At 44.8% G+C, this 57,671-nt stretch carries 42 protein-coding genes and 7 pseudogenes (1 of these 49 running past the window's edge); 25 read left to right on the forward strand and 24 right to left on the reverse strand.

Annotation, left to right across the window (positions count from 1 at the left end):
* Positions 1 to 206: 206 nt before the first annotated feature.
* From SU60_RS08245 to hxpB, 3 genes are all read right to left on the reverse strand, one after another.
* Positions 207 to 863 (reverse strand): QnrS family quinolone resistance pentapeptide repeat protein, encoded by a 657-nt coding sequence (locus SU60_RS08245; protein WP_041155100.1) that lies wholly within the window; start codon positions 861 to 863, stop codon positions 207 to 209.
* A gap of 436 nt (positions 864 to 1,299) precedes the next feature.
* A complete protein-coding gene (locus SU60_RS08250) occupies positions 1,300 to 1,605 on the reverse strand; it encodes an NIPSNAP family protein (protein ID WP_041155101.1) in 306 nt (101 codons plus the stop codon).
* 134 nt (positions 1,606 to 1,739) lie between these two features.
* The gene (gene hxpB, locus SU60_RS08255) at positions 1,740 to 2,396 is read right to left on the reverse strand and encodes a hexitol phosphatase HxpB (protein WP_041155102.1); all 657 of its coding nucleotides are present in this window, start codon (positions 2,394 to 2,396) and stop codon (positions 1,740 to 1,742) included.
* Between the two features lie 321 nt (positions 2,397 to 2,717).
* Between hxpB and SU60_RS08260 the strand changes: the two genes are divergently transcribed.
* Positions 2,718 to 3,692 (forward strand): TDT family transporter, encoded by a 975-nt coding sequence (locus SU60_RS08260; protein WP_041155103.1) that lies wholly within the window; start codon positions 2,718 to 2,720, stop codon positions 3,690 to 3,692.
* Positions 3,693 to 4,028: 336 nt separating this feature from the next.
* On the opposite strand, the pseudogene SU60_RS08265 reads toward SU60_RS08260, so the two are convergent.
* The 3 genes and pseudogenes from SU60_RS08265 to SU60_RS08275 form a co-directional block, all read right to left on the reverse strand.
* A pseudogene (locus SU60_RS08265) lies at positions 4,029 to 4,552 on the reverse strand (GNAT family N-acetyltransferase).
* A 184-nt stretch (positions 4,553 to 4,736) separates the two neighbouring features.
* A complete protein-coding gene (locus SU60_RS08270; RefSeq protein ID WP_041155104.1) occupies positions 4,737 to 6,074 on the reverse strand; it encodes a 6-phospho-alpha-glucosidase in 1,338 nt (445 codons plus the stop codon).
* Positions 6,075 to 6,153: 79 nt separating this feature from the next.
* Entirely contained in the window at positions 6,154 to 7,740 is a 1,587-nt protein-coding gene (locus SU60_RS08275) for an alpha-glucoside-specific PTS transporter subunit IIBC (RefSeq protein WP_041155105.1), read from the reverse strand.
* Between the two features lie 288 nt (positions 7,741 to 8,028).
* Between SU60_RS08275 and SU60_RS08280 the strand changes: the two genes are divergently transcribed.
* Positions 8,029 to 8,733 (forward strand): GntR family transcriptional regulator, encoded by a 705-nt coding sequence (locus SU60_RS08280; protein ID WP_041155106.1) that lies wholly within the window; start codon positions 8,029 to 8,031, stop codon positions 8,731 to 8,733.
* Between the two features lie 168 nt (positions 8,734 to 8,901).
* On the opposite strand, the gene SU60_RS08285 is transcribed toward SU60_RS08280, so the two are convergent.
* Positions 8,902 to 9,795 (reverse strand): LysR substrate-binding domain-containing protein, encoded by an 894-nt coding sequence (locus tag SU60_RS08285; protein WP_041155107.1) that lies wholly within the window; start codon positions 9,793 to 9,795, stop codon positions 8,902 to 8,904.
* A gap of 345 nt (positions 9,796 to 10,140) precedes the next feature.
* Between SU60_RS08285 and SU60_RS08290 the strand changes: the two genes are divergently transcribed.
* Positions 10,141 to 10,614 carry a GNAT family N-acetyltransferase gene (locus tag SU60_RS08290; RefSeq protein WP_041155108.1) on the forward strand — a complete coding sequence of 158 codons (474 nt, stop codon included), beginning with the start codon at positions 10,141 to 10,143 and terminating at the stop codon, positions 10,612 to 10,614.
* Here SU60_RS08290 and SU60_RS08295 read toward each other — a convergent pair whose 3' ends face one another.
* Complete coding sequence (locus SU60_RS08295; RefSeq protein WP_041155109.1) at positions 10,615 to 11,457, reverse strand: LysR family transcriptional regulator; 843 nt, start codon at positions 11,455 to 11,457, stop codon at positions 10,615 to 10,617.
* Positions 11,458 to 11,578: 121 nt separating this feature from the next.
* Between SU60_RS08295 and SU60_RS08300 the strand changes: the two genes are divergently transcribed.
* The 3 genes from SU60_RS08300 (at position 11,579) to SU60_RS08310 (ending at position 15,105) form a co-directional block, all read left to right on the forward strand.
* Entirely contained in the window at positions 11,579 to 12,226 is a 648-nt protein-coding gene (locus SU60_RS08300) for a glutathione S-transferase family protein (protein WP_041155110.1), read from the forward strand.
* Positions 12,227 to 12,350: 124 nt separating this feature from the next.
* Positions 12,351 to 12,773: a GNAT family N-acetyltransferase gene (locus tag SU60_RS08305; protein ID WP_041155111.1), complete on the forward strand. Its 423-nt coding sequence runs from the start codon at positions 12,351 to 12,353 to the stop codon at positions 12,771 to 12,773.
* A gap of 445 nt (positions 12,774 to 13,218) precedes the next feature.
* Positions 13,219 to 15,105 (forward strand): methyl-accepting chemotaxis protein, encoded by a 1,887-nt coding sequence (locus SU60_RS08310; RefSeq protein ID WP_041155112.1) that lies wholly within the window; start codon positions 13,219 to 13,221, stop codon positions 15,103 to 15,105.
* Positions 15,106 to 15,215: 110 nt separating this feature from the next.
* On the opposite strand, the gene yjfF is transcribed toward SU60_RS08310, so the two are convergent.
* The 7 genes and pseudogenes from yjfF to SU60_RS08345 all read right to left on the reverse strand — a co-directional run bounded on the left by yjfF (position 15,216) and on the right by SU60_RS08345 (position 23,793).
* Complete coding sequence (yjfF, locus tag SU60_RS08315) at positions 15,216 to 16,214, reverse strand: galactofuranose ABC transporter, permease protein YjfF (RefSeq protein ID WP_041155113.1); 999 nt, start codon at positions 16,212 to 16,214, stop codon at positions 15,216 to 15,218.
* Positions 16,207 to 17,231, reverse strand: a pseudogene (gene ytfT / locus SU60_RS22755) (galactofuranose ABC transporter, ATP-binding protein YtfT). The gene yjfF and the pseudogene ytfT overlap by 8 nt, the downstream one beginning before the upstream one ends.
* A gap of 7 nt (positions 17,232 to 17,238) precedes the next feature.
* A complete protein-coding gene (gene ytfR, locus SU60_RS08325; protein WP_041155114.1) occupies positions 17,239 to 18,747 on the reverse strand; it encodes a galactofuranose ABC transporter, ATP-binding protein YtfR in 1,509 nt (502 codons plus the stop codon).
* 52 nt (positions 18,748 to 18,799) lie between these two features.
* On the reverse strand, positions 18,800 to 19,759 hold the full coding sequence (gene ytfQ, locus SU60_RS08330) for a galactofuranose ABC transporter, galactofuranose-binding protein YtfQ (protein WP_041155115.1): 960 nt from the start codon (positions 19,757 to 19,759) through the stop codon (positions 18,800 to 18,802).
* Between the two features lie 453 nt (positions 19,760 to 20,212).
* Entirely contained in the window at positions 20,213 to 21,202 is a 990-nt protein-coding gene (araH, locus tag SU60_RS08335; protein WP_041155116.1) for an L-arabinose ABC transporter permease AraH, read from the reverse strand.
* A gap of 17 nt (positions 21,203 to 21,219) precedes the next feature.
* Positions 21,220 to 22,735, reverse strand: a pseudogene (gene araG, locus SU60_RS22760) (L-arabinose ABC transporter ATP-binding protein AraG).
* 59 nt (positions 22,736 to 22,794) lie between these two features.
* On the reverse strand, positions 22,795 to 23,793 hold the full coding sequence (locus tag SU60_RS08345; protein WP_041155117.1) for an arabinose ABC transporter substrate-binding protein: 999 nt from the start codon (positions 23,791 to 23,793) through the stop codon (positions 22,795 to 22,797).
* Between the two features lie 370 nt (positions 23,794 to 24,163).
* Here SU60_RS08345 and SU60_RS08350 point away from each other — a divergent pair, with 370 nt between their 5' ends.
* The 10 genes and pseudogenes from SU60_RS08350 to SU60_RS08395 form a co-directional block, all read left to right on the forward strand.
* The gene (locus SU60_RS08350; protein WP_041155118.1) at positions 24,164 to 25,864 is read left to right on the forward strand and encodes a ribulokinase; all 1,701 of its coding nucleotides are present in this window, start codon (positions 24,164 to 24,166) and stop codon (positions 25,862 to 25,864) included.
* A complete protein-coding gene (locus SU60_RS08355) occupies positions 25,857 to 26,597 on the forward strand; it encodes an L-ribulose-5-phosphate 4-epimerase (protein ID WP_041155119.1) in 741 nt (246 codons plus the stop codon). The genes SU60_RS08350 and SU60_RS08355 overlap by 8 nt, the downstream gene beginning before the upstream one ends.
* A 9-nt stretch (positions 26,598 to 26,606) precedes the next feature.
* Positions 26,607 to 28,097: an L-arabinose isomerase gene (gene araA / locus SU60_RS08360; RefSeq protein ID WP_041155120.1), complete on the forward strand. Its 1,491-nt coding sequence runs from the start codon at positions 26,607 to 26,609 to the stop codon at positions 28,095 to 28,097.
* 49 nt (positions 28,098 to 28,146) lie between these two features.
* Complete coding sequence (locus SU60_RS08365) at positions 28,147 to 28,656, forward strand: hypothetical protein (protein ID WP_041155121.1); 510 nt, start codon at positions 28,147 to 28,149, stop codon at positions 28,654 to 28,656.
* Positions 28,657 to 28,720: 64 nt separating this feature from the next.
* Positions 28,721 to 29,560, forward strand: coding sequence for an arabinose operon transcriptional regulator AraC (araC, locus tag SU60_RS08370; protein ID WP_041155122.1), 840 nt, complete (start codon positions 28,721 to 28,723; stop codon positions 29,558 to 29,560).
* Positions 29,561 to 29,646: 86 nt separating this feature from the next.
* On the forward strand, positions 29,647 to 29,892 hold the full coding sequence (locus SU60_RS08375) for a DUF3297 family protein (RefSeq protein WP_041155123.1): 246 nt from the start codon (positions 29,647 to 29,649) through the stop codon (positions 29,890 to 29,892).
* Positions 29,893 to 30,104: 212 nt separating this feature from the next.
* Positions 30,105 to 30,830, forward strand: a complete 726-nt coding sequence (locus SU60_RS08380; RefSeq protein ID WP_052481514.1) for an ABC transporter ATP-binding protein — start codon at positions 30,105 to 30,107, stop codon at positions 30,828 to 30,830.
* Positions 30,827 to 33,316, forward strand: coding sequence for an ABC transporter permease (locus tag SU60_RS08385; RefSeq protein WP_041155124.1), 2,490 nt, complete (start codon positions 30,827 to 30,829; stop codon positions 33,314 to 33,316). Before SU60_RS08380 ends, SU60_RS08385 begins: the two co-directional genes overlap by 4 nt.
* Positions 33,316 to 34,425: a lipocalin-like domain-containing protein gene (locus SU60_RS08390; RefSeq protein ID WP_041155125.1), complete on the forward strand. Its 1,110-nt coding sequence runs from the start codon at positions 33,316 to 33,318 to the stop codon at positions 34,423 to 34,425. Before SU60_RS08385 ends, SU60_RS08390 begins: the two co-directional genes overlap by 1 nt.
* Before the next feature lie 127 nt (positions 34,426 to 34,552).
* Positions 34,553 to 35,008, forward strand: a pseudogene (locus tag SU60_RS08395) (AraC family transcriptional regulator); the annotation flags it as partial.
* A gap of 54 nt (positions 35,009 to 35,062) precedes the next feature.
* Here SU60_RS08395 and ohr read toward each other — a convergent pair.
* Positions 35,063 to 35,485: an organic hydroperoxide reductase Ohr gene (ohr, locus tag SU60_RS08400; protein WP_041155126.1), complete on the reverse strand. Its 423-nt coding sequence runs from the start codon at positions 35,483 to 35,485 to the stop codon at positions 35,063 to 35,065.
* 136 nt (positions 35,486 to 35,621) lie between these two features.
* On the opposite strand from ohr, the gene ohrR reads away from it, so the two are divergent.
* From ohrR to ahpF, 3 genes and pseudogenes are all read left to right on the forward strand, one after another.
* Positions 35,622 to 36,080, forward strand: coding sequence for a transcriptional regulator OhrR (gene ohrR, locus SU60_RS08405; RefSeq protein ID WP_041155127.1), 459 nt, complete (start codon positions 35,622 to 35,624; stop codon positions 36,078 to 36,080).
* A gap of 204 nt (positions 36,081 to 36,284) precedes the next feature.
* Positions 36,285 to 36,842, forward strand: a complete 558-nt coding sequence (gene ahpC, locus SU60_RS08410; RefSeq protein ID WP_041155128.1) for an alkyl hydroperoxide reductase subunit C — start codon at positions 36,285 to 36,287, stop codon at positions 36,840 to 36,842.
* Positions 36,843 to 37,005: 163 nt separating this feature from the next.
* Positions 37,006 to 38,573: pseudogene (gene ahpF / locus SU60_RS08415) on the forward strand (alkyl hydroperoxide reductase subunit F).
* 179 nt (positions 38,574 to 38,752) lie between these two features.
* Here the strand turns inward: ahpF and SU60_RS08420 are convergent.
* Positions 38,753 to 39,745: an arginine deiminase-related protein gene (locus tag SU60_RS08420; RefSeq protein WP_041155129.1), complete on the reverse strand. Its 993-nt coding sequence runs from the start codon at positions 39,743 to 39,745 to the stop codon at positions 38,753 to 38,755.
* A gap of 1,201 nt (positions 39,746 to 40,946) precedes the next feature.
* Here SU60_RS08420 and SU60_RS08425 point away from each other — a divergent pair.
* Positions 40,947 to 41,654 carry a DUF445 domain-containing protein gene (locus tag SU60_RS08425; RefSeq protein WP_041155223.1) on the forward strand — a complete coding sequence of 236 codons (708 nt, stop codon included), beginning with the start codon at positions 40,947 to 40,949 and terminating at the stop codon, positions 41,652 to 41,654.
* Between the two features lie 112 nt (positions 41,655 to 41,766).
* On the opposite strand, the gene SU60_RS08430 is transcribed toward SU60_RS08425, so the two are convergent.
* From SU60_RS08430 to pdxH, 7 genes and pseudogenes are all read right to left on the reverse strand, one after another.
* Entirely contained in the window at positions 41,767 to 42,243 is a 477-nt protein-coding gene (locus SU60_RS08430; protein WP_041155130.1) for an Lrp/AsnC family transcriptional regulator, read from the reverse strand.
* Positions 42,244 to 42,802: 559 nt separating this feature from the next.
* Complete coding sequence (locus tag SU60_RS08435; RefSeq protein ID WP_041155131.1) at positions 42,803 to 43,051, reverse strand: hypothetical protein; 249 nt, start codon at positions 43,049 to 43,051, stop codon at positions 42,803 to 42,805.
* A gap of 443 nt (positions 43,052 to 43,494) precedes the next feature.
* Positions 43,495 to 44,987 (reverse strand): annotated as a pseudogene (gene putP / locus SU60_RS08440) (sodium/proline symporter PutP).
* A 136-nt stretch (positions 44,988 to 45,123) separates the two neighbouring features.
* A complete protein-coding gene (locus tag SU60_RS08445; RefSeq protein WP_041155132.1) occupies positions 45,124 to 45,849 on the reverse strand; it encodes a 1-pyrroline-5-carboxylate dehydrogenase in 726 nt (241 codons plus the stop codon).
* A gap of 11 nt (positions 45,850 to 45,860) precedes the next feature.
* A pseudogene (putA, locus tag SU60_RS08450) lies at positions 45,861 to 48,991 on the reverse strand (bifunctional proline dehydrogenase/L-glutamate gamma-semialdehyde dehydrogenase PutA).
* A 428-nt stretch (positions 48,992 to 49,419) separates the two neighbouring features.
* Positions 49,420 to 50,226 carry an AraC family transcriptional regulator gene (locus tag SU60_RS08455; protein WP_041155133.1) on the reverse strand — a complete coding sequence of 269 codons (807 nt, stop codon included), beginning with the start codon at positions 50,224 to 50,226 and terminating at the stop codon, positions 49,420 to 49,422.
* 487 nt (positions 50,227 to 50,713) lie between these two features.
* A complete protein-coding gene (gene pdxH / locus SU60_RS08460; RefSeq protein WP_041155134.1) occupies positions 50,714 to 51,349 on the reverse strand; it encodes a pyridoxamine 5'-phosphate oxidase in 636 nt (211 codons plus the stop codon).
* Between the two features lie 41 nt (positions 51,350 to 51,390).
* Here pdxH and SU60_RS08465 point away from each other — a divergent pair, with 41 nt between their 5' ends.
* From SU60_RS08465 to SU60_RS08485, 5 genes are all read left to right on the forward strand, one after another.
* Positions 51,391 to 53,331 (forward strand): sensor histidine kinase, encoded by a 1,941-nt coding sequence (locus SU60_RS08465; RefSeq protein ID WP_415679428.1) that lies wholly within the window; start codon positions 51,391 to 51,393, stop codon positions 53,329 to 53,331.
* Positions 53,332 to 53,343: 12 nt separating this feature from the next.
* Complete coding sequence (locus SU60_RS08470) at positions 53,344 to 54,573, forward strand: sigma-54-dependent transcriptional regulator (RefSeq protein ID WP_041155135.1); 1,230 nt, start codon at positions 53,344 to 53,346, stop codon at positions 54,571 to 54,573.
* A 142-nt stretch (positions 54,574 to 54,715) separates the two neighbouring features.
* Positions 54,716 to 56,107 (forward strand): HlyD family type I secretion periplasmic adaptor subunit, encoded by a 1,392-nt coding sequence (locus tag SU60_RS08475; RefSeq protein WP_041155136.1) that lies wholly within the window; start codon positions 54,716 to 54,718, stop codon positions 56,105 to 56,107.
* A 114-nt stretch (positions 56,108 to 56,221) separates the two neighbouring features.
* A complete protein-coding gene (locus SU60_RS08480; RefSeq protein ID WP_041155137.1) occupies positions 56,222 to 56,926 on the forward strand; it encodes a transglutaminase-like cysteine peptidase in 705 nt (234 codons plus the stop codon).
* A gap of 5 nt (positions 56,927 to 56,931) precedes the next feature.
* On the forward strand, positions 56,932 to 57,671 hold the start of the coding sequence (locus tag SU60_RS08485; RefSeq protein WP_041155138.1) for a bifunctional diguanylate cyclase/phosphodiesterase. Its footprint extends 1,174 nt past the window's final position; only the first 740 of its 1,914 coding nucleotides appear in the window; its start codon is at positions 56,932 to 56,934; its stop codon lies beyond the right edge, outside the window.

Here is a 57,671-nt window from a genome sequence, read left to right on the forward strand (position 1 = left end):
AATTCGGGAGCAATATCAATATTATCTTTAATGGCAAATTTAAGCCCATTAAGTGACCCACTGCTATATGGCTCTATTGTGAAGGTTTCAACAAATGCGCCAGAGGATAAAAAGTTGTACATGGTTGTTCCTATGTCTATTATTGCAAGGGTGAGAATATTATTCGTTTTATAAATTTGAGCGTTTAAAATCACACATCAAAGCAATTAGTCAGGATAAACAACAATACCCAGTGCTTCGAGAAGCTGTTCTTGCTGCCAAGCTGCAATTTTGATACCTGATGTATCGACTTTTCGGGGATCTAAACCGTCGAGTTCGGCGTGGCATAAATTGGCACCTTGTAGGCTAAATTGCCCCCAGACATCTTCGGAAAAAACACCTCGACTTAAGTCTGACTCTTTCAGTGATGCACCCGCTAGATGAGTTCCTATCCAGCGATTTTCAAACAACTCACATCTTTCTAAACAAACCCGCTCCATATTGGCATAGGAAAGATTACATCCAGTAATAAAGGCTGAGCAAAAGTACATACGATTACTCACTTGATTGGCAAAGTTTGTTCGGGAAAAGTTGGCACCTTTTAAATCACACGCACGGAACTCAATACCGTAGCAATTGGCGTTACTGAAGTTTGCCATCGCAAGTTGGCATTGTTGGAAACTTGCATCACGAAGATCTGCAACATCAAAGTGGCAACCTTCGATATCACCCTGTTCAATGAACTTGCAGTTGACGAATGTCGTATCGCGCAAGTTAGCACGTCGAAAGTCGCTGCGAATAAATGTGCAAGCAGTGAAGGTGAGAGCACTTAAGTCTTTATGTGAAAAGTTGTGGTGCCGATATGTATGATTGTAGGTTTCCATGAGTACTCCTTGCTGAACTGAGGGCAAGCCTACCATTATACATATGCGAAGACATCAGAATAAAACCCTGTTATATCAACACATTACAACCCCTCAATTTACCTGTTTTAAGGGGGCAAATTGGCGCGTAGAGCACCTATCGCTCTAACATTAGTATGCGGCGCTGTTGAAAAAAGTTATTCGCTCTAGATTGGGGCAGGCGAGCTGTGCTTTATTAGCAAGCGCTTGGCCACAGTCCCATTTTATCTTTAGTGAATCGCCAGCTAGAAATTAGACAGCTCCAAGTTTAGGTTAAGAATGTAATGAAACAAATGCAGCCTTTCTCATTAGCGATAGAGTTATCTAGAACATTTTGGGGCATAAATGAGTCAGCTCACTATTGGCTGACTCAATGATAGGCAAACTAGTGTCAGAACTTATCGGTGCTGACACAGAATCACTCAGTAAGAATTGGACGGAAAAAGCTACGTTCATAACTCACTACGCAGTCCGTTTCTTCTGCATACTTGAATGCAGCTTTACAATTTTCGTCTGATGCCGAGTCATGACGGTATTTTTCATAGTCGGATAAAGATGGAAATGAAAACAATGCCATTGCAATGTTATTCGCTCCTTCCGACGGTAAAAAATACCCATGATGTATACCACCAAACTGTTCAACGAGTGGAATCCACATACGGGCATGTTCAAATTCAGGGATTTTCTTAGGGTCAATAACGTATCTAACGTAACAGGTGATCACTGACAGCTCCTTCTTTTTCTATAGGCTACTCACATCCTGAGTATTAGATAAATTTGGTCAGTGAATCTGGAATTCAAGCTAAGCAATTGAAGTTAGTAACACCGAATAGGGCAAATTTGAGCTATCTACATCAGCTAGCTCATTAAGGCCGCTAAGTGTTTCTCATTGAATTCAGACAAACTCTGTAATTTTAGGTGTGATTCAGAAAAATCTTGCTGATATCTGTCTGGATGGGGGACAACAATGGTTTTGATATTCGCTCTCGTTGCTGCGAGCATTCCTGAGTACGAGTCTTCAAACGCAATACAGTGAGCGGCCTCAACACCTAACTTATTGATTGTCGATAAATAGACATCTGGCTCGGGTTTGCCTTTTTTGACATCGTCAGAAGAAGATATTGCATCAAAGAAACTCGCTATACCTAACTTATTCAATATGACAGGGATAAGTTGATACGGCGAGTTTGTTGAAAGTCCTATCTTCATACCTTTGCTTCTGAGCAAGGAAAGAGTTCTACTTACACCCTGTAACTCGCTCCCCCTTTCTTCAACTAAAGCTTCGACCCTATTTATGACAGCATTCTCCACGTCATCAAGATGCAGATCAGACCAAGGATAGAGTTTAAACCAGAACTGTGTAACCTCTCTCGTTGTCATCTTAGCTGTTTGCGCAGCTAACTCGTCAGTTACTTTCACACCAAGGGAAGAAAATACCTCTCGTTCCGCGAGTTGCCAAAGTGGTTCAGAGTCAATCAATAAACCATCCATATCAAAAATTGCTGCTTGTATCACTATGCTTTATCCCAAGTGTTGTTTTAACTACTGCTAGAAACTTTGAGCCTCTCCCTGGCGCGATTCAAGAGCATAACATGTAAATTGAAGTGGTGTGATACAACGTGTGACTTGCGAGTAATACTGATGGCTTGATGCGTTCGCTCTATCATCAAACATGTAACTGATGATAGAGGTAACCTATATATCAAGAGATAAATGACTGGCTATGATTTTTCGTTAAGAAATTTTGAACGTACATTCTAAATAACTAGATATATTAAAACGAATCTCAGGCGTAAGATACACCTCATAGAAAATTAGCCAGACTTAGAGGTCGTCATGATTCAAAGAACAAAAGCAAAAGTAATGGGTGCACCAACGCCAATGGCGGGCTTAGCACTTGGTATTGCGAGCTTAGGTTGGAGTTGGGAAAACTTCGCTGAATTACATGGCTATGGACAGTGGATTAGCGCAGGTATTGCCAGTGTATTGCTAGGCATATTGGCGGTTAAATTTCTTTTTCACAATCATCTGTTGAGACAAGATCTTGCCCATCCTGTGGTTGGCAGCGTTGTTCCAACTTTTGTGATGGGAACTATGGTGGTATCCAATTCATTAGGACACTTTTTCCCGATTGCAGGTGATGCACTTTGGTTGTTTGCAGTGTTGTTACACATAGTGTTCTTGGTGACTTTTTTGTACCATCGTGCGAAAAATTTCGAACTTCACCACATGGTACCAAGTTGGTTTGTACCCCCTGTTGGTATTATTGTGGCTGATGTTTCGTTCTCTGGAAATCTGTTGCTTGCGCCAATTGCGCATGGTGCATTGGTGTTTGGTATGCTCGCTTACGCGGTGATGTTACCAATGATGATTTACCGCTTTATGTTTACTCATGAGATCCCAGATGAGGCTAAACCAACCATGGCAATTTTAGCGGCGCCAGCGAGCCTATCGTTGGCTGGTTACTTAACCGTTACAGCTACACCATCACCCGTGATTCTTGCTCTACTATTTGGTATCTCAGTCTTGATGACAGCCATCATCTACTTAGCCTTCTTCAAATTGTTAAGGCTGCCATTTAGTCCTGGTTATGCAGCGTTTACTTTCCCGATGGTCATTGGAGCAACGGCACTGTTTAAAATGGCCAATTGGATGGAAGCGCACGGTCTATCGGCTGACTATGTCCACCAAGTTCGTGGTTTAGCAGGGTTGGAGTTGATTGTTGCGACAATTGTGGTTACTTATGTCTCTCTACAATACATTAATAACCTATTGATCCAGAAGCCTTTGATGGCAGCGCCTCAGGCCTAAATTGATAGGCAAAATTCAGCTTCATCATTTAGTTTGTCATGAGACTTTTTGTTGCTGAACCATCTCTTGTCAGTGGATTTGTCGTTCCAAAATACGTTGAAAGTCTTTTAATTAAAGCCAGTAAGTTATGTTACTGGCTTCTTCTTTGCCAAATCACTTTCTCAACATGTGGGTTCTATAAAAGGAATGGGACAATAATATCTGCGACGTGCGTATGAATTATTATAGACCTGATATGCATAGAATAATATTGGTGGTATTACACTTATCACGTCAATGTATGGCATATATTGCGCCTAACGGATGTAGTGAGCAACGCCGGCCACCTAGCCTAATTCATTGTGCCGTAATACACTTTGTAAAGATATGGTCGTCAAAAACACTTCCTCGAATCACATAAGCGTCCTTTACGACCTCTGAGAGGCAAAATCCACACTTTTCGAGCACTTTCTCCGAGGCAACGTTGCTTCTGTCACTACGGCTTTGTAGCGAGAAATTACGCCAAAAGAAGTTGACCACCTCAATACCGCTTGAAGTGACTCAGTAGCGTACCCTTTACCATGAAACATTGGGAGGAATAGGTAACCAACCTCCGCAACTCCATCGGATAGACGCAACCCTGTTACTCCTACCTTCTTGCCTGTTTCTATCTCGATGATCGTTAAACACAACCAATGCTCCGAGCCGATTGACCATGGTGGCAGCCGAGACTCAAACCTATCTTTTATCTCTACCACACTTGGCTCATCAAAACATAAGCTGATGACATCAGGGTTTGAGTGAAGGCGTTGAAATAGATTCCAGTCATTATCTGACAGCTGCCTTAATATCAATCGCTCTGTATGTATCGCTATACTCATTTAACTCACTATTAATATTCTTTGCCAAATGCCTATAATGCGTTTAATCATGAAGAAAACAAAGTCACAGTTTGTTCTCATTGATACTACCGAGAGAGCTTAAAGCCAAAACTCGCATACTCAAAATACGTTTCAACGATAAAAAAATGCCCTGCATGAGCAGGGCATTATCAATTGTGAGTCATTATTTCATTTCTACCCAGTACTCTTTGTTTGCTTCAAGTAAATCCTCCAAAATCTCTTTTGCTACTTTGGCACTAGGGATGGTTGCGGACAGCGTCAGCGCTTGCCATAGTTTTTGTTTAGAACCCTGAACGTGCGCTTGAACAACCAGTTTTTCTACCGATACTTGCTGATTCATCATCCCTTTTTGAAACTCAGGGATTTCTCCAATTTGCAGCGGCTTAGCGCCCGTGTTGTCAACGATACATGGAATTTCAACCATTGCTGTTGGATCAAAGTTATTAATCGCACCATTGTTGGGCACTATAAGTAGCATGCGTTCTTTGGTGTTGAACGCAATGGCTGTCGCCAAATCAACAATATATGAAGCGTGCTCTTCCACTTCGATCGTCGTATCTCTCGCAGTACCATTGGCGATGATACGATGACATTCGGTAAACACTTCCTTCTCGCGGCCATCCATGACTTCATTTGCACGGGTGAACTCTTTGTTAGAGTGTTCTACGACGTAATCAGGATACATGTAATATTTTAGGTATGTGTTCGGAATAGTCTCAGGATCAAGTGCATACACATCACGTACTTTAATGAAAGTCTCCTTCCAAGATTCATCGGTGTGCTGAGCACCATTCATCGCACTTGGTGGCAAATATCCATATTGTTTAATATATTCTTTGATACGCGGCATGAGATCTTCACCGGTTGCCTTGTCTTTGAACTCTTTCCACCAACCAAAATGGTTAAGACCGTAGTACATGATGTCGAACTGCTTACGATCGTCATAACCTAAAATCTCTGCAATACGAGTTTCGATACCAATTGGCATATCACAGATGTTCAGTACTTTTGAGTTTGGACGCATAACACGGCAAGCTTCAGCTACAATCGCGGCTGGGTTTGAGTAGTTCAACATCCAAGCATTTGGCGAGTATTTCTCCATGTAATCAATTAATTCCATAACAGCAGGAATCGATCTCAGGCCATAAGCCATACCACCAGCGCCACATGTTTCTTGTCCCACACAGCCGTGACGAAGTGGAATCTTCTCGTCTTGTTCGCGCATGGCGTAAAGTCCTGCTCTGATGTGAGCCATGCAAAAATCGATGTCACTAAACGCCTCTTCTGGGTCAGTTGTGTAAGAAAATTCGATATGCGGCGCTCGTTCTTGAAGTAAGATTTTACAAGCTTCAGCCACGGTTTCCTGGCGTGCCGCAAAGTTATCGTAGAATTTCAGTTTGCGAATAGGAAAACGCTCCTGGTTTTCTAGCAGCATCATTACGATGCCAGGAGTAAATGTTGAACCACCGCCTGCAATAACAACTGAGAATTCTTTTTTCATAATATGCCTCTCTTTTTTCGGGCAACGCTTTCGCCGCCGCTACAATAATTGTTTAAAGTTATTTGCTTCTAATTGGCTTCTAATTAGCCGAGCTAAGCGTTAATTCTTCCGTTCGTTGCTCTGACTTATATTCGTTAATAATCTTTTCGCACTCCTCACGTAGCTGGGGCACATTCAAGCCGATGATCACTTGTACAGCATTGCCATTTTTTACTAAGTTCACCGCGCCAGTATCTATAAAATATTCAGCAGGATTGACTTTGCTTGCATCTTCCACGGTCACACGTAAGCGAGTGGCACAGTTGCTTAAATCTGCAATATTTACGACACCACCTAAGCCATGAATAGTCTCAAATGCTTGGATTTGTAGTGGGCTAGTACCTTGATTGTCTTTACTGGTAATCCCGTACTTTTTATTAAAGTCTTCTTTGGTATGCAGTTTCATTTCGCCTTTGCCTCGACCTGCAATTGGCACATCAAACCGAATGATTAGGTACTTGAATACGAAGTAGTAAAGGACGGTAAAACATAAGCCAATTGCGATTTGTGTGGTCACCATACTGGTGTGATTGCCAAGTAATGGAATCCAATTCCCCGTTGCAACTTCAATCAAGCCACCGCCCATAGTGCCTGCAAGCAATGCGTGAATAGCAAATAGCCAAGGTGCAATAAAAAGAAACGTGAACTCGAGTGGCTCAGTGATACCAACCAGCACTGCGGTTAATGTGGCCGGGATAAGTAACGCTGCAACTTTTTTACGGTTTTCTGGTTTTGCTGTGTGGTACATCGCAAGCGCAATACCTGTACAACCAAAAATCTTGGAATTACCGTGCAATGCAAATCCACCTGCTGGGAAAAGGTCTTTCATCGCTTGGCTAGACTGAGTGAACACTTCTAGATTGGTAAACCAGTCAACGGTAATACCATTTGGCGTCGCCACATTACCGAACACGAACGGAGCATATACAAAGTGATGTAACCCTGTTGGGATTAAGATGCGTTCAAGAAATGTATATAACCAAACTCCAAACGAGCCAGACTCAACCATAAAGTATTGTAAATTCAGAATCCCATGTTGAATTGAAGGCCAAATGAACAACGTTAACCAAGCTGAAGGAAGCATAGCGAAGAACGAAAGCATCGCGACGAAAGAGGCCCCTTGGAAAATGCCTAAGTATGAAGGTAGCTGCTTTTCAAAGGTGCGGTTATGTATATAAGTCACCAAAGCGGAAATAATAATTGCGCCAAAAATACCAGTATCGATGGTTTTGATACCTGCAATTTCAGTTAACCCTGAAGTTCCACCAATGGATTGAGAAAAATCGACACCAAAAAATTCCCCCCAAACACTTCCCATTGCACCGATAAAGTAGTTGAAGGTTAAGTATGAAACCATCACCACCATGACTGCTCTGGCATGGGCGGTTTTTGCTAAACCAATTGGTAATCCAACCGCAAACAATAGCGCCATATTACGGAAGATGGTCCAGCCACCTTCTTCAATCACTTGTAACACTTGATAATAAAGGCCGCTTTTATCGGCCAAATCACCAACAAAAATCGGGTTTTTGAGAACAATGGTTAGTCCTACTAATATCCCGACAAACGGAAATAGTAAAACAGGGGTAAACATTGCTCCGCCTAAACGTTGTATCGCACTCAACATGGCAGGATCCTTAATTTATTATTTATTCATCTTCACAGTGTTCCGTCTTTCGACACTGTCAAATTACTCCCGCGCCCAAAACAATACAAATTAAATACAATTAATTTGTGATCTGATACAAATAAAGAACAACCATTGAGATTTAGGTCACATTGCATAACCTATAAATAACCTTTACGTGTTTTATATGCACTTAAAAACCGCATAAATGCGATACAGAGCGACAAAGGTCATTGATTTGTATTATCTGCGATGTGATAATTTCGTCAGTAATTAGAGAGGTAACTTATGCTGTATAAACAAATCATGCAGGAGATAAAAAACCGTATTGATTCAGATGAATTTGCAATTGGTGATACGCTTCCGACGGAAAAAGCTTTGGTTGAACAATACTCAGTTAGTCGTATTACCATTCGAAAAGCAATTGATGAACTGGTGAAGCTAGGCTTAGTAGAAAAGCGCCAAGGGGCCGGAACAACCATCATTGGTAAAACGATGGTTGGCTCAATGTTGGAATTAAAAAGTACAAGTGAATACTTTACTGATTCAAGTAGCAGCCTTGAGTACAAGATCGTTGAGTTTACTGTTATTGATGCCGACGAAGAGTTAGCACAGATTTTACAGTTAGAAAGAGGTGAAAAAGTCTACTTTATCCGTCGTTTCAAACTAATCAATGGCGTGCCTTCTGTCTACGAAGACTCATATATGGCAATGGCGATGTACCCCAAAATGAAGGTTATGTCTCTAGAAGGGTCTAAATACGCCTACTTAGAAAACGAACTTGGTTTTGAAATCGATGGTGCATATCAAGACTTTGAGGCCATTATGCCCACTCAACACATGTGTGAGATATTAGGAGTAGATAAGAACAAACCCTTGATGTGCATCTCATCAGTCGGCATTCTTACTGATGGTCGAGTGTTTGAATATACACGCATTGTATCGAAGCCAGAAACGATGTCTTACAAACATTATCTCAAACGCTGTAAATAGTTGATCTTACTGATCGAATGAAATGCTCTGCTTCCGATATTTTCTTCACAAACGGGCCAAATATCGCAATTGGCTTCTCTATTTGCGATACCGCAGATAAGGCTGGCTCTACTGTGAGAAACCGGATCAACGCAACCAATAATACCTGTTAGTAATAATCGAGGTTAATTAGTCGAAGTTGAGCTCTTTATGAAGCCAAGATTTAAATGCATTAATTCTTAGCGCGCGTGAAGAAGCAGGATCGCTAATGACAGTATATCGAATACCTGGATTCAACCCGATATCAAAAGGCTTGGTTAGCAAGCCGCGCTCGACAAAATCTGCCGAAATGCTTTCCGTCGCTAGGCAAGCCCCATGTCCAGCGACAACAGCGTTGATTGCCATATCAAAGGTACTCACTTCCATCCATTGAAGCACTTCTCTTTTCGTGCTGACATTAGCACTTTGAAACCATTGCTCCCAGCTAAACGATGCCGAGTGAAAGTCAATCAACCAACAGTTGAGCAATTGTTCTGGTCGAACAAAGTTGATGGACTCGGCAAGTTGGGGCGAGCAATAAGGATAGATCGCTTCTTCAAACAATGACTCTTGCTCTAAATCTAGGTGTTCGACACGCTCATCTCCCTGCCATATTAATACGTCGGTTTCAGTATGCCGAATATCAATATCCTTGACGGTTTGCACTCGAATCGGGATGTGTGGGAACGCCATCGTGAATTTCCACAACCTAGGCATCAACCAACGCGTTGAGAATGAACGCGGAGCACTCACATTGAGTATGCCTTCCAAAGGTTCATTCTGAATCCTATTCAGCCCAGTTATGATGTGTTTAAAGCCATCATTAACATGATGTTGAAGGATTTTCCCTTTGTCAGTCAGGTGCATTTCTCGTCCGCGACGAATAAACAATTTGCACCCTAAACGCTCTTCAAGCTGGCGTAATTTTTGGCTAATCGCAGCTTGGGTTACGTGTAACTCTTCAGCTGCTTTACTATAGCTTTTTAGTCGCGAGGCAGACTCAAAATAGTGAAGTGCCGAAAGGAAACGAAGTCGGTTGTCCATAAGCTGTACTTATACTTCCCGTAATAAATGGTTGTTCGTAACTGGTCTTCATAGTCTTGATAATAAAGGTATCTAATCCAGAATCAAGGCTCGACGAATGTTAAACTTTAGGCTAACCCAAAAGGGAAAACTCTTTAATATACTGAAAAACATATGCTTAAAATTGTTATTTCGTCGGAATCGAAATCAGGTTACGAATCTCACACCTCATATCCGAAAAGACATTGGGCTCCATCATGAAGAAGGAGAAAACACACACTTTTCGAGGTTTTTATAATTTAAACTAATTGGTATAAAAACAAAAAACGGTTCTCTCAATACACATGAATAAAGGAAAGTAAAGATATGGACATCGTGATTGATGATTTATCCGGTGGTGAAGTGATCCACTTGTTGGAAGAGCACCTTGCAGACATGTATGCCAACTCGCCACCAGAGAGTGTTCATGCTCTAGATGTCGAAAGCCTTAAGTCACCCGACATTACCTTTTTTAGTGCCTGGATAGGAGGTGAATTACAAGGCTGCCTTGCCATAAAACAACTGACCCCAGAGCACATAGAGTTAAAATCGATGAGAACGTCATCCTTGGCGAGACGCTCGGGTGTGGCTAGTGCACTCCTAACTCATGCACTCAACACCGCGATTGAAAATGGTTATCGAAAAGTGAGCTTAGAAACAGGTTCCCAAGCTTTTTTTAAACCCGCGCGTAACTTGTACGAAAAGTTTGGGTTTTGCTATTGCGAGCCTTTTGCCGGCTATACAGAAGATCCCATGAGTCGATTTATGACAAAAACGCTGAGTGAGAAAACCACCGCGTGATCACACGTTGTATTCTGGCATTGCTTCGAACCATTTTCCTATGCTCTCCGTATCAAGCACCGGATGAGGCTCAATGCCGGTAATCAACACAATATCGACGGCAGGCAATGAAGGCATATTATCGAGAATCTTTAGATCGCTAGTGACACTTATCCTGCCCATCGCTCCGACAGCCATTCCTGCACGGACAATCGCTCGCTGAGCAGAGGCAGTATTGCTACACGCCAGCAATCGATAAGCCGTGCCTCGCTTCGTTAAACTATCAATCGCTGCGGCGTGGTACTTACAGTCAGTCTGAAATAATGCCAAAGGCAAAGGCTCGGCGTCATTGAATGTGAAATCGGGATGGCAAATCCACACACCTTTATCACTGGTAAGCCAGTAGCCTTCTTCACTGTCCGGCGCCCGAGTCACAATCGCCGCATCCAGTTTTCCCTGATCCAGTTTCTCTCTCAGGCTAATACTAGGTTCACTGTACACATGAATAGAACATGTCGGCTCCGCTTGCTGTAGAACACGAATCACATGCGGCAAAATATTATCGTTGTAATCTTCTGGGCAACCCAACCGGAATGGGCGTTTATTCTCATACCGCTTTACTTGCTTGAGCGCTTGATTGTGTAACCTAACAAGTTGCTCCGCATGGGAACGAAGGGCTAACCCAGCTTCACTTAAGACCAGGTTACGACCATGTTTCTCAAATAAGCTTACTCCGAGTTCCTCTTCTAACTTACGCATTTGAGCGCTAAACGCAGACTGGGTGCGATTGATTTGTCGGGAGGCTCGGGTAAAGCTGCCTGTCTCTACGAAAGCAAGATAACTGCGTAAGGCATCGATATCCATGTCGAAAGTTCATCCATCGTTTTTGTGAAAGTATTCCATCAAAACTATCCGTTAGTTCACTGGAAAACAATCAGATATTGTTATTTCATTCTTCGCAACACCCCATCGCATGGAGGCTCAAATGCAATTGTTTATTGGTAATCAAAACTACTCAAGCTGGTCACTGCGTGCCTGGCTGATCTTCTCTCAATATGATCTAAATGTGGAAGTGACCAAGCTGAAACTGTTCACTGAAGATTTCTACCGAACCTTGGAAGGCATCACACCAACCGCTAAAGTCCCAACCCTAGTTCATAACAATATCACAGTATGGGATTCACTCGCGATTTTGGAGTACGTGAACGAACAACTGCTACAAGGAAAAGCGTGGCCAAGTCATGCGGCAGAAAGAGCAAAAGCACGGGCAATAGCATCGGAAATGCATTCCGGCTTTACCGACCTCAGGAATGAGCTGCCGATGAATATCCGAGCTCGCAGAAACGTAACACTCAGTGCAGGCGCGATGAAGGATATTGCTCGTATCGACGCGATTTGGTCAGAGCAAGCCAAACAGTATCCGCAAGGATGGCTATTCGGCGAATGGTCTATCGCTGATGCCATGTACGCACCAGTAGCACTACGTTTTCAAACCTATGGTATTGAGCTTTCCGAAAGTGCGAGCGCTTACCAACGCAAAGTGTTGACCAGTGCATCGCTGCAACCGTGGTTGAAACAAGCGAGTTTAGAAACCGACATTGTGGAAGAAGATGAAGCCGGTGAGGAGGTTTGATAACTCGCTTGCTTCTTCCCGTTGAATACCAATCTCATCCGGATTGGTATAAACGCTGAGTGGTTTGAGGTTGTTTGGGTATATGCTGTATTCTTGTCTCCTTGTTCAACGAGTCGAGAAGCACATGTCACCAATACAGTTTTCGAAAGGCAATCTCACCGCTCACCAGCAAAATCAATTGACCGCTGGCTTTGAGTCCCATAGCCAAACCCAACTCGCGCCTCCTTATCACAAAGAACGGTTCAACTGGACGGTTCAGGATGAACAAGGCAATCTCATTGCGGTACTTACCGCTGATTTACTCTGGGATTGGCTTTATATCGATGAGCTTTGGGTTGACGACAGCTGTCGCGGGACCGGAATGGGGAAACAGTTAATGGTTCAAGCAGAGACGCATGCGAAAACACTCGAGTTATCCGGTTTATGGCTCTGGACGCAAAGCTGGCAGGCACCTGGTTTTTACCAACGACTGGGCTTTGAAGAGTTTGCTCGTTTAGACGATTTTCCCAAAGGTCATAGCCGAATCGGGCTAAGAAAAAACCTATAACCCCCCTACTTGCTAGTCATGCAAACACATATGGCAATTCACTGCCTCTTTATCCAATAACAAGGTGGTGATTGCTAAATCTCCATAGCAACACCACGCTAAGATTTGATAGAAAGACCGCAATGATCACACGCTAAACCTGCCTACCTCTTCCAACACCATGTTTTTAAATAATAAATACAAAAGTAAGAATACTCTGACAAAAGGGTCCGATTCCTGCATTAATTTCGTGACTGAAATTTATTGGTCATAGCAACGAGAATCGACTCAAGTTTTTAGTCATATCAGTCGAAACATCTACAGTAAGCAATAAAAACAAAAACAATAAATAAGCTCATATAGCGACCTTACCAGTGTTGCCTCAGTCGGAGAGATCATGCTCATAGACTAAGCAACGCAGGGGGAATATGAACAACAATAAGCATCTATTAATCATGGGGCATATATGTTTAAGAACTTGTCACTAAAAAACAAACTGGCGATCTCCGCCAGTGCTGCCATTATCCTCGGGGGAGTGTTGGTTGAAGGGTTGTCTTTCAGAGACTCTCTGCAAAGACTCGATATCGAAGTCGCACAGCGCTTAGAAAGCACCAGCACATCTTACAATCAATATGTAAGTGATTGGCTAACCTCTAAAGAACGTGCACTGACGGCACTTTCTCAAGACGCAGAGCCTTCATCACTTGTGACCCATTTAAAACAAGTTAGAGATTCTGGCGCCTTTGATAATGTATTTTTGGCCTACCCGGACGGGTCACAAAAAAACGCTAACGGTGTGATTTTACCGCCAGGAAACAATGATCCTCGTAAGTGGGGTTGGTACATCAACGCTAAAGCGGACCCTAGTTCCGTGTTTATGGATAATCCGACTGTCGCGGCAGCGACCGGGGCCAATGTCGTTTCCCTAGGGAAAGCATTGCAGTTGCATGGTCAAACCGTGGTACTGGGTGCTGACGTTGAGATCACGGACATCCTCAACAGTCTTAACCAAGTCATCCTTCCTGGTAAAGGCTATATGTTTATCGCCAACCAAGACGGCAATATCTTTACGCACAATAATACTAAACTGCTTAACCAACCTTTGAGCAAGCTTGGTTTAAATAGCAACGACCTTAAATCGGCGTCAGGGGCCGGCATCAGTCACCGAGTTACGATCAATGGGGAAGACTACGTCATCTACTCAAAACCGATCAAGGGAACAAAACTAACAACGGTGACCGTCGTCGATCACAGCTCGTTGGTGAAGCCAATATACGATGCCGTTTGGGACCAAATTATAGCAACCAGTATCGTAGTGATCATCTGTGTGGCACTGTTTAACTTGTTGTGTAATATCCTGTTCCGTCCATTGTACAACGTGTCTAACGCTTTATCGCAAATCGCTAACGGTAGTGGGGATCTCACCCAGCGTATTCAGGTAGAGAATCATGATGAAGTGGGCAAGTTGGCAGAAAACTTTAACTTGTTTGTCGAAAGCTTGCATCAACTGATCGGTCATATTCGAACACAAGCAGAAGAACTCAACCAACAGTCGGAACATAGTACAACTCGTGCGAACCAATCGGTGACGGATTTAAACCACCAGCAACAAGAAATTGCGATGGTGGCGACTGCCGTAACAGAAATGGCATCAGCAACTCAAGAGATTGCGTCTCATGCAGAACAAACCGCGAAAGCTGCGCAAGATTCCTCATCAAGTACTCAGAACGGTCATGAGTTGGTGATCAATACGAAATCATCAATCAACAACCTGTCGTCTGAGGTAAATGAAGCCAGCATGGTCATTGGCGATCTGAATCAGCACGCGCAGGACATTTCTACCGTACTGTCTACGATTCGAGACATCGCAGAACAAACCAACTTATTGGCTCTTAACGCGGCAATCGAAGCGGCCCGCGCAGGGGAACAAGGACGTGGTTTTGCGGTTGTGGCGGATGAAGTTCGCGTTCTATCTCAACGAACCCATACGTCGACTGAAGAGATCCGCACAACCATCGAGACACTGCAACAAACCACACAAAAAGCCGTAACTATTATGGAAAAGAGCTCTGAACTGGCCCAAGGTTCGGTAGAAGATGCCGATCGTGCAGCGCTTGCACTGGATGAAATCAATTCCGCGGTCGCACTGATCAGTGATATGGCAACGCAAATCGCAACGGCCGCAGAGGAACAAACACACGTGACCAATGAGATTACGCAAAACGTGACATCGATTAAAGATGTCACCGATCAGCTTGTCGTGGGAGCCGAAGATTCGATGAGCCAATCTTCCGAGCTCAAATCCCAAGCAGAAAGCCTAAACTCAAAAGTAGCGACATTTAAGTTATCCTAATACCAGCACGATAAATCAACGATAATAAAAACCCCGCTGAGTCATCACGGGGTTTTTTATTATCAAGGGTGCGTAAACACTTGCTGCATGGCTCTGTTCACAGAGGCATATTAACTGGGAACAGATTTCAACTCCGCAGAGCTCGCGACTTGCTTACGTCGTTCTCCCATTACGAGGAGTAAACGTTGCAGCCCAATGAAGCCAAACAGCAAAATGCCGACAATGATTTTTGTCCACCAAGAGCTCAATGTACCGTCAAAGGTAATGTAGGTTTGAATTAAGCCTTGAATGAGCACGCCGAACAGCGAGCCTAGCACCGTGCCGACCCCACCGGAGAGCAACGTCCCACCAATTACAACCGCGGCAATGGCATCCAGTTCAACCCCAACCCCAGCGAGTGGGTAACCCGCAGAAGTATAGATAGAGAACACAATACCAGCACAAGTCGCCAAAAAGGTAGAGAGCATATAAATGCCAATGACTGTTCTGCGCACTGGCACGCCCATCAATCCAGCCGAGGTCGCATTACCACCAACGGCATAGACATTGTTACCAAAGCGGGTGCGGTGGGCGAGCAAGATACCAGCGACCACGACAACAAGCATGATCACCGCCATCAGACTCAAGCGTCCCCCGCCCCATATATGCCATGCTGTGCGAGAAAGCTCTTTAAACACCGGATCTTGAATAGGAATGGATTGCTCTGAAATTAAAAAGCTAGCCCCACGTAAAAAGAACATCCCAGCCAGCGTGACGATAAACGCAGGGATCTTTAATGTATCGATGATCCAGCCCATAAAGCCACCAAACAGCATACCCATGATCAGCACAATGCCCATGGCAAAGAACGGGTCAAAGCCCCACTCACCGATCATGGTTGCCATGAATACGCCCGTAAACGCCACGACGGAACCCACAGACAAATCAATACCGCCAGAGAGGATCACAAACGTCATGCCAACGGCAAGAATTCCCAAAAAGGCATTATCAGTCAGAATATTACAGATCACTCGGGTCGTCATGAACGCAGGAAACTCAAGCGCACAAAAGACATAACCAATACAGAAAACACAAATCGTAATAAACAGAGGAAAGTTACGTTTAATCATGATGGAATTTCCTCTTGATAGCTTGAATCACGGCTGGAGACTGCATCACTAGAACAGTCAGTACAACGACGGATTTAACGATGTGGTTCCACTGAGGTTGATAGCCAGAAAGCAAGATACCCGTGTTAATACTCTGGATAATAAATGCCCCAATCAATGCCAAGAATAAATTAAAGCGCCCTCCCATCAGAGACGTTCCGCCAATCACCACGGCAAGAATCGCGTCCATTTCGAGCCATAAGCCCGCATTGTTTGCGTCTGCACCTTTAATATCTGCTGCGACGATAATACCCGCAAGCGCGGCCATCAAACCACTCAACGCATACACAGACATCACGATGATCGGGGTATTTATCCCCGCGTTTTTGGCCGCTTTAATATTGATACCAACAGATTCAATGAACAGCCCGAGTGCGGTTTTTTTGGTTAAACACCAGATGCCAAGCATAGCAATAATCAACAATATGATCGGTGTCGGCAGCAACATGAACGATCCGCTACCAAACCAAGCTAAGGTGTCGTTATCAAAGGTCACAATCTGCCTTGCGTGATTAACTGTGCAATACCTCGCCCTGCAACCATTAATATCAAGGTGGCGACAATGGGCTGGATCTTAAATACCGCAACTAAAAAGCCATTCCACAAACCGCATGCGACACCTGATAACAAGGCGCAAACTAAAATGGTTTCTGGCGCGTAGCCTTGTGTTGCCATGCTTGCCATCACTGCCCCACTAATGGCCATGACCGCACCAACAGATAAGTCAATTCCGCCAGTCGCGATCACTAACGTCATTCCAATCGTTAAGAGCGCAACAGGCGCACCACGGTTAAAAATATCGATAACACTGCCAAATAAACGACCATCTTGAATATGAATCGAAAAGAAATTATCAGCGATTATCGCGTTTACTAAAAACAGACACAAAAGTGCCAATATCTGAGGTGCACCTTTAGGGAGGCTAAACCTCGACTTTGGTCGTGCACTTCCCTGAGTTGAAGGATTAATTGTTGTCATCGGAGCCTCACATCGCTATTGCTTGCATGATCGCAGGAACGGAAAGATCCTCGGTCTGGATTTCCGCGACTTGTTTTCGGTCTCGGAGTACAACGACTCGATCGGCATAGCCCACCAGCTCTTCCAGCTCAGATGAAATCACCAACAACGCAAGACCATTCGCACACAGAGATTCAATTAAACGTATTATTTCCGCATGCGCCCCAACATCGATGCCTCGAGTAGGCTCATCCAAAATTAAAAAACGTGGCTTGGTCAACAACCAGCGAGCAAGCAGAACTTTTTGCTGATTACCTCCAGAAAGAAACTCTATCGGCTGCTCAATATCCGGGGTTTTTATACCCAGTTGCTTGATAAAACGCTCAGACATCTCTTCTTGCTCTGCTCGAGGTATTGGGCGGAACCAACCCCGCTGAGCTTGCAAGGCCAAAATGATATTTTCTCTAACCGAAGCCGCGCCCACAATGCCATCCGTTTTGCGGTCTTCAGGACAAAATCCAAAGCCATGTTGTGACGCTTGGCGAGCAGACGTGATTTTGATTGGCCGACTTTTCAGTTTACAGCTACCACTGTCGCTGGGATCAATCCCAAAAATCACTTTTGCCGTTTCGGTCCGGCCTGAGCCTAGCAGCCCCGCAAGACCGACGATTTCACCTGCATGAACTTTGAGGTCAAACGGCTCGATCGTGCCTTTTTTTCCATATTGAGAAAACTCAACCGTGGGCTCAACACTTAGTTGAGTTTTACCCGCCCGCTTAAGTGCGTTGTCTTCGAGTTCACGTCCTAGCATCATCTTAACCAGCTCGATCTGAGGAAGCTCACTGGTTTCACGAGTTCCCACTAACTCGCCATTGCGTAAAACCGTGATCCGATCACTCACTGCATACACTTGGTCGAGGAAATGCGTAATGAATACCAGACTAATGCCCTTCTCACGCAAATCACGCATGATGCCAAACAGCATCTCGACTTCATTACTATCCAAACTCGCGGTGGGCTCATCAAGAATAAGGATTTTGGCTGACAGGGACACCGCCCTAGCAATGGAAATAACTTGCTGAATAGCAACCGAAAAGCTATTTAAGGGTTGAGTCACATCTAAGTGAAGACCATAACTGGACATGATCTGGGTGGCTTGTTGCGTCATTGCTTTTCGGTCAACAAATCCCCATTTTTTCGGCTCGTTACCGATGAATAAATTGTCCATGACGGACATATTAGGCAACAGGTTGACTTCTTGATATACCGTACCGATACCTAATTGCTGTGCATGTGCGGTATTTTGTGGAGAAATAGATTGCCCCTCTAGGAAAATATCACCCGCATCGCGATGATAAACTCCGGTGAGCGTTTTGACTAAAGTCGACTTACCTGCACCATTTTCTCCAAGTAATGCCATGATCTCCCCTCTTTTTAGCGAGAAATCGACATTTTGCAGTGCTTTTACGCCAGGAAAGTGTTTACTAATTCCTTCGGCACGTAAGACGTAGTCATCGTTAGGTTGAGCAGAAGACATACAAACTCCAAAACCTCCCACTAATAGTCAGTGAGAGGTTTTTAGCTAATTTTTAGTAACCCAAATCTTTTTTCATTTCAAGTTGCGACTGCGCATCTTTAGGTAAATAAAGCTTGGACTCTGTCACTATTTTTTTCGGTGGGGTCACGCCATCATTTTTGAATGAAATAAGCGCGTCAAATGCAGGACCTGCCATATTTGGCGTAAGCTCAACAGTTGCATTTGCCTCTCCATCAATCATTGCTTTAAATATATCTGGAACCGCATCAATAGAGACAACTAAAATATCTTCACCCGGTTTTAAACCGGCTTCTTTAATCGCTTGTATTGCACCAATCGCCATATCGTCGTTATGCGAAAATACGGCACAAATACTCTTTCCGCCATCTTCTGCTTTAATGAAGCTTTCCATGACTTCTTTACCCTTACTCCGGGTAAATTCGCCTGACTGCGTACGTACAATCTTGACATTGTCGGCATGGCTGATCGCTTCGTTAAAGCCTTCTTTACGATCGATAGCGACACTCGCGCCTACCGTACCCTGCAATTCAACCACGTTACAAGGCTTGTCTTTGACGGTATTAAGTAACCATTCACCTGCGACTTTACCTTCTAGTACATTATCCGCTGTCACTGCGGTCATATAAAGAGAATCGTCATCGACGGTAATACCCCGGTCGAGCAAAAACACTGGTATATCATAATCTTTTGCTTCTTCCAGTACCGGTCCCCAACTAGTTTGAACCACAGGGGCGATAAAAATGGCATCCACGCCCTGTGCAATGAAGGAGCGAACCGCTTTGATTTGGTTCTCTTGTTTCTGCTGAGCGTCAGAAATTTTTAAGTTAATACCGCGCTTCTCCGCTTCAGTTTTTGAGACGGCGGTTTCTGCTGCGCGCCATCCAGATTCTGAACCAATTTGTGAGAAGCCTACTGTCAGGGAGTTAGCAAATACGGAAGCAGACATACAAAGGCTACCGATTGCCGTTGCTAGGGTCAGTTTTTTTAGCATAATCGTTCTCTACCTGTTATTTATAATTCACATTTAATTATTGGAAAGGTACTGCATGAATGTATATTTCTTATACATTCAGAGGTTAGGACACATTTATATGATCAGATTAGATCTTGGTCACATTGAGTTTTCGATAGCAAAAAAATCCATTTTAATAGCAATTAAATTAATGATTTATTTAAAAACACTCACCAAAAGATTCATTTTCAATCAAACCAAGGTCTAGTTCGAACGAATACACGAAAATAAACACTATTTCCAATATCTATTTGCTTGGTTAATAAGAAATAACTTCTGCTATAAAATGGTCTTGAACTAAGATTTCGAGATGTGATCGCAATGTCTATTTAGTTCTGTTTCTATAATAAAAAAGGCTCCTTAAGTAAAGGAGCCTTTAAAACTAAATAGCGAACCAAATAATAAATTTAGGTATTTCCCCGATATTTAAAATTATGCTTTTGAACCCTGTTTGTAACGGTCAAATATTACCGCGGCTAGTAAGATTGCACCACGTACAACATACTGAGCAAATGGCGACATATTCAGTAGGTTCATCGCATTCTCTACCGTTCCCAGAATAAGCACACCCGCAATAACGTAAGAGACTTTACCGATACCGCCTTTTAGCGACACACCACCCAATACACAAGCAGAGATAACCACCAGCTCAAAACCGACCGATGTCATTGGCTGTCCACTGGTCATACGCGCAGCTAAGATTACACCAGCAAGAGCAGAGATGAAGCCAGACACCGTGAAAATGATCATCTTAGTTTTAACAACATTCACACCCGCTAAGCGCGCTGCCTCTTCGTTACCGCCGATCGCCAGCGTATTGCGGCCATAAACCGTACGATTCAGCAAAAAAGCAAACACCGCAAAAGTGATAATCGTTAGCCAGATTGGTGTCGGGATGCCAAGCAAAGAAGAATTACCTAAAGCGAAAAAGCTTTCTTCTGTGATACCAACCGCTTTACCGTCGGAGATAATGTAGCCAAGGCCACGCGCAATTTGCATTGTCGCCAGAGTGGTTATTAATGCGTTAATTTGCAGTTTGGCAATCACAAAACCATTAAGCAAACCAAAAGCAACACCAGATAACAGGCCAGCACCGACACCGAGCACAACACTGCCAGTGGCATTGATTGCAACGGCGGTGACGACACCAGAGCAAGCAATGATGGAAGCGACAGATAAGTCAAGGTCGCCACATGCTAAACAGAATAGCATGGCACATGCCACCATCCCGCTCATCGAAATAGCCAAGCCAAGACCTTTCATGTTAATGAAAGTAGCAAAGTAAGGTACGAAGAACGCACACAATAAAAACAGACCCGCGAACACCATCAGCATACCGAATCGGTCCCAAATCCCAGCAAAATTCCACGAACGCTTAGCGCCCTTTTCTTCTAGTACTTTTGTAGAGGTTGTAACAGACATAATGATATTCCTTCGTTTTAAGCGGCTGCTGAGTCTTCTTTATCTAACATTGCTAGGCGAAGCGCAGTTTGTTCATTAAATTCGTCGCGTTGTAGTTCACCGGTGACCTCTCCTTCTTTCATGACAAGAACACGGTCAGAGATACCCAACACTTCCGGTAAATCGCTGGAAACGACGAGTACCGTGACTCCGTTTTCTGCCAGCTTAAAAATCAGTTCGTAAATCTCAGATTTGGCACCCACGTCGATACCACGCGTCGGCTCATCCAATAAAATGACGCTCATTGCCGTTGATAACCAACGTCCAAGAATCACTTTTTGCTGGTTACCGCCGGATAACTTGCCAATGGGTTGCTCTAATGAAGACGCTTTTACATTTAACGCCTTTTTCTGTTTAGTGGCGTTTGCATTTTCCCACTCAAAATTGATCAAACTCTTGAGTTTTAAATTCCAAGGGCGAGCGCTGATATTGGTGTTTTCTTGTACCGACATAATAGGAACAATACCGTCTGCTTTCCGGTCTTCGGAACAGAGTGTAATGCCGGCACGAATCGCATCTTGGGGGGTTTTGATCCCAATCTTTACATCATGCAAGTAAAGGTCACCACCCGTTTTTCTGTCCGCACCAAAAATCAAGCGAGTTAACTCTGTTCGGCCAGCGCCTACGAGGCCAAATAGACCCAGTATCTCACCTTGCTTGATATCCAAAGAGACTGGTGCAGTGAGCCCCGGCCCTTCGAAATTGTCCAAACGCAGGCCACTTTTGCTAGATGACGAGAGCGATAGTTGTAAATATCATTAATTTCACGACCAACCATGAGTTCAACTAAGCGGTCATGAGTCAGTTCCGACATATCGTGGAACGACTGAACATGTTGACCATCCTTGAAAATGGTAATGGCATCACACAAGTCAAATATTTCTTCCATACGGTGTGATACATACATAATGATCTTTCCAGAGTCTCGCAGTTCACGAATGACCTTGAATAGATTCTGAATTTCACGCTGGGATAGGCTACTGGTGGGCTCATCAAAAGCGATAATTTGCGCGTTACGGCTAAGTGCTTTTGCAATTTCTACCATTTGCCATTGACCGATTGACAGTTCTTTTAACTGGCAAGACGGATCAAAGGTTTCACCTAAACGCTCTAGCTGAACTCGGGCATTATTGTTGAGGGTTTCGGTATCAACACGACCACCTTTGGTCGGTAATTGACCAAGGTAAATATTTTCAGCAACCGTCAGTTCTGGCACAAGGTTCAGCTCTTGATAAATAATCGCTATGCCATAATCAAGTGCATCATTGGTGGAGTTTAGAGCCACTTCTTTACCATCAATAGCGATGTGCCTTCGGTAGGCTGGTGAAAGCCACTTAACGTTTTGAGCAGAGTCGATTTACCCGCACCGTTTTCACCCATTAAAGCGTGAACACTGCCCGCATCTGCGCGAAAACTAACGTTGTTCAAGGCTTTAACACCTGGAAAGTGCTTCGAGATATTTCGAAATTCTAGGTAAGAGGGGGACTTCGCCATGACATTCTCTCCGTTAAATCAATTGGTGACGGCCAACGTAGCCGTCACCCAAGGTGAACTTACAGCCCTTTTTTCGCCAGTTCGTCTTTGAAGTTTTTACGTGTAATAAGAACCACGTCCGTCACTTCAACAAATTTCTCTGGTTCAACGTCATCTTTCACCCACTTGTAAAGCGATTCGATACTCTTGTAGCCATGTACATCTGGGCTAGGGAGTAATGAACCGTAGAAACCAGTTGGCTGAGATTTCGCTAGCTCGTTCACCGCATCCACACCATTAATACCGATACCGATTACGTTGTCAGCACCAAAACCTTGACCTTCTGTCGCACGAATACCACCAAGCACGGTGTTATCGTTCATGCCAACCACAAGCCATTGCTTGACATCTGGGTATTGAACCAGCAGTGAGTTTGCTGCATCTAATGCACCAGGAATATCATTGGTTTTGGTTGGTACACGATAGATTTGCCCTTCAGGGAAGCCAGCAGCTTTTAGAGCAGAAATAGAACCGTCTACACGGCGACGTGCTGTATCAAGCTCATCGGCTGTAATTGCCATGACACCTGTTGTAGAAGCATCCCAGTTACGTTTCTGCATTTCTTTGTACAGTTCGTTACCTTGACGCTCACCGATTGCGGTAGCCGCCATCATGACAAGCGGAACATCTGTCATCGGCTCACCTTTAGCATTTAGGAATTGGTCATCCACGGTAACCACTTTCAGGTCATAGCTTTTTGCTTTGGCCATAATCGCTGGACCCAACTTCGGATCTGGCGTACAGATAACGAAGCCCTTTGCACCTTGAGCCGCAAGAGTATCAATCGCATTAAGGGTTTTTTCACCATCAGGCACCGCCATCTTAACCACTTCAAAGCCGAGATCCTTACCGGCTTTTTCTGCAAACGACCATTCGGTTTGGAACCAAGGTTCCTCTGGTTGTTTAACTAGGTAGCCAAGTCTCATTCCATCATCTGAACCGAAAAATGCGTTAGCAGACGCGCTGAGCATAGTCATGCCAGATAGAGCAGCAATTGTGAGTAGTTTTTTTAGTTTCATTGTTATCCATCCACTGGTAGAGGTAAGTGTTCGCTATACATATTTGAGCATTCTGACAAGATTATTAGTGACGAGAATCACAGCAAAAAAATGTAGCAATTTTGTCCATCCATTTAGCTAAAGAGGATATGACTCAGCTCGCAATTATTCTCCATTTCGAGAAAATCACCTAATTTAAGTTATCAAAACGTTAAATGAGACCGTTTTTGTTTAATGATTAACCAATTGAAATACTAAGTTACAAGTAACACAAAAAACCACCCTCGACGTTTTTGTCCATAAATATAGCAACGTTATTTATGGGATAAATGGCAAGCTGAGTCTATAACATCAAGTAGATTTAATTTGCTGACCAAACGTTGGAGTTGTCATGGATACATTGAATACGCAGCAGCATGTAATTGGTTTGGACTTCGGGTCGGATTCCGTACGTGCTCTTATTGTAAATGCAGAAACAGGCCAAGAAGTTTCTTCTTCTGTTGTTTACTACCCCAGATGGATGAAAGGTCTCTACTGCCAGCCAGCTCAATCACAGTTCCGACATCACCCGCAAGATTATTTAGATGCAATGACGAGCGCAATTCAAGAAGTGTTAACCACTGTTCCAGCATCAATTGCGGCTTCAGTTGTTGGTATTGGCGTGGACACGACTGGCTCAACCCCTGCTCCGGTAGATGAAAACGGTACAGTTTTGGCGCTATTACCTGAGTTCGAAAACAACCCAAATGCGATGTTTGTACTGTGGAAAGACCACACATCTGTGACCAAAGCGGATCTGATTAACGAGCTGGCACATTCAGGCCAATTTACCGATTACACGCGTTACATTGGTGGGGTGTATTCCTCGGAATGGTTTTGGGCAAAAGCTGCCTGGGTCAGTGAACAAGATGAACAGGTTGCAAAACACGCTTACAGCTGGGTTGAGCTTTGTGACTGGATCCCAGCAACTCTAGCGGAGACTCAACATCCAGCAAAATTGCGACGCGGCATTTGTGCTGCAGGGCATAAAGCAATGTGGCATGACAGCTGGGGTGGTTTGCCAGACCAAGCGTTTTTAAGTGCAATTTCACCAACTTTGGATGGCATGCGTGAACGCATGTTTACCGAAGTATTTACTTCCGATCAAGCTGCTGGGCACCTGTCTAAAGACTGGGCAGAGAAATTAGGATTGCCAGAAGGTATCGCCATTGCGATTGGTGAATTTGACTGCCATATGGGGGCGGTCGGCGCTGGTGCTGGTGCCAATGACTTAGTAAAAGTTATCGGCACATCAACCTGTGACATTCTGATGGTTGAAGCTGACCAAGTCGGCGACCGCACAATTCACGGCATCTGCGGCCAAGTAGAAGGCAGTGCAATGCCAAACCTGCTCGCCTTAGAAGCCGGTCAATCCGCGTTTGGTGACATGTACGCGTGGTTCAAAAACGTCCTAATGTGGCCGCTGCAAGCGTATGCAGAGAAAAATCCAAGCTTCGCTAAAACAGCAGATGACATTGCTTCTGAGCTATTGCCAATGTTGTCAGATGCTGCGGCACAGCAACGGATTGATCAATACACACCAGTGGCCATGGACTGGCTCAATGGACGAAGAACGCCTTACGCCAATCAGCGCTTAAAAGGTGCAATTTGCGACTTAAATCTTGGCAGTGCTTCACCCGCGATTTTCTCAGCCTTAGTCGAGTCCACTGCACACGGCGCTAAAGCGATCGTTGATTGTTTCATCGATCAAGATGTCAACGTAGAGCGCGTCATTGCTATTGGCGGCATCGCCCAAAAGTCACCTTACGTGATGCAAATGTGTGCTGATGTTATTGGTCGCGAGATCATCGTAGTCGAATCGGATCAATGCTGTGCTTTAGGAGCAGCTATCTTTGCCGCCGTTGCAGCCGGTGTGTACCAAGATACCAACGCGGCACAAGCCGTCATGGCAAGCCCTGTTCGTCAGACTTACCAGCCAGATCCAAGCGTCCAAGCGTTACGTGCAGACCGTTACGCGACGTATCGTCAATTAGGTCAACATATGGAACAAATTGCGGAATTCCATCAAGAGCAGGAGCGAAAAGATGTCTGAACAAAGCATTTTGAATGAAGTGTCGGCGCTATCTGACAGGCTCAAAGCACTGCGCCATCAGGTATGGCAAGCCAATCTGGACCTCGAACGCCACAATCTCGTGACCTTTACGTGGGGAAATGTCTCCGGCATTGATCGTGAGTCTGGTTTAATCGTCATCAAACCAAGCGGTGTGGAATATAGCGATCTCTGTGCAGAAAATATGGTGGTGGTTGACTTGCAAGGTCAAATTGTCGAAGGCGATCTTAATCCGTCGTCTGATACCGCTACTCACTTGGAGCTTTATCGTCAGTTCCCAGAAATCGGTGGCATCGTCCATACCCATTCACCACAAGCAACGGCATGGGCTCAGGCCGGAAAAGCCATTCCAGCCCTAGGTACAACCCATGCTGATTATTTCTACGGCCCCATCGAGTGCGCGCGCGCATTAAGTGATGAAGAGATTGCGACGGACTACGAGCTCAATACTGGCAAAGTCATTGTCGAAACCATTGGTGATTCTGATGTGATGGCCTCACCCGGGATTCTAGTTAAAGAGCACGCGCCGTTCACTTGGGGAAAAGATCCTCATCAAGCCGTTCACAACGCGGTTGTGGTTGAAGTTGTTGCTGGCATGGCACTGCAAACTCTGCAAATCAACGCAAGCGTCAGCGCAATTAACTCAGCGCTTCTCGATAAACACTATTTACGTAAGCACGGCGCAAACGCCTACTACGGTCAAACCAAAAAATAAGGACACAAGATGAAAACTTTCAATGAAAAGCAGGTATGGTTTGTAACAGGCTCTCAGCACCTTTACGGTCCAAAAGTACTAGAAAGTGTTGCCAACAACAGTGAAGAGATTGTCGCTGGCTTAAACGCTACCGAAAGTATCTCGGTATCTATCGCAAATAAAGGAACCGTAAAAACACCAGACGAAATTCTTGCGGTTTGCCGTGCTGCGAACAACGATCCTGACTGTGTTGGTTTGATGCTGTGGATGCATACATTCTCGCCAGCCAAAATGTGGATTGCAGGTCTCACCCAGCTCAACAAGCCATTCCTACATCTTCACACTCAGTTCAACGCCGCGCTACCGTGGGATGAAATCGACATGGATTTCATGAATCTAAACCAAAGTGCGCACGGTTGTCGTGAGTTTGGTTTCATCGGCACTCGCCTTAATATTGAACGGAAAGTCGTGGTTGGGCACTGGCAAGACAAGCAAGTACATAAAGACGTTGATGACTGGTGTCGTGCGGCGATTGGTGTCAATGCTGGTCAACAACTTAAGGTCGCTCGCTTCGGTGACAACATGCGCCAAGTCGCGGTCACAGAAGGCAACAAGGTTTCTGCGCAGATTCAGTTTGGTTACGAAGTGAATGCCTATGGCCTTGGTGAGTTGAGCGACGTGGTTAACTCGGTATCAGATGCAGATGTAAACAGTCTGTTGGATGAATACGCTTCAACGTACGAGATGTCACCAGAGCTATTCAGTGATGCTGATCTCAAGAAACTGATGGTGCAAGAAGCACGTCTAGAGCTCGGTATGGAGTCATTCTTGACGTCAGTCGGAGCGAGTGCTTTCACAAACACATTTGAAAACCTAACCGGCATCACAAATCTTCCAGGCCTAGCAACACAGCGCTTGATGAGCAAAGGCTTTGGTTACGGTGGCGAAGGTGACTGGAAAACCGCAGCAATGACGCACATTATGAAGATCATGGGTCAAGGTAAGCAAGGCGGCACGTCGTTCATGGAAGACTACACTTACAACTTTGGCGGTAAAGGTCAGGTGCTCGGTGCTCATATGCTGGAAGTTTGTCCATCCATTGCGGCAGCCAAACCAAAACTAGAAATCCATCGTCACACCATTGGTTGTCGCTGCGATATTCCGCGTTTAATTTTTAGCGGTGCATCTGGCGAAGCGCTCAATGTGTCGATCATAGACCTTGGCGATCGCTTCAGAATGGTAGTGAACTTATTGGATACCGTCACTCCTCCGCAATCACTGCCTCACTTACCGGTGGCGCATGCGCTTTGGGAGCCGCAGCCTAATTTAAATGTTGCAGCCGCAGCTTGGATTCATGCTGGTGCCGCTCACCACTCGGTATACAGCCAAGCAGTAACACTACCAATGCTTGCTGACTACGCAGAAATCCTTGGGATTGAGATGGTGGTTATTGATAACGACACTAACCTACGTCAATTCAAACAAGATCTTCGTAACAACGGGGTATACTACCGTCGTTAATGCCACCCAACAAACGTGCTCCCTGAGGGGGGCACTTTGGAGTCCACTTGTGAATGATACAGATGTCGTAATTCCCCCAACCTTTGAGATAAACCAATCACGCTGGGTATTGAAGCTGTCTACCGCACAACCTGCGAATTTTGAACTTCAATATGACGGAGAAACACACTATGTCGGCACGATGGAAGTGGTAAACAACGGAGAGCATATTTCTGTCAGTGAGGCAAATTGGCAATTTCGTCACAAACCCGACAAGTTAGAGCAATGGTGTCAAGTTCACCACACCGACACTTTGTCCATAAATATGAATTACTACTTCGCTGACGATGCCCTCGTGATTGAGTACTTAGCACGCAACACGGTACCAACTCGTTTAGACATTCGACACGCGATTCAACACTTACCGCAACAAAACGAGATAGAGTCACGCAATTCAACACCCAATTGGCAGCATAAGCGAGATGGGCTTCCGAGCGACTTTTTTCCTCAAACAGAAAAAACCGACTTTTTCAGAGAGGCTTTCTCGGCTAAGCAGTGGATAGTTTTAAAAGAACTGTGAGAAGCGGCAGAGCAAAGCTTATGATTCCACAATACAATAAGTTAAAAGCCTAAATTGATACTGCATGCAAAACAACGATCCATTAAAACCTGGGTACAACTTCGACGCTCATCTAGTTGCTGGCCTTACTCCAATCATTGAAGGCGACGAGCTGGATTTTGTTATTGATCGTCCTGGTGGCATGAAAGGGTTTATCATTAATATCACTTGCCAGGGAGAAGGGACGATTTTCCATGGTGATGATGCTTTTGATGTCAAAGCAGGCGACTTACTGCTTTTTCCACCCAGTGCGACTCACTACTATCATCGTAAAAAAGATAACTCGTCATGGTTTCACCGTTGGGTCTATTTTCGCCCACGTGCATTTTGGAATGACTGGCTGTGCTGGCACGATAACCGAAATGGTGTGTATGTCACCAAAGAACTGGATAACGGTACGGTATCCCAAATTGAGCGTTTGTTCACCGATATTGAGTATATTTCTAAATCCGATATGCCCTATCGCGATGATCTCGCCATCAACCTACTCGAGCAATTGCTCATTCGCTGTAAAAGTATTCAACCCGATGTCGTCAGTAAGCCGCTTGACCCACGTGTGATTGAAGCGATGAATTATATGACGCAAAATTTAAACCAGAACTTTACATTGGAAGACATTGCAGACTGTATTTGCTTATCGGCTTCGCGTTTAGGTCACCTCTTTCGTGACGAAGTCGGGATGACCATAACCCAGTGGCGCGATGACCAGCGCATCAGTCGAGCCAAACAACTACTGGTGACCACCAACTACTCGGTAAACCACATCGCTAGAATTGTTGGCTATACTGATCCGCTTTATTTTTCTCGTGTTTTCAAGCGAAAAGCTGGCGCAAGTCCAAAACTGTACCGCGAACAAATCAGTTAATCAGTGCATGAGCATAAACCTTACCTTGAACACCAAACACACCCTGACTACAATAAAGCACTTTTTACGAAACCCAGAGTCATAAAATGAACGATACGACTAAACCAGCTCTACCAGACCGCTTAGCGGGTAACCCTCGTAGCCCATTCTTTATCAAAGAATGTTTTGAGCACCAAATTGGCATCCGTTTCAATGGTAAAGAGCGTACTGACGTAGAAGAATACTGCATCAGCGAAGGTTGGGTAAAAATTGCCTCTCCAAAAGCAAAAGATCGCTTCGGTAACCCAATGCTGATTCAACTTAAAGGCGCGGTTGAAGCCTACTACGTGTAAGCTCGTCAACAAGCGACAACGACGAAATGCTAAAGCTCGAGCTTCGCTCGGGCTTTTTTATTCCCCCGCCATCTACGCCCTCAACTAATCCAACATCTTCCCTTCTTCGTAAAAAGACCAATAACGATAAATCACTATTCTTATTACTTTGTTGTCTAGACTGTTATAGATGTACCCAAACAGCTTAAAGACGCGGGATTCAGGAAGAGGAAATGGACACCCCACTCGTTACACTGAAAAGTGCTAGCAAAAACTTTGTCGATGGCAAAGAGACACATCGCGTGCTAACAGAGGTCAACTTCAACCTTGCGAATGGAGAAAGCGTTGCTTTAACAGGCGCAAGCGGCAGTGGTAAAAGTACGATGCTCAATGTGATTGCAGGCTTTGAACCACTTACCAACGGTGAATTATGGTTAGACGGAGAAAACACGGTTGTGTGGAAAGACCCTCAATGGAGCCGCTTTAGACACAATAAACTGGGCATTATCTTCCAACAATTCAATCTGTTAACGCCATTAAATGTGAAACAAAACATTGCCTTTCCGCTGCATTTGAACCAGAAGAAATGGGACGGCTGGTGTGATTACTTAGTAGAAAAGTTAGATATACAAGCTCTACTCAATAGACATATTTCTTCCCTCTCTGGTGGTCAGCAACAACGTGTCGCGATCGCTCGAGCCTTAGCCCAACAACCAAAACTCTTACTCGCGGATGAACCAACAGGCAACCTCGATCAAAAAGCCGGTTTAGAGGTAATGGCGTTGCTTCGTGACCTCACCATCCAGGGCGGCACCGCGGTATTATTGGTCACTCATAGCCAAGAATGCGCCGATTTTATGCAGTCTCAGTTGCGTTTGAACGACGGTCATCTTGAACAATGGTCATCCCCATCAGTTCCCGCTTGCCCGCAATCAAGAAAACGACAAGCATTGCCATGAAGCCAACTAGGATCTCTCACACCCAACTGACGCTATATTTGTTTGCATGCCATTACCGACAAGCGCCACTGCAAGCGGCAGCGATCCTGATTGGCATTATCCTCGCGGTCACGTTATTTGTCGCAGTACAAGCCATCAATCTTAATGCTAAAAACAGCTATGCTGAAGCGACCGAACCACTTGGAGCACAAGCACAACATTTCATTATTCCACCAGCCGGGCAGCGTTACTTTTCTGAATCACTCTACTTTTCGTTAAGGCAAAACGGATTAAGCGCTTCACTTCCAGTGATTGAAGGTAAAGTCAGGGATGCACAAGGTCGCCGATGGTCAGTACAGGGCAGTGACCTTATTGCAGCGATCGCTTCAAGATCTCGTGACTCCAGTGAAGCCAATAGCCAGCAAGATATTTCTTTGTTCGATAGCACACTGCCTCTGCCTCAGCTTTTGGCTGGCAAACCGCTGGTTATGATGAGTGAATCCCAGTACCAAAGCTTAGGTGAAGTAACATTCATGGTTCTGGATGACATCAAAACCAACGTGGTTGTACTGCCCGATGAATGGCAACTCGGCAGCCGGATGTTGATGGATATTGGTTTCGCCCAGCGGCTACTCAACAAGCAAGGCCAACTAAGTTATATCGCAGTCTTTAACACAGGCAGTGATGCGCAATCGAAATGGCAGAATCTCGTCGGAGAACAAGGGCAATGGGTTGCCAACAATCAAAGTGCAGATCTTGGTTCGCTTACGGCAAGTTTCCACCTCAACCTCACTGCAATGAGCTTATTAGCGTTTTTGGTTGGCCTGTTTATCGCTTACAACGGCGTAAGATACAGTTTACTCAAACGTCACCGCCTACTGGTGCAAATTCAACAGGCGGGCATAGAGCCCGTGGTCGTGCTCTCTGCGTTATTGGTCGAATTAACCATACTGGTGATATTTGGCGCATCCCTTGGCTTTATTCTCGGAATTCAGCTGAGCCACTGGTTACATCCGGCCGTTGCTCTGACTCTAGAGCAACTGTATGGCGCGACGCTGTTGCCCGGCACTTGGCAGTGGCTATGGTGGGGGCAAGCATTAGTGCTTACTTTAGTCGCGACCCTCATCGCGTGTTGGCAGCATTTTAAACAGCGAGTTCACCAACCGCTTTCCTCGCACAGCGGCTTTTATTACACACCGGAGACATCCAATGACGGCCAACTTCTTGCCTTTGGCGCTTTTCTCACAGCACTTGCGATGTCTGGCTTGTGGTTGAGTGAGCACCATCGCTTCACTATGGCCTGGCTGGGTTTGTTCGTTGTCGCCATTCCTTTGTATCTGCCAAAAACGCTCAGCGTGTTAGCCCACTGGAGTCAGCGACGTTGTAAACCCGGCCTACTCCAATATCTTTTTGCCGAATTGATTGAACTGATTGCTCCACTTTCACTGGCCATGATGGCGTTACTGCTCGCGGTGACTGCCAACATAGGCATGAATACCTTGGTCGGCAGTTTTGAATCCACGTTAAAACTGTGGCTAGAACAAAGGCTGCATGCGGATATTTATGTTAGTCCTTCACAAAGAGAAATCATTAACGTCGCTAGATCTCTAGAGCAATTCACCAACGTTGAAAAGGTCTATAAGCAGTACTATGTCGAAGATGACTTACAAGGTTTACCCATCTTGCTCGGCACCAAAGATAACGACACATTGGAACAAACCATGGTGTTTAAATCTCACGTTCCTAATTTCTGGCCGCGCTTTTACAAAGGGGAGTTGGTTGCGATCAGTGAACCCACCGCGGTGAAACTGAGTTTATCCGTGGGAGACCCATTGAAGCTCGACGCGCTGAAAGACAAAACTCTGTTCATTGGCGCCATATTCCACGATTACGGCTCACCTCAAGGGGAAGTATTAATCGCGCCCAAACTTTGGCAACAAAGCGGCTTTACCAATATCCCAACCAGCCTTGGCCTCAAAGTATTGGGAGACAAAAAAGTGATCTACGAACAACTGCAACGACAACTCAATCTGCATCCTAGCCAGCTGTACGATCAGGAGGAAATCAAGTCCACGGCGTTAGATATCTTCTCGCGAACGTTTGCGATCACTCGCGCACTCAACAGCGTGACCTTAATGGTGGCCGTAATAGGATTATTCAGCGCCTGCTTCATGTTGCTCGATGCACGTAAAGCGGCTATCGCAAGATTGTATGCGCTGGGCGTCAATCGTCGCAAGCTGATGGTCATGGTGGTCGGTCAAATCGTCACCTTAGTCTGCTTCACACTGGTTATCGCTTTACCCCTTGGTGCGTTAGTCGGATATATACTGACTGACGTTGTCACCTTGCGCGCTTTTGGCTGGAGTTTAACTTACCTCTGGAGCTGGAGTGACGCGATGAGTATCGCCTGCATCACCGTTATCGTTGCAGTATTAGCGACCCTGATTCCTCTCTGGCGGTTAGTAAGCAAACCTATGATGTCCAGTTTACAGAGCGAGGTACTGTGATGAAGCGCAATATGAAAAGCATCACGCTAATTCTCGGTTGGTTGTCTGTTATTGGCTGTGAAGAGCCGGAGCCAAAAAGTATGACGTTGCTATTAGGGAACAGTGCAAGCCAAACGGAAAGTGAGTTATTCACGCCAGTGGAGAGGGGCGTTACGATCACCTTCCCTACCGACCATCAAGCCCATCGAGATTTTCGTCATGAGTGGTGGTACTTAACTGCAAACCTAATCGATGAACACGGCCGCCCGCTCGGTTTGCAATGGACACAATTTCGTTTTGCAGCGGCGCCTCAAAAAAATAAGCCATCAATAAAACAAACCACATGGCACAGCCAACAAATTTATATGGCGCACAGTGCCGTCACAACTCTCGAGCAACACTATGCCGATGAGAAGTGGTCTCGGGATCACACTCAGTTAGCCGGTGTAGATGACTCACCATTTCGTGTTTATCTCGATGACTGGCAATGGTTATCGTCCAGCGATGACCTTTTCCCGGCAACCTTAGTAACCCAGTCCGAGCAGTTCGCTTACTCACTGACGCTAACCAGCGATGCTCCTTACCAAAAACAAGGCGAGCACGGTTACAGCATAAAGAGTGCCGATGGTCAGGTCGCATCGTATTACTACAGTCAGCCGTTTATTGATGTTAAAGGAGAAGTCACTATTGATGGAAAAACGCATCAGGTGACTGGTAAAGGGTGGATTGACAGAGAGTGGAGTTCACAATTCTTACTCGATTCACAGCAAGGTTGGGATTGGTTCGCCCTTAGACTGAATGAGCATACGAGCTTAGTTGTGTTCCAGCTGCGCGATTCAAAAACCGGACAATCCAGTTATTCCCATGCGCGATTGATGAATCAAAACGGAACAAGTACTGCGATTCAACATGACGACATCCATTTGCAAGTTATCAAGCAGACCAAAATTCAAGGGCACCATTACCCGACAAAGTGGCAGCTTTCCATTCCAAGCCAATACGTTAAACTGACGATTACCGCGCTCAATCCAAGAGCGAAAATGCCACTATCTGTGTCTTATTGGGAAGGGCCAGTGGCGATTGAAGGCTCCCATTCAGGAACTGGTTATATGGAACTGACGGGCTATTGAATACAGATTATGCTGTTAAACTGAAAGACTAGGGATGAGTTCACCAACGGAGTGGCATAAAAAATCCAGTGTGTAGGCAATCACACCGATAAAAATGATATCTACGATCGCAACCTTAGCAACAAGGAGCATCATTATGGAAACACAACACTTTGCCCCCACCAAGCTAGCGTATATACGTGTGACTGGGCCTTACGGTGAAGGCTATGAAGAACCAGCGCGCCATCTTTACACATGGGCGGGCATCAATGGACTAGCAGGCAATACCTGTATTTCCATTTATCACGATAACCCCGAAACCACCCCCAGCGAAAAATGCCGTACTGACATCTGTTTGATGGTCTCAGAAGACACCGAAGTCCCAAGAGATATTGAACTGCAAGACTTTTCGGGAGGCCAATACGCGGTTATGCGTCAACACATTACGGAAAAGAGCCAATACCCAAAAGCGTGGGATGAATTACTGAGTAAAGTGGTTCAATCTGGCATTGAAAGTGATGATCGTCCTTGCTTCGAGCTTTACCATAGCGTTGACCCACAAACTCACCATGCAGATGTCAGTTTTTGCACTGCCATCAAATAACAAAAAGCCTGCGAAGAAGCAGGCATTTTTATCGGATTGCGTATTACCAAGCCATTAGATCGCTTCACCATTAACCGTTACCGCTACGTCGATATTACCACGGACTGCATTTGAGTAAGGGCAAACCTGATGTGCGATACGAGTCAGCTCAAGAGCTTGATCTTGTGGTAACTCCAGCTCTACCGCTAAGCTAACAGTAAGAGCAAAACCGCCATTTCCGTTCTGGCCAATGCCCACTTCTGCTGTTACTGGCGCATGTTTTAGGTTTACTTTTGCTTCACGTGCCACATGTAAAACCGCATTAGAGAAACATGCAGAGTAACCAGCCGCAAACAATTGCTCAGGGTTGGTTGCCGCACCAGTCCCACCCATTTCTTTTGGGTACGCCAGTTCAAGCTCTAGCAAGCCATCGTCTGTTTTTACTTGACCATTACGACCAGCAAGCGCTGTCGCTTGAGTTTTGTATAGTGTTGACATAAGAGTACCCCTTTCAATTTAAGTTGTGTACAATTTAATTGCTAGCAATTCTATATCGAAACCAAGATGATTTGCAACTATATTGTGCGCAATTTATTTTCATACCCCATTTTCAAGTCATTAAATAGGCCACGCCATGAACCAGTGCAATACAGAAAACTCACTGAGCGACCAAGAGAAAATACTGTTGGAGAATCAAGTTTGCTTCCCACTCTACAGTGCGGCGAATGCTGTCATTCGCGCTTATCGTCCCCTACTTGATGAGCTGGATCTGACCTACTCTCAGTATCTGGTCATGATGGTTCTGTGGGAAAAAGACGGTGTCAGTGTGAAAGAGCTGGGATCACGTCTTTATTTGGATTCAGGCACACTCACGCCTCTGCTGAAACGACTAGAGGCGAAAGGGTTCGTTACGAGGGGCAGAAGCGAAAACGATGAGCGTGTGCGAGTTTTGAATCTCACCATGCAAGGAGAGCAGTTAAAAATACGCGCTCAATCGGTTCCTGACGCTATAGCGTGCAAAGTAACATTAGAATTGGATGAACTGGTTACTTTAAAGAATTTGTGCAATAAGCTATTAGATACACTGTCATAACTCACACTCACCCAACACAGCAACAACAAGAAGCCCGCACGCATTGATTTACATTGTCCAGAAGCGTTGAGGTTAATTCGGTACATAGGAATCAGCTATCAATGAGATAGCTAAAAGCAATTTTATTTAACCTCACTCCGATGCGAATATACTTTCCGAAAGCAAGATTTGCTCAACCAAATTAACCGAAAGGAAAGTAAAGTTATGATCAATACTAAAATCAAACCATTTACAGCTACAGCATTTAAACAAGGCGAATTCGTACAAGTAACTGAGCAAGATGTTCTCGGTAAATGGGCGGTATTCTTCTTTTACCCAGCAGACTTTACCTTCGTATGTCCAACTGAACTAGGTGACTTAGCTGACCACTACGAAGAGCTTCAAAAACGTGGGGTTGAAGTGTACTCAGTTTCAACTGACACTCACTTCACTCATAAAGCTTGGCACGACAGCTCTGACACAATCGGTAAGATCAACTACTACATGCTTGGCGACCAGACTGGCAATATCACCAATAACTTCGGCGTAATGCGTGAAGGTCAAGGCCTTGCAGACCGTGCAACGTTCCTAATCGACCCAGACGGCACAATCCAAGCGATGGAAATCACAGCAGAAGGTATCGGCCGTGATGCAGAAGATCTACTACGCAAAGTAAAAGCAGCTCAATATGTTGCCGCTCACCCAGGCGAAGTTTGCCCAGCAAAATGGAAAGAAGGCGAAGAAACACTGGCACCTTCTCTAGACCTAGTAGGCAAAATCTAATCTCTGATTAGCCTCTATCGGTTTCAATTCAAGAACCAGACTTAATTAATGAGAGCAGATCGGGTCAGAGACCTTGACGACCTTCTGCCCGATTTGCTCTCCCTCACTGTTTTTTATCCAGAGTAACCATTCTTCTGTCTATTTATTAAAGGTAGTAACGACTATGTTAGACCAAGCGATCCAACAACAACTCAAACAATATCTGGCTAATGTAAAAGAAGACGTCCGTCTAGTGGTTAGCTAGATGAAAGCAAAGCGGCAAACGAACTTTTATCTCTCGCGAATCAAATTGCAGAGATGAGTGAACATATAACTGTTGTTCGTGACGACGCGGCAAGTGACCGCAAACCAGTAATGGCAGTAACAAATCCAGCGAAAGGCACTTCGCTTCGCTTTGCTGGTCTGCCAATGGGTCACGAGTTTACTTCGTTGGTTCTTGCACTGCTCCACTCAGGCGGTCATCCAATCAAGCTTGAGCCAGAAGTTATCGAGCAAATCGCCGCACTAGACAAAAATTTGGATGTGGAAATTTTTATCTCTCTGTCGTGCCAAAACTGTCCTGACGTTGTTCAAGCCTTCAACATGATGGCGGCGATCAACCCGAAAATCAAAGCGACTATGATCGACGGTGCGTTATTCCAAGAAGAAGTGAAACAGCGCGATATCATGGCGGTACCAAGTGTGTTTGTTAACGGTGAACTATTCGGCCAAGGCCGTATGTCACTGACTGAAATCCTTAACAAAGTCGACGACAGCGCCAGCGAGAAAGCGGCGAAAGCACTGGGCGAAAAAGACCCATACGATGTACTTGTTGTTGGTGGTGGTCCGGGTGGTAGCGCGGCAGCTCTATACGCAGCGCGTAAAGGCATCCGCACAGGGGTGGTGGCCAAACGTTTTGGTGGTCAGGTGATGGATACTATGGCGATTGAAAACTTCATCTCGGTCAAGCGCACTGAAGGTCCTAAGCTAGCCGCTGATCTTGGCGAACACTTGAAAGAGTACGATGTGGATGTGGTCACTGAGCAACAAGCGAAAAAGCTCATGGGTGCAGCACACACGGATGATGGTCTTATCCATATCGAGCTGGAAAGTGGCGCAACGCTTAAAAGTCAAAGCGTCATCCTTAGTCCTGGCGCACGCTGGCGTGAAATGAACGTACCGGGTGAACAAGAGTACCGCAACAAAGGGGTTGCCTACTGCCCACACTGTGATGGTCCGTTGTTTAAAGGTAAGAAAACAGCGGTGATCGGTGGCGGTAACTCAGGTATCGAAGCGGCAATCGACTTGGCTGGAATTGTAGAGCACGTCACCGTACTTGAATTTGCGGATGTACTACGTGCCGACCAAGTGCTGATCAACAAAGCGAATTCACTGCCAAACATCGACATCATTACCATGGCACAGACAACCGAAGTGGTGGGCGACGGTAAACGCGTAACAGGTCTTAAATACAAAGACCGCCACACCGATGAAATAAAAGAGCTGGAGCTATCAGGTATCTTCGTCCAAATCGGTTTGGTTCCGAATACTGAATGGCTGAAAGATTCAGACGTGAAGTTGTCTCCACGCGGTGAGATTGAAGTTGGTAACCATGGTGAAACCAGCTTGGAAGGTGTGTTTGCGGCAGGTGACGCAACGACAGTACCTTACAAACAGATCATCATTGCGATGGGTGAAGGTGCAAAAGCAAGTTTAGGCGCATTTGATTACTTGATACGTAAACAAGGATAACCACTCGTTTCCGCTAACATCGCCGACAGGGTGCGTAACAGTAAAAGCCAGTAGCACGAAGCTATTGGCTTTAAACTATCTCGAAACAACTATCGCGTAATAGCTATCGCTAAACAAACATCACGTAATAACGACCGCGACAAGCTAAACAAATAAAAGTAAGTGAATACTTACACCGATTATAAAGACCTTGGTAGAAAGACTTCACCCAACATACACCGCACCGAACCACCACCAATCGACTCGATGGTAGAAACATCAAACGGCAGCAACTTACCATGAGTAGCAAGCTGCTTTTTTTGCGCTGCTGAAAAGGCGTTATGCGCTGACTGAGACATCGCAATCACCTTGTCACCGTCAGCGGTCTCTAGCTGAAGAATATTGCCACAGAACTGATTCATCTGAGCGAGTGAAATCGAAATCACCTGCTTATCTTTTGCCAATGATTTAATCACAAAGCGACGCTCAAATTCTGGAATCACTTCATCACAAATCACGCAGAACTGCTCACCCACAGACATCATGACATTGGTGTGATAAACCGGAGCCCCTGATGGTAAATGCGTTTGAAATGAAATCACGCGCTCATAACCAATGCGGTCCGCATAATCTTCAAGTACCAGTCGGTCACAGCGCTGAGAAAGCGCAGCATAAACCGTCTTATTAAGGTGGTCGAAAACCATCACTCCGGTACTTTCTAAATACGCTTGTTCTTCGACGTACTGTGTGAGACTACTTTGTTGAAGCACTGACCTTCCCGCTTGCGTGAGCGTATCGACAAGTGCAGTTGGCCGCACTTCGAGCTGACGATTTTCACAAGCCATCGGAAAGGTGTACAAGGTACCGTCATGGGTAGTGCTAAACCAGTTATTGGGGAATACAGCATCGGGCGTCGCTGTATTAGACATTGGGTAGTCAAACTCCACAACCTGAATTCCGTGCCGACGTAACCCAGCAACCATGGTATTGAACTCCTCCATGGTTTGACTTAACACTTCTTCTTGGCTGAGCGCAACCTTGGTTTGAAACTCATTGTCTTGAGCCGTCTCTTCATTAAACCGAAATTCTTTTGGTGGCACCATCACTACGCAATTTGCGGTATGGCGCAAAGTACTTTTTGTGCTCTGTTGTTGCCCACCTGAAAGTGGCGGCACAGATTCGTGTAATCGCATCCAAAACATTCCTTCTCACTAGAATGAGGAGATTGTAAATTTATTGTTACGTCCAGTTTTGCTGTTTTCACTATCAATTTAATTATCAAAAAGTAATTTCCACTGGATCTAAGTCCTATCTCCCGACTTTTTATGGTCAGCTTGTCAGTTGAGGGCGTTCCATGGTTACGACACAATCCGCGTCATACCGTGAATTAAGCGCCCAACCATACACAACTAGCCGCATTTAAAAACATATACATTACCCATAAAGCATAACCCATAATTATCATGTTGGTTTGAACTGGACTGTCATGCCTTCTTCACTACTTCGTGTAATACGATTAAAAACGTTCATTTATCCTGATGTCCTTTCTCATTCATGGGACACAAATGATGATAACGCTCACACTTTTTCTGCTAAAATAACAACTCCTTACGTATATTGAGTAATGGGCACGATACGGAGTTTCGGCTGGTTTCTTTGTGAATCTACTTTTTGAGAAGCCGCTATACTTGATAGACGGCTTAAGTATTATAAAAAGGTAAATTGGCTTATGTGTAAATGTGGTTCAATGCAGATAGTGCAAATCAAACCGAGTTGGGCTGACAAATTATTTGGCTATTCAGAACGATGGAAATGTCAGCTTTGCTGTAAGATCTACCGCATATAAAAACAAAAAAATTATAACCAAATGACTTCAAGATGCAGGATTCAGAGCACTGTCACTGGCATGAGTTCAAGGAAAATAGCGCAGCGGAATAGTGAGCTCTTTCCAAGCTATTTGACGCTGAAATCGTGTCAGTGACATGCTCCCGAAGGGCGAGTTGCCTTGGCTCACAGCCTTTGTTAACGATTTTTGATTTAGAACCACTAGATCTTCAAATCGTTGCCGCGTCTGAGAGCCAAGTCATTCTCGCTGAACCTAGCACCTTGAGGTTATTTGGTTATACTTAGTTTCTCTAAGAAAAAGCAGTGACCCGGCGAAAGGCTTTTACACCTTGAGGCCGGGTTTGTTTTATCCCATCTTCACCCTATCCACTTTTCAGACCAATTGCAGCACGACCTTGCTTAGGTGTATACCAAATGACTTCAAGATGCAGGGTTCAAATCGTTGCCGCGTCTGTGAACCAAGTCATTCTCGCTGAACCTAGCATCTTGAGGTTATTTGGGTATAAAATCTGCTCCAATTCATTCATCCCTAACACATTACTGGTCACTATGAACAAAAGTTTGCTAACGAATATCCTCGCAATCATATTGATGGGAACCGGCTATCAATCGCATAACGATTACCTTTGGTATGCAGGTCTTTTTGCGTTTTCTGGTGCAATTACCAACTGGCTTGCTATACATATGCTGTTTGAGAAAGTGCCTGGATTGTACGGTTCTGGTGTTATCCCAGCGCGCTTTGAAGAGTTCAAACGTGCGATCAAAAACTTGATGATGGAACAATTTTTCACCGATACGAACATCGATCGCTTTTTAAATAAAGAAATGACGGGTGGAATCAACATCAATTTAAAACCAGTCATTGATAAAGTTGACTTCAACCCGGCGTTTGACTCGCTGGTAGAGGTGATTGAAGGTTCTCAATTTGGTGGTATGTTGGCCATGTTCGGAGGCGCAGAAGCACTTCAACCGATGAAACAGCCTTTCGTTGAAAAAATGCAGGAATCGCTAGTCGAATTAAGCCAAAGCGATACCGTTAAAGAAGCGCTAAAAGAACAGCTAGAGTCACCCGCGATGATGGATGAAATAAAACAGAATATTGAGGGCATCATCGACCAACGCTTAAACGAGCTTACCCCCGCTCTAGTTAAGGAAATGGTGCAGAAAATGATTAAGGAACACCTCGGCTGGCTCGTGGTTTGGGGTGGTGTTTTTGGTGGATTAATTGGTGTGATAACCAGTGTGATCAGTGCTTAAACACTCTCTTTCTTACCCCAAAAGGAGCCTGACGATTCGGCTCCTTTTTCGTATACTCAAGTAACCTCAAAATACTTTTTCAGCAACTAATGCCACCGTGATACAAACAGCATCAACCAAGTAATTCAGGGTTCACTCCAAATCCCTTTTTATGCTCCTCGATCACCACTTCACTTCTTGTCTGGATCACGCCGGGTAACGTCCCCATCTTACTTGACATAAACTCCTGGTAAGCCTTCATACTTTTTACTCGCACTTTGATCATGGTGTCGAAATCACCAGACAACGAATAGCATTCTTCGACTTCCGGTATCAACTCAACGGCTTTTGCGAACTTCTCGAAAATAGAAAAACTGGTTTGATCAAGGCGGATATGAATGAACACTTGTACATCCAAGCCTAACTTCTCCGCATTTAGCTCGGCATGATAGCCATTAATATAACCTTCTTTCTCAAGGCGCTTAACCCGGTCGGAGCAAGGAGAAGTGGTTAAGTTAATCAGCTTTGCTAGCTCAACAACAGGTATTCGCCCTCGCGAATGCAGCACTCGCAAAATATGTAAGTCAATTCTATCCAATTGATAACTCATCAACTACATTCCCGTAACAACTCGAAGAGCTCCACATTAATCGTTACGAGGAGATTTGCAAATGGATTAATAAAGAAGGTGTGAAATTAGATTTGTTTTATGATGTCTGAGCATGAAAAGCAGACCAACATAGCCTAACTCGCACGCTTTATGTCCGAGGGTTTGCTCATACGGGGAGAGTTTTTAAACGAAGTAAATCAGAAAAACAGAGACAGTTTCCAAGGTAAAGACTTCTGCGGGTCGCCTAACAGAAAACGTATCGCCACCTAAAGGAAAAAACACCCAATAAAATCACCAGACGCACTAAGGATTAGCAAAGTACGTTTACCATGCGATGCAAAGCACTATCTGAACGGCAAATAGTTTTAACAATAGAGCATCTTAAGAGTAGATAAAGAGAATAGGTCACCAACCGCTTTGTCGCGGCATCGCTGTATACCTAATTGGATCTTGAGTACCTTTTATTTAATTCAAAACGCTGACTTGCCACGATCTACTCATCATCACTTTCAAACAGAACAGTAATACGGGCAAAAACGAGATATAAACAACGCTCAAATTAAACCACGGCAGATCTTCGTCTCGTTGGATGGGAGACAACTTCACCTATCGCTCGATGGTTACAACAGCGACAATAGTAATGTGGCTCCATTTCATAATAATGCTCACCTGATACGAACTTCGCCATCAACTGTGTAAAACTTACTACCTTGCCCGTCAGTGTTTCACCTACTTGAGGCTCACAACGCTTCATAACCACTTTGTGCTGAGTTGACTTTCTGCACGCCGAGCAATACATCTCTGGCATCTTAATTCTCCTAAAGTTTTTCGTTACTACTGATAATTGACATATTTTGTTCAAAATAATTCCACAAAGAAAAAGTATCTTTACTATTTTGTGTCGCATATTCAAAAAATAGCCCCAATTCCCCAAAAAACTGAGACATTGGTCAGATGTCAATTTTTGTTCGATTTATCTACAAACTCGTATAGGTGAGCTCAAGGCTACGATACAACGCGCATAACTTACTGTTAAAAAAGGTGATTGGTGACAATTTAATGTTAATTAATTGACTCTAAAAATCGCAAATTCGTATTAACTTCTTATAAAAATTTACATTGTTAAGACCACATTTGACTTGAACTCACCACGAACAGTGGACATCAGTACCGCATCAGATTGGATTAACAGGAAAAACAACGCCCGCTTATTAGCGGGCGTTGTGGTTAGTACATTCAGATAAAGTCAGTCTAGTCTAAATCAATCAATTTTTGCTTGTATGACTTATGTTGCTCTAGCACGTCATGTGCGGCACCACCCGTTAACTTACTTACCAATACGATAGCAAGCGTTGAGAAGAGGATACCCGGAACAATTTCATACACGTCGAACCAACCACCCGACAACTGTTTCCACACAACGATAGTAATACCGCCAACTAGGATGCCCGCTAACGCTCCGTTGCGGTTCATACCACTCCAGTAAAGACTTAACACAACTGCCGGACCAAATGCCGCACCGAAGCCCGCCCAAGCGTAAGAAACAAGACCTAATACAGAGCTGTCTGGCGTCATTGCTAAAAATAGCGCGATAATTGAAATGACCACCACACCTATACGACCAATCATCACAATCTCTTCAGAAGATGCACCAGGTTTAATCACTTGCTTGTAGAAATCCTCTGCAAGTGCTGAAGATGAAACAAGAAGCTGAGAATCCGCAGTACTCATTACCGCAGCCAAAATCGCAGCTAATAGAATACCAGCAATCACCGGATGGAAAACGGTATTCACAAGTAGCATAAAGATCTTCTCACCATCTTCTAACTGCGTACCAGGATGGCCTGTGACCCAAACAAGGCCAACAAGACCAACCAACATAGCCCCCGCCATAGAGAGCGCAGTCCAACCAACAGCGATACGGCGAGCGCTTGTTAGTGACGCGTTTGAACGCGCAGCTTTAAAGCGAGCGAGAATATGGGGTTGACCAAAGTAACCTAGGCCCCACGCAGCAAGAGAGATGATCGCGATAGCCGAAAGTGGCTCCCCTTTCACATCATTCCAAAATGTAGCCAGCTCTGGATTGATATTGTGCAAATCAGAAGATAATTGACCAAGGCCACCATCCATCACAGCCACAGGCACAATCATCAGGCAGCAGCCATCAGAAGACCTTGGACTAAATCAGTCCAAGATACCGCTAAAAAGCCACCAAATAAGGTGTAGGACACCACACACACAGTACCAATGATAACGGCATAGGTGTAATCAAGACCAAAGACTGTTTCGAACAGTTTGCCCCCTGCAACTAGACCAGAACTGGTGTAGAAAAGGAAAAATAGAAGAATGAAGAACGCAGAGATAGTCTGAATCAGTTTGGAGTTGTCATTAAATCGACGCGACAGGAACTCCGGCAGCGTAAGCGAATCAGTCTGAATACTGTATGTACGAAGACGTTTCGCACTGATCAACCAGTTTGCCCAAGTACCTGCAAGCAGACCACCTGCGAGCCAGAATGCTTCAAATCCTGCAGCATAGGCGTAACCAGGTAGGCCGAGCAATAACCAACCACTCATGTCTGAAGCACCGGCGGATAACGCAGCAGGCCACGGACCCAGGCTACGGCCACCTAGAAAGTAATCTGATGAATTGGAAGTCCTCTTATACGCGTAAACGCCAATCGCAATCATAAGTATTAAATACGCCACAAAAGTGGACGTGATAGCAAAGCTATTTTCTATCATTAGATAGTCCTCGTTATAATTATTTCCGTCCTTGTCTTCTTTGATATTTTGCCCTCTCAGCAATACATCAAAGTAAGAGATACCAACCGGGCAAAGTACTCAACGTAGTTGCACTCGGTTGGTATCGCAAGTCAGGTTAGTGAGTTTCGTTCCCTAACTCGAGTAGAGTCGCGTTGCCACCCACTGCGGTAATATTTATCGTTCGAGTGCGCTCAGTAATGAAACGCAACGAAAGGTGAGGATCATGAATCAACTTAGGTGAATCAAGATCCGTTTCAGAAACCAAACCGACGATCGCCCCGTCGCGCTTAGCTAATTGAAGATTGAGCGTATGCTCAACCTGAGAATTGCCCACATAACCAACACTACGTACGTCACATTCAAGCAGCGAAGCTGATGCATCGTACGCAACCACTTGGATCAAGTCAGATGGGACATTTGCCGACACCACAGCTTGCTTAACCAATTCGGTTAGCTCTGTGTTGTCGCTACAAACAATCACACTGTTACCCGCAATAAGAGCACAAGTGATCATTGAAACGGCACTGTATAGCGCGTTTTCAGTATTGACGACATTGTTTTCATTGACGACAGTATTTTCGCATATCACAACCGCCACGCCGCGTCCCGCAGAGTACAACTCGTTGGTTTCACCCGTAGGACCGACCAACTGATGCGTTTCAGCAAGCAGAGCAGAAGCTTGCTGTAAGTGGTAAGACACCAGTTTGGCTACCAAGGGTTGCTGAGCTTCAAAAGCGGATTTAAAGGCAAGTACGTGCTCACACTTAAAATCAAAATCTGTCAAATTCCACTGCTGCCACGCAGAGAATGCATCTTTAAAATAGGTGATCTGATGAACCATAATGCGACTCCTTATGCGTTCTCTGGTTGCGCAAGACAATGTTGAGTAAAGCGATACAAGTAATGAGGTCCACCAGCTTTCGGACCAGTACCAGACAACCCTTGCCCCCCAAATGGTTGGACACCAACCACTGCACCAACTTGATCTCGGTTGATGTAGCAGTTACCGACACGCGCATGCTTTTCAATCCAACGGTACGTCGTTTCATTACGGCTATGAATACCCATTGTCAGACCAAACCCTGTTTGATTGATCTTCTCAACGACGTTCGGCAATTCTGACGCTTTAAAGCGCACAATGTGCAGGATAGGACCGAATTGTTCTTCTTTCAGCACATCAATACCTGAAATTTCGAACGCACTTGGCGACACAAAATCACCATACTGGCACACGTCATCCAACGCCAACTCCGCAACTTTTTTCTGCGTTTTACTCATATGATCGATATGAGCAAGAAGTTTTTGCTTCGCATTTTGGTCGATAACTGGACCCACATCGGTTTTATGTAAATATGGCAAACCAACATGCAGCTCATTCATCGCCCCTTGGATTAATGTGATGATGCGATCGGCAACGTCTTGCTGCACAAACAACACACGTAGAGCTGAACAACGCTGACCGGCAGATGCAAAAGCAGAGCGAATCACGTCACGAACGACCTGTTCTGGTAGTGCGGTACTATCGACAATCATCGCATTTTGACCGCCGGTTTCGGCGATAAACGGAACGGGTTTTGCGCTACGCTCAGCTAACGTCACATTAATACGTTGCGCAGTTGCTGTGGAACCAGTAAAGGCGACACCTGCAATCGCATCGTGAGATGTCAATGCATGGCCTATTTCACTGCCACGACCAGGCAGCAATTGAATCACGTCCGCAGGGAAGCCAGCGTCCAACATCAAATCAATCGCACGAGCCGCAATTAAACTTGTTTGCTCTGCAGGTTTCGCGACGACCGTATTACCGGCAACCAACGCAGCGGTAACTTGACCTAAGAAAATCGCTAACGGGAAATTCCATGGACTGATACAAACAAACACCCCTAGCCTTCACGGCTGGAAATACGTTTCACCCCCTCAAAACCTTCTAGCTCAAATGGTTGCAGGTTTTGGGACTGTTTGGCGTAATAACGACAGAAATCAACCGCTTCACGAACTTCATCGATACTATCGTGAATGGTTTTTCCCGCTTCCAGATGACAAATAGCCACCAGCTCTGCCAAGTTTTCTTCCAACAAGTCAGCCAATGTATCTAAGCATTGTGCTCTTTGCTCGATCGGCGTTCCTTTCCAATTAGGGAAACCCGCTTGCGCCGCATTGATTGCTGCGGAAACATGATCAAGGTTTGCGAAAGCGACTTTGCCGACTTCAATACGGCGATCATAAGGTGCCGTAATGGTCTCGCAAGCGTTATCCTTGATCATGCTTTCGGCAAACGTCTCACCGTTGATCACTGGACCCGCGGTCCATTGACTTGTCAGGAATCGTTCCACTTGCGCCTCGAATGGCTTGGCCTCACTATCGATATCAATGTTTACACCGTAAGCGTTCTTGCGTTCCGGGAAAATATCCGTCGGTAGTGGGATCTTGTCGTTATTTAACGTTGCAAAACTGTTTAATACATCGACAGGGTGATGAGTGAGCTCATTGATAGGACATCGAGCATCAACCAGGCGGTGGACAAAAGAGCTGTTCGCTCCGTTTTCTAACAAGCGACGAACCAAGTAAGGCAGCAAATCAGCGTGACTGCCGACTGGCGCGTAAATTCGTACCGGCTGGCCGTACTTCTTCATTACATGGTTGTACAGAGAATCGCCCATGCCATGCAAACGCTGAAACTCATAGTCATTATGTTGAGCCATCACGGCTATCGCGGTAACAGTGTGCGCATTATGGCTGGCAAATTGTGGGAAAATGTTGCCACGTACGCCTTCACTTAATAAGAAACGAGCACACGCAAGATAAGCGACATCAGTCGCTTCTTTACGCGTATAGACTGGGTAGTTTTCGTAGCCAGCTTGCTGGGACCACTTAATTTCGCTATCCCAATATGCGCCCTTCACTAAACGAAGTGGGATTAAGTCACCTTGCTCTTTAGCCAAAGCGTTTATCCACACCAATACAGGTAGCGCACGTTTTGAGTAGGCTTGGATAACAAGGCCGAATTTACCCCACCCTTGCACCAGCTCACTGCGGTATACTTTCTCAAACAGCTTTAAAGAAAGCTCGAGACGATCCGCTTCTTCTGCATCAATCGTGATAGCAACGTCCACTTCGATCGCACGCTTGAGTAATTGCATTACCGTGTCATACAACTCTGTCATCACTCGCTCTTCATTGGCGACCTCATAACGTGGATGTAGCGCAGACAGCTTAATGGAAATCGAAGGGGCTGGACTGGTATCGTTGCCGTAGGTATCTCTCCCAACGGCTTCAATCGCCATGAGGTAATCTTTGAAGTATTTATTGGCATCCGCAGTCGTTAATGCCGCTTCTCCGAGCATATCAAACGAGTAGGTGAATCCTTTATCTCGCATTGGTCGGCCATTTTTCTGCGCTTCCTCAATCGTACGACCACGCACAAATTGATGGCCCATAATCTTCATCGCTTGGTACATCGCCTTGCGAATCACAGGCTCTGAAAATTTGTTCACCAAGCGGTTTACAGCTTGACCTGGGCTTTGGCTACCTTGTTCGCCAAGACCAACCACTTTACCTGTGAGCATTAAACCCCAAGTCGATGCATTCACAAAAACAGAGTCGGAGTGCTTCAGGTGGGATTTCCAGTCCGCAACACTTAACTTATCTTTGATCAACGCGTCTGCCGTCAGTGAATCAGGGATACGCATGAGCGCTTCTGCTAGACACATCAGCAAAATGCCCTCTTGTGTGTCTAGACTGTATTCCAGCAGTAAAGCATCAATCATCTGGATTGATTTTTTATCCGCACGAATGGCTTCTATAAGCTGGGTTGTTTGGATAGTGATCGCCGACTTTTCGTCCTCTGTCGGCGTCGCTAGCGGCAGTAGTTGCTCTAGCCATTGAGACTCGTCCACCATATACAATGGCGAGATCAGTGACCACAACTTATCAAGCGGTTGCTCGATAAATTCCGGTGTCAACACGTTTGTAGCTGTAAACATGTGTGTTCCTCAATCTCACTCCTCGAAAACCGCTTCGAGGATCATCAATGGCTGGAGTGTATTTTGAGGCCGACAATAATACTTGTCAAAAACTACGGAGTTTTTGCTAAAAACTCGCTTTTATAACAAAACATCCACACAATCACATGCAAATACGTAATATTTTGTTTTGTAAATTTTAATTTTTATGGGTAATAAAAAACAAAACATTAATAATATCAATAAGGTTATTCTCTGAATTATCGATAGAATTGTATTTTTCAGAACAAATGGGGGGTTTAACCAACTTGTTGACCCAGACCCAAACAAACTACGGCCAAGATCACAAAATAGACCTTATAAATTAAATGGTTTTATCAAATGGAGACAACACCTTTGACCTTTCGAGATGATTTACCCCTGAAAAGTCAAAAAGCACAGAGAAGAATTTAGCCGACTTGTTTCTTGTATTGAGAAGGAGACAGGCCCTGAAGACGAGTAAATGTGTGTGTGAAAGTACTTTGATTCGAGAAGCCAGTAAACTCCGCGATTTGACCTAAAGTAAGATTGCCTTGCTTTATTAAGTCACGAGCCATATCGATGCGCTTACCCAAGACATACTGGTGAGGCGTGATCCCCATTTGTTCTTTAAACAAACAATGAAACTGACTTTCGCCTAAAAACACTCGTCCTGCTAGCTGAGCGACACTGATCTTGTGACTTAAATGCTGTTCGATATAGCGATCTATCACTTCCAGGTCAAAACGCGATTCCTTTCGACCCGTTTCAAAAGCCGAAATATGCCGTTGCATTAACGCAATCACGGTATCGTTACAAGCACGGCTCAGCAGTAGATCATCAGGATGATTGTTCATCTCATGAACCAGCATTTGGATCAGCTTCTGAATTTGAGCATCTAACTGAAAATAAAGGTGAGACCTTTCTATATTATTGAGTTTCTGCAACATTTCGGGATCATCATTGCTCGGTTTGGGCATATTCAATACCAAAATATCCGATTGATGAATTACGCCGCCGAAAGCATGATCAGAGCAGGCACTCACTACACATCCTTGCCCAGGACCGACTAAATTGCCCTGGCCACGCACTTCAAACTCCGCCTGCCCTTTCAAACCGATCACGATCTGGGTATAAGAATGATCGTGACACTCCATATAAGAAGGAAGTGTAATAAGTTCTGCTGGACGAGGCAGCGTGCTTCCTTTATGCAACGGGGCTTTCACGTTATCTGACATCACTCATCTCATACCTTCATATCATGCACTAGGCGTATATCAGTGCATAATATACTTTATGCCAAAAATTTGGAATTACTCCCCTCTCAACAAGCACGATCAAACCCACATGATCAAGGAAAACATCATGATCATTGTTCCGGAACGATGATCATGCCTGGTTAAGTTACGGCCAACGAACAATCAATTTCCCTATATAAAACAATATAATAATAAACGAGCAGCGCATCTTTGTAACATATCGCCAAAGATCCTCATCAAATTATCCTTAAATGTTCAATTCAGCCACTTTAATAAGACGATTTGGCCTATGTACAGCACAGACACGCCCCACCCTAACGGCGTTATGCCAGTAATAGACGTTAAAATAGCGAAAGCATGATCAAGGATAAAGGAAGAACCTACTTATAGGTGAGAAGACTATGTTTGCTGTGCTCAAATAAAAATACCGCTACGAATGAGCGGTATTGATTGTTCAGTGAACGCCTTATGGAGCGAGACGATCAATATCCCACTCACCATTATGCTGCGAGAATAAGAAGCGATCGTGTAGACGGTGCTCGCCACCTTGCCAGAATTCAATACTCTGGGGTTTTATCCGGAACCCACCCCAGAACGATGGCATTGGAATTTCACCTTTGGCGAATTTCTGCTTCAACTCTAGGAATTTGCCTTCTAACACCCCACGAGCCGAAATACGGCTACTTTGCTTACTGGCAATAGCAGCAAGCTGGCTTTCCTTCGGACGAGAGGTAAAGTACTTCATATTCTCCATCGCCGTCAGCTTCTCTGCGGTACCCGTAATGTGGACTTGGCGTTCTAGCGGATGCCAAGGAAAGTGAAGGCTGATGTTTCGATTATGTTCCAGTTGTAATGCCTTACGACTGCCTAAATTGGTATAAAATACGAATCCATTTTTATCGACGTTTTTCAGTAGAACGATACGTTGATAAGGCATACCATGTTCATCAACGGTCGCAACCGTCATTGCCGTCGGATCAGTTAATCCCGCCGCTACCGCTTGCTCCAACCAGAAATTGAATTGCTCAATCGGATCCGCTTTTAAATCTTTACGACGCAGCCCACCTTTAGTGTACTCTCTACGAATATCAGCAAGTTCCATCTTTACTCCTTCACAATTTTTTGTCGATTGTGCGCTTGATAATGGCTAAATACAAGGACATCTCTCGTTGTCGTTACGGCTCACAGCAGCAGTCAATACATTTTGATAACATAGCGCAAAAAACCAGTGAGTCGTCTGTGAATTTACTCAACCCTAAAGCCGTACGCTACTTTTTAATGCTCTTGTTTACCATTGGTTTGACAGGGCTTGTATTTACTCATCAGTACGCGACAACTTACCAACACGATAAGTGGCAACAAAAGCTCACACGTCAAGCCGCACAAGTCACGCAGGAAGTCGATTACGAACTCGCAAAATTTGAGCAAATCCCAAATCTTCTCAGTCATGACCCGCGCCTGATCCAAGCCATTAAACAAGGCACCGAGTCTAAAGAGCTCAATCTATTACTTGCCAACTGGTTGACGCAAAGCCTGGCAGACACCATCTATGTACACGATCGTTCTGGACTGGTCATCGCTTCAAGTAACTATCTGCAGCCTGATTCATTCGTTGGCTCGAATTTCAGTTTTCGCCCGTACTTTCAAATTGCCCGCCGCGGACAGGCCGCACAATATGTTGCGTTAGGTATTCGTTCGAACGAACGCGGTTACTTCTTTTCCTCTCCCTTGTGGAAAAAAGGCGAAATAATCGGTGTCATTACAATAAAAGTGAATCTAGAACAACTGGAACAACGACTTGCGCAAAATGGAGCGGATGTATTGCTCACCGATAAACATAACGTCGTATTCATGAGCAGCCTACCACAGTGGCGTTACCGAGCGTTGTTTCCACTCTCCACGGCCGCCGTCGATGAACTGACCAAAACCCGACAGTATGGCGATACTTTACCAGCCTATTATGGAGAGCTTACAGGGTACCGAAACGCATCAACGTTTACTGATAATCAATTGATTCTTTCACCACACTATCTCGCCTATGCATCGCCGTTGTTAGACAAAGGTTTTCGGGTTATTGCGTTTATTAATCACAACACAGTACTTACGTCCGTTATCCAAGCCGACGTGATTTACTTAATTTTATATGCGCTGCTCGCCTTAATCGCCCTTGCTTGGTTCCAAATGCTAGCCAATAAAGCCCGCCTAGCGAACCTTAATGTCGAACTTGAGGAGAAAGTCGTCCAACGAACACACATTTTGAGTGAAGCCAACCAAAAACTGCAGCAAACGATCCTTCAATATGAGCAGAGCCAAGAAGAGCTGAAGCAAACCCAACAAGAATTGACCCAAGCAGCCAAACTCGCGCTGCTAGGTGAACTCTCTGCCAGTATTAACCACGAAATCAATCAACCTCTATCGGCATTAAAAACCTTCACGGAAAACTCGCAGCGTTTGTTAACCATGGAACGCTATTCTATGGTGGCAGATAATTTAGATAAGATGCTGATGCTCAATGATACGATTGCAGAAGTGATCGCACGATTAAAAGTCTTTACCCGCAAAACCGATCATGGATTTCATCATGAAGTATCGATATTGCACGATGCCGTTCATAACGCCACCAGCATATTAAGCAACAAATTAATCAAACAAGGGGTGACATTGAAAGTGCCCGATATAGATAATAATTTGAGATTAGCCATTCACAGCGTAGAGTTAGAACAAGTATTGATCAACCTATTCCACAACGCCGCACAAGCGATGGATGGGCATAGTCTCAATCCTGTGATTTCTATTTCGGTTCAATGCCACGAATCGCATTGCGACATCTTAGTGTCGGATAATGGCCCAAGTATGTCAGATAAAGCGCTAGATAAAATATTCGATCCATTTTTTACCACTAAGCCGGAAGGACTAGGACTTGGGTTAACCATCTCAAAGCGAATTCTAGAAAGCTACCAAGGTTCATTGAGCGCTCACAAACATTACGATCTTGAGTCAAATCAACCTACCGGCATGACGTTTGTGGTCACCGTGCCAATGGCAACAGCACAAAGCCACAAACATAGAAAAGATAACCAATAAAGGAAAACAACGGTGAATAATTCTGTTTTCTTTGTCGATGATGAACCGCATATTCGAGATGCGGTATCACAAGCCCTTGTCATCGAGGGGGTGGATGTAACTTGTTTTCCCAATGCTGTCGAAGCGTTACGTCAGATAGACCCCAATTTACCTGCCATCATCATTACTGATATCCACATGCCAGTGATGAACGGCTTGGAATTTATGCGAACACTTATCAGTAAAAACCCTCACTTCCAATTTATCGTTTTAACGGGACACGGAGACGTCAAAACAGCAGTGGAAGCAATGAAAAGTGGCGCTTATGACTTTCTCGAAAAGCCGTTTTCAACGGAACAATTACTGAGTTCCCTACATAAGGCCAGCGATAAACTCAGCCTGTTGCAAGAAAACATTTTGTTGAAAAAAGAACTCGATATGCAAACGCATGTTGGACCCAAAATGATTGGGCACAGTCAAGCCATCGTTGACATTCGCCGAGCATTAATCAGCGCTCCTGAAAGGCGGCCTCTAATTTTTGTCGGACAAGAGGGCACAGGACGAAGATTAGCGGCACAATTCGCTCATGATATCCATGCGCTTCCTGATAGCGAATTGATTGCAGCGTCTGGCGAAGACATATGCGAGCTTTCACTCGAAGGCTTAGACAAAAGCATCTACCATTTGACGCAGGGAAAAGAGCGTTGCAGCTTGTATTTGCATAGCGCAGAGCACGTATCGATTTCGCAATGGCAACGCTTACTTAACCATCCGGGGTTAGAGCGAGTGTTTGGTGCGACCACTCGAATACACGAAACAGAACTGAACCAACTAGCAACATTGATTCACTTGCCTCCTCTTGATGAACGGAAAGAAGATATCGGCCCTCTTTACAAACATTTTGTTCGTCACGCCGCGAGTCGATATCAACTTCAACCTCCTCATATCAGCTCAGAGGAAGTAAAGCAGTTGACCAACTTATCTTGGCCAGAAAACATTCGACAGTTACGGCAATTTGCTGAACTTCGCGCACTTAAACCAGAGCACTTTCGGATGGAAGATTGGAACTCTGAAAAAAGCATTGAAATACAAAGCATGACTCAACGCACAGAGCACTTTGAATATTGCCTGTTGTTTGATGCGTTACAACGACATAGAGGCAGACTCAAAGAGGTTCAACTAGAATTACAAGTATCACGTAAAACCTTGTACGACAAACTGAAAAAGCATCAACTGGATAAAACCAAATTCAAGGCCTTTTAATCACAGGTTGAAGCATTGTCTCCAACGAGAATGAAGAAAATACCACTAATTTCATATCATTATTGGCTGTCGTTGCTGACAGACACCAGTAAAGGAAATAGAATCAAAAGGGTAAGCAGTCGCCATAAATTAGAGAAGTAAGATGAGCCGAGATAATTACAGCAAGCTAAGCAACAATGAATTGAACTTCGTCGATGATAAAACGGCGGCGTTGCTTCTCAACACGCCACACAGTGCACGCTTAATGCTCTGGGTGATGATGTTATTTTTTATTGCGGCCATTGCATGGGCATCTTGGGCACAAATAGACAAAGTGACGGTTGGTCAAGGCAAAGTGATCCCTTCATCACAAGTCCAGGTAGTACAAAATCTCGAAGGTGGCTTGGTTAAAGAAATCCTGGTCAAAGAAGGCCAACTGGTTGAAAAAGGTCAGCAGCTACTGTTGATTGATGACACTCGCTTTCGTTCTGACTATCGCGAGCGCGAACAGCAAGTGGCCAACCTTACAGCATCAGTACTGCAACTGTCTGCGTCCATCAGCAGTGTGACCGTGAACCGTGATTTTGAATCCAAGGACTGGCGACAAAGTGTGGTGTTAGATTATGGCAAACTCACCTTCCCGCCGGCACTCGAAGAGAGTCAACCGAAACTCACGCAACGCCAGAAGGCAGAATACCGAGAAAATTTGGATAATTTAAGAAGTCAGCTTTCTGTCATCGATCAGCAAGTACAGCAAAAACAACAAGACTTGGTCGAAATAGAAGCTCGAGTACGCAACTTACGCCAAAGCTATCAATACGCCTACAAAGAGCTGGATATCACCAAACCTCTCGCAGATGAAGGTGTCGTACCTCGAGTGGAACTACTTAAACTTCAGCGACAAGTAAACGACACTCGTCGCGAAATGACATCAAGTGAACTGAAAATTCCCGTTCTAAAATCCGCCATAAGAGAAGCGATGCTTAAACGCCTGGATGTCGCATTAAGGTTTCGCTCAGAGCAGCAAGAAAAACTTAATGACGCCCAAGACCAGCTTTCCGCATTAGTAGAATCTGCCGTAGGGCTGGAAGACAGAGTGAATCGAACTGTCGTCAACTCGCCCGTCACAGGCAAAATAAAAACCTTGAACGTGAACACCGTGGGTGGCGTTATACAGCCGGGAATGGATATTGTCGAAATTGTGCCAACCGAAGACACGTTACTCGTCGAAGCGAAAATTGCGCCAAAAGACATCGCATTTCTACGCCCAGATCTCCACGCCATTGTTAAGTTTAGCGCTTATGACTTTACTAAGTACGGGGGCCTAGAAGGTAAGTTGGAACACATCAGTGCAGATACCACGCAAGATGAAGACGGCAACAGTTTTTATATCGTGCGCGTCAGAACAGACAAAACCAATTTTGGCCAAGACGCGGATTTACCGATTATCCCGGGTATGACCGCTTCAATCGATATCATCACCGGGAAGCGAACCGTTTTGGAATATTTGCTTGAACCGATTTTAAGAGCCAAAACGAACGCCTTGAAGGAGTGAGTCACACAAAAGCATTTACAATGTGCGACAGCGCTCGATAAGTGGTTAAATAAAAAGCACTTACTTGTAACTAATTACGCCATTGGAAGAGTACACTTGTGATATGAGTCTAATATGCGAGCCAAATTGAAGCGTAAAGTTACATTAATACTCAGTTTAAGTTGTTTTTCGTTCCAAAGTGACGGGCAAAACAATACTAACGCACCATTGACGAAAGAAGAGCAGCAATGGGTGAATGCAGTCACACGAGTGTATGGCGAACGAGCGGGCATCCGCGTCAAAACATGGCGAAAGGAACTTGCCCATTTAAACAATATGGAGACTCGTGACAAACTTGCGGGCGTTAACAGTTTTTTCAACCAGTTATACTTTGTTGATGATATTCAGCTGTGGGGAAAGGCGGATTACTGGGCGACACCACTCGAGTTTTTGGGCAGTAATGGCGGAGATTGTGAAGACTTCACCATCGCCAAATACTTCTCGTTGCTTGAGTTGGGGATACCAGACACAAAAATGCGTTTGGTCTACGTAAAAGCGATAGCACTGAATCAGTTTCACATGGTTTTGGCTTATTACCCTACCCCAAGCTCTGAACCGCTGATCCTCGACAACATCAACCCAGAGATTGTGAGAGCCTCCAAACGTGGCGACTTGCTACCAATATACAGTTTTAATGGTACAAATTTGTGGTTAATTAAGTCTTCTGCAGGCAATGGAGAGCTTGCTGGAAAATCATCACGATTGAGCCTATGGAATGACTTACGTTCGCGCGAGCGTAAGTTACAGTTAAATAAACCTAAAATAAACTACGACGAGTGAGAAACATGACCCTATATAAAAAGCTAGTAGTGGGAATGGTTACGGTCTTTGTACTCTTGATGACATGCGTATTCGTAATCCAATTCAATACTACTCGAACCAGCTTGGAGCAACAGCAGCGTTCAGAGGTCAATAACACCATAAACACCGTAGGTTTGGCGTTAGCGCCTTACCTAAAGGACAACGATAAGGTCGCGATCGAGTCAGTCATCAACGCGTTGTTTGATGGCAGTACTTATTCCGTTGTTCGACTCACTTCGCTTGACTCTGACTACCAGGTTGTGCGCTCTTATCCTATCAAGCCAAGCACCGTTCCAGAGTGGTTTATCAACCTCAATCTGTTTAAAGCGATTCATGATAAACGGGTCATCACCAGTGGATGGATGCAACTGGCAGAAGTTGAGATCATCAGTCATCCGGGCGCCGCTTATGAACAGCTTTGGAAGGGGTTCGTCGGCCTACTTTCTGCGTTCAGTATCATTTTCTTAGCGGGGTTAGTTGCGATCTCATACATCTTACGTCGATCGCTTAAACCATTAAGAGAGATCGTGCAGAAAATGAAGGACATCGCAAACAACCAGTTCGGTGAACCTCTGACTCGTCCTAAAACGCAAGATCTGATCGCTGTCGTTGATGGTATAAACATCATGTCGGCTCAGATTGAACAATCATTCAGAGAGCAGGCCAACGAGGCACGACTACTTCGCGCGAGAGCTTACCTCGATCCAATTTCTAAGTTGGGTAA

The sequence above is a fragment of the Vibrio mytili genome (genome assembly GCF_000830505.1).
Taxonomy (GTDB): Bacteria; Pseudomonadota; Gammaproteobacteria; order Enterobacterales; family Vibrionaceae; genus Vibrio; species Vibrio mytili.

Coding starts and splice junctions, on each gene's coding strand:
- SU60_RS08245 (WP_041155100.1), bottom strand. CDS start 863: ATGGAAACCTACAATCATACATATCGGCACCACAACTTTTCACATAAA.
- SU60_RS08260 (WP_041155103.1), top strand. CDS start 2,718: ATGATTCAAAGAACAAAAGCAAAAGTAATGGGTGCACCAACGCCAATG.
- SU60_RS08270 (WP_041155104.1), bottom strand. CDS start 6,074: ATGAAAAAAGAATTCTCAGTTGTTATTGCAGGCGGTGGTTCAACATTT.
- SU60_RS08275 (WP_041155105.1), bottom strand. CDS start 7,740: ATGTTGAGTGCGATACAACGTTTAGGCGGAGCAATGTTTACCCCTGTT.
- SU60_RS08280 (WP_041155106.1), top strand. CDS start 8,029: ATGCTGTATAAACAAATCATGCAGGAGATAAAAAACCGTATTGATTCA.
- SU60_RS08285 (WP_041155107.1), bottom strand. CDS start 9,795: ATGGACAACCGACTTCGTTTCCTTTCGGCACTTCACTATTTTGAGTCT.
- SU60_RS08290 (WP_041155108.1), top strand. CDS start 10,141: ATGGACATCGTGATTGATGATTTATCCGGTGGTGAAGTGATCCACTTG.
- SU60_RS08295 (WP_041155109.1), bottom strand. CDS start 11,457: ATGGATATCGATGCCTTACGCAGTTATCTTGCTTTCGTAGAGACAGGC.
- SU60_RS08300 (WP_041155110.1), top strand. CDS start 11,579: ATGCAATTGTTTATTGGTAATCAAAACTACTCAAGCTGGTCACTGCGT.
- SU60_RS08305 (WP_041155111.1), top strand. CDS start 12,351: ATGTCACCAATACAGTTTTCGAAAGGCAATCTCACCGCTCACCAGCAA.
- SU60_RS08310 (WP_041155112.1), top strand. CDS start 13,219: ATGTTTAAGAACTTGTCACTAAAAAACAAACTGGCGATCTCCGCCAGT.
- yjfF (WP_041155113.1), bottom strand. CDS start 16,214: ATGATTAAACGTAACTTTCCTCTGTTTATTACGATTTGTGTTTTCTGT.
- ytfR (WP_041155114.1), bottom strand. CDS start 18,747: ATGTCTTCTGCTCAACCTAACGATGACTACGTCTTACGTGCCGAAGGA.
- ytfQ (WP_041155115.1), bottom strand. CDS start 19,759: ATGCTAAAAAAACTGACCCTAGCAACGGCAATCGGTAGCCTTTGTATG.
- araH (WP_041155116.1), bottom strand. CDS start 21,202: ATGTCTGTTACAACCTCTACAAAAGTACTAGAAGAAAAGGGCGCTAAG.
- SU60_RS08345 (WP_041155117.1), bottom strand. CDS start 23,793: ATGAAACTAAAAAAACTACTCACAATTGCTGCTCTATCTGGCATGACT.
- SU60_RS08350 (WP_041155118.1), top strand. CDS start 24,164: ATGGATACATTGAATACGCAGCAGCATGTAATTGGTTTGGACTTCGGG.
- SU60_RS08355 (WP_041155119.1), top strand. CDS start 25,857: ATGTCTGAACAAAGCATTTTGAATGAAGTGTCGGCGCTATCTGACAGG.
- araA (WP_041155120.1), top strand. CDS start 26,607: ATGAAAACTTTCAATGAAAAGCAGGTATGGTTTGTAACAGGCTCTCAG.
- araC (WP_041155122.1), top strand. CDS start 28,721: ATGCAAAACAACGATCCATTAAAACCTGGGTACAACTTCGACGCTCAT.
- SU60_RS08375 (WP_041155123.1), top strand. CDS start 29,647: ATGAACGATACGACTAAACCAGCTCTACCAGACCGCTTAGCGGGTAAC.
- SU60_RS08380 (WP_052481514.1), top strand. CDS start 30,105: ATGGACACCCCACTCGTTACACTGAAAAGTGCTAGCAAAAACTTTGTC.
- SU60_RS08385 (WP_041155124.1), top strand. CDS start 30,827: ATGAAGCCAACTAGGATCTCTCACACCCAACTGACGCTATATTTGTTT.
- SU60_RS08390 (WP_041155125.1), top strand. CDS start 33,316: ATGAAGCGCAATATGAAAAGCATCACGCTAATTCTCGGTTGGTTGTCT.
- ohr (WP_041155126.1), bottom strand. CDS start 35,485: ATGTCAACACTATACAAAACTCAAGCGACAGCGCTTGCTGGTCGTAAT.
- ohrR (WP_041155127.1), top strand. CDS start 35,622: ATGAACCAGTGCAATACAGAAAACTCACTGAGCGACCAAGAGAAAATA.
- ahpC (WP_041155128.1), top strand. CDS start 36,285: ATGATCAATACTAAAATCAAACCATTTACAGCTACAGCATTTAAACAA.
- SU60_RS08420 (WP_041155129.1), bottom strand. CDS start 39,745: ATGCGATTACACGAATCTGTGCCGCCACTTTCAGGTGGGCAACAACAG.
- SU60_RS08425 (WP_041155223.1), top strand. CDS start 40,947: ATGAACAAAAGTTTGCTAACGAATATCCTCGCAATCATATTGATGGGA.
- SU60_RS08430 (WP_041155130.1), bottom strand. CDS start 42,243: ATGAGTTATCAATTGGATAGAATTGACTTACATATTTTGCGAGTGCTG.
- SU60_RS08435 (WP_041155131.1), bottom strand. CDS start 43,051: ATGCCAGAGATGTATTGCTCGGCGTGCAGAAAGTCAACTCAGCACAAA.
- SU60_RS08445 (WP_041155132.1), bottom strand. CDS start 45,849: ATGGTTCATCAGATCACCTATTTTAAAGATGCATTCTCTGCGTGGCAG.
- SU60_RS08455 (WP_041155133.1), bottom strand. CDS start 50,226: ATGTCAGATAACGTGAAAGCCCCGTTGCATAAAGGAAGCACGCTGCCT.
- pdxH (WP_041155134.1), bottom strand. CDS start 51,349: ATGGAACTTGCTGATATTCGTAGAGAGTACACTAAAGGTGGGCTGCGT.
- SU60_RS08465 (WP_415679428.1), top strand. CDS start 51,391: ATGGCTAAATACAAGGACATCTCTCGTTGTCGTTACGGCTCACAGCAG.
- SU60_RS08475 (WP_041155136.1), top strand. CDS start 54,716: ATGAGCCGAGATAATTACAGCAAGCTAAGCAACAATGAATTGAACTTC.
- SU60_RS08480 (WP_041155137.1), top strand. CDS start 56,222: ATGCGAGCCAAATTGAAGCGTAAAGTTACATTAATACTCAGTTTAAGT.